General features: G+C 38.2%; 48 protein-coding genes and 1 other annotated feature (1 of these 49 running past the window's edge). Of the genes, 33 read left to right on the plus strand and 15 right to left on the minus strand.

Translation table 11 applies throughout. The annotated features are described in order from the left end of the window. Both A6E04_RS07315 and A6E04_RS07320 read left to right on the plus strand, forming a co-directional pair. Window positions 1-171, plus strand: partial view of an acyl-homoserine-lactone synthase gene (locus tag A6E04_RS07315; protein WP_017020613.1) — the final stretch only. Its footprint begins 1,020 nt before the window's first position; the window shows 171 of its 1,191 coding nt (coding positions 1,021-1,191); its start codon lies off the left edge, out of view; its stop codon occupies window positions 169-171. Window positions 172-503: 332 nt separating this feature from the next. Then, window positions 504-2,651, plus strand: a complete 2,148-nt coding sequence (locus A6E04_RS07320; protein ID WP_280513401.1) for an ATP-binding response regulator — start codon at window positions 504-506, stop codon at window positions 2,649-2,651. A 60-nt stretch (window positions 2,652-2,711) separates the two neighbouring features. Here the strand turns inward: A6E04_RS07320 and A6E04_RS07325 are convergent, their stop codons facing one another. After that, window positions 2,712-3,332: an L-threonylcarbamoyladenylate synthase gene (locus A6E04_RS07325; RefSeq protein WP_017020615.1), complete on the minus strand. Its 621-nt coding sequence runs from the start codon at window positions 3,330-3,332 to the stop codon at window positions 2,712-2,714. 72 nt (window positions 3,333-3,404) lie between these two features. Then, the gene (rnm, locus tag A6E04_RS07330) at window positions 3,405-4,250 is read right to left on the minus strand and encodes an RNase RNM (protein ID WP_017020616.1); all 846 of its coding nucleotides are present in this window, start codon (window positions 4,248-4,250) and stop codon (window positions 3,405-3,407) included. A gap of 416 nt (window positions 4,251-4,666) precedes the next feature. On the opposite strand from rnm, the gene A6E04_RS07335 reads away from it, so the two are divergent. The 11 genes from A6E04_RS07335 to gspS2 all read left to right on the plus strand — a co-directional run bounded on the left by A6E04_RS07335 (window position 4,667) and on the right by gspS2 (window position 14,985). Next, a complete protein-coding gene (locus A6E04_RS07335; protein ID WP_026025292.1) occupies window positions 4,667-6,250 on the plus strand; it encodes an anthranilate synthase component 1 in 1,584 nt (527 codons plus the stop codon). Then, window positions 6,250-6,858, plus strand: a complete 609-nt coding sequence (locus A6E04_RS07340) for an aminodeoxychorismate/anthranilate synthase component II (RefSeq protein WP_012549897.1) — start codon at window positions 6,250-6,252, stop codon at window positions 6,856-6,858. Before A6E04_RS07335 ends, A6E04_RS07340 begins: the two co-directional genes overlap by 1 nt. A gap of 19 nt (window positions 6,859-6,877) precedes the next feature. Further along, the gene (gene trpD, locus A6E04_RS07345; protein WP_175365419.1) at window positions 6,878-7,876 is read left to right on the plus strand and encodes an anthranilate phosphoribosyltransferase; all 999 of its coding nucleotides are present in this window, start codon (window positions 6,878-6,880) and stop codon (window positions 7,874-7,876) included. 5 nt (window positions 7,877-7,881) lie between these two features. Continuing rightward, on the plus strand, window positions 7,882-9,294 hold the full coding sequence (trpCF, locus tag A6E04_RS07350) for a bifunctional indole-3-glycerol-phosphate synthase TrpC/phosphoribosylanthranilate isomerase TrpF (protein ID WP_065610714.1): 1,413 nt from the start codon (window positions 7,882-7,884) through the stop codon (window positions 9,292-9,294). A 10-nt stretch (window positions 9,295-9,304) separates the two neighbouring features. Continuing rightward, on the plus strand, window positions 9,305-10,495 hold the full coding sequence (gene trpB / locus A6E04_RS07355) for a tryptophan synthase subunit beta (RefSeq protein WP_065610716.1): 1,191 nt from the start codon (window positions 9,305-9,307) through the stop codon (window positions 10,493-10,495). Next, window positions 10,495-11,301, plus strand: a complete 807-nt coding sequence (gene trpA, locus A6E04_RS07360) for a tryptophan synthase subunit alpha (protein WP_065610718.1) — start codon at window positions 10,495-10,497, stop codon at window positions 11,299-11,301. The genes trpB and trpA overlap by 1 nt, the downstream gene beginning before the upstream one ends. Before the next feature lie 316 nt (window positions 11,302-11,617). Further along, a complete protein-coding gene (locus tag A6E04_RS07365) occupies window positions 11,618-12,874 on the plus strand; it encodes a dicarboxylate/amino acid:cation symporter (RefSeq protein ID WP_017020622.1) in 1,257 nt (418 codons plus the stop codon). Window positions 12,875-13,075: 201 nt separating this feature from the next. Then, the gene (locus A6E04_RS07370) at window positions 13,076-13,621 is read left to right on the plus strand and encodes a septation protein A (protein ID WP_017020623.1); all 546 of its coding nucleotides are present in this window, start codon (window positions 13,076-13,078) and stop codon (window positions 13,619-13,621) included. 99 nt (window positions 13,622-13,720) lie between these two features. Beyond that, the gene (gene yciA / locus A6E04_RS07375; protein ID WP_083198930.1) at window positions 13,721-14,143 is read left to right on the plus strand and encodes an acyl-CoA thioester hydrolase YciA; all 423 of its coding nucleotides are present in this window, start codon (window positions 13,721-13,723) and stop codon (window positions 14,141-14,143) included. Window positions 14,144-14,265: 122 nt separating this feature from the next. After that, on the plus strand, window positions 14,266-14,568 hold the full coding sequence (locus tag A6E04_RS07380) for a YciI family protein (protein ID WP_065610720.1): 303 nt from the start codon (window positions 14,266-14,268) through the stop codon (window positions 14,566-14,568). 18 nt (window positions 14,569-14,586) lie between these two features. Then, window positions 14,587-14,985 (plus strand): type II secretion system pilot lipoprotein GspS-beta, encoded by a 399-nt coding sequence (gspS2, locus tag A6E04_RS07385; RefSeq protein WP_065610722.1) that lies wholly within the window; start codon window positions 14,587-14,589, stop codon window positions 14,983-14,985. Between the two features lie 76 nt (window positions 14,986-15,061). Here gspS2 and A6E04_RS07390 read toward each other — a convergent pair whose 3' ends face one another. From A6E04_RS07390 to A6E04_RS07445, 12 genes are all read right to left on the minus strand, one after another. After that, window positions 15,062-16,027, minus strand: coding sequence for a class I SAM-dependent methyltransferase (locus A6E04_RS07390; protein ID WP_017020626.1), 966 nt, complete (start codon window positions 16,025-16,027; stop codon window positions 15,062-15,064). Beyond that, the gene (locus tag A6E04_RS07395; protein ID WP_017020627.1) at window positions 16,027-16,710 is read right to left on the minus strand and encodes a TIGR01621 family pseudouridine synthase; all 684 of its coding nucleotides are present in this window, start codon (window positions 16,708-16,710) and stop codon (window positions 16,027-16,029) included. The genes A6E04_RS07390 and A6E04_RS07395 overlap by 1 nt, the downstream gene beginning before the upstream one ends. A gap of 115 nt (window positions 16,711-16,825) precedes the next feature. Further along, window positions 16,826-17,446 (minus strand): bifunctional phosphoribosyl-AMP cyclohydrolase/phosphoribosyl-ATP diphosphatase HisIE, encoded by a 621-nt coding sequence (hisIE, locus tag A6E04_RS07400; RefSeq protein ID WP_065610723.1) that lies wholly within the window; start codon window positions 17,444-17,446, stop codon window positions 16,826-16,828. After that, complete coding sequence (gene hisF, locus A6E04_RS07405; RefSeq protein ID WP_012549884.1) at window positions 17,443-18,216, minus strand: imidazole glycerol phosphate synthase subunit HisF; 774 nt, start codon at window positions 18,214-18,216, stop codon at window positions 17,443-17,445. Before hisF ends, hisIE begins: the two co-directional genes overlap by 4 nt. Further along, on the minus strand, window positions 18,198-18,935 hold the full coding sequence (hisA, locus tag A6E04_RS07410) for a 1-(5-phosphoribosyl)-5-[(5-phosphoribosylamino)methylideneamino]imidazole-4-carboxamide isomerase (RefSeq protein WP_065610725.1): 738 nt from the start codon (window positions 18,933-18,935) through the stop codon (window positions 18,198-18,200). The genes hisF and hisA overlap by 19 nt, the downstream gene beginning before the upstream one ends. Before the next feature lie 57 nt (window positions 18,936-18,992). Then, a complete protein-coding gene (gene hisH, locus A6E04_RS07415) occupies window positions 18,993-19,607 on the minus strand; it encodes an imidazole glycerol phosphate synthase subunit HisH (protein WP_065610728.1) in 615 nt (204 codons plus the stop codon). 8 nt (window positions 19,608-19,615) lie between these two features. Beyond that, the gene (gene hisB, locus A6E04_RS07420) at window positions 19,616-20,689 is read right to left on the minus strand and encodes a bifunctional histidinol-phosphatase/imidazoleglycerol-phosphate dehydratase HisB (protein ID WP_065610730.1); all 1,074 of its coding nucleotides are present in this window, start codon (window positions 20,687-20,689) and stop codon (window positions 19,616-19,618) included. Between the two features lie 234 nt (window positions 20,690-20,923). Continuing rightward, complete coding sequence (gene hisC / locus A6E04_RS07425) at window positions 20,924-21,964, minus strand: histidinol-phosphate transaminase (protein WP_017020632.1); 1,041 nt, start codon at window positions 21,962-21,964, stop codon at window positions 20,924-20,926. A 14-nt stretch (window positions 21,965-21,978) separates the two neighbouring features. Further along, window positions 21,979-23,274, minus strand: a complete 1,296-nt coding sequence (hisD, locus tag A6E04_RS07430; RefSeq protein ID WP_065610732.1) for a histidinol dehydrogenase — start codon at window positions 23,272-23,274, stop codon at window positions 21,979-21,981. A 5-nt stretch (window positions 23,275-23,279) separates the two neighbouring features. Then, window positions 23,280-24,176, minus strand: coding sequence for an ATP phosphoribosyltransferase (hisG, locus tag A6E04_RS07435; RefSeq protein ID WP_065610734.1), 897 nt, complete (start codon window positions 24,174-24,176; stop codon window positions 23,280-23,282). Between the two features lie 72 nt (window positions 24,177-24,248). Further along, window positions 24,249-24,375: a sequence feature (His leader region), on the minus strand. A 309-nt stretch (window positions 24,376-24,684) separates the two neighbouring features. Then, complete coding sequence (locus A6E04_RS07440; protein ID WP_017020635.1) at window positions 24,685-25,683, minus strand: porin; 999 nt, start codon at window positions 25,681-25,683, stop codon at window positions 24,685-24,687. 698 nt (window positions 25,684-26,381) lie between these two features. Next, window positions 26,382-27,425 carry a porin gene (locus A6E04_RS07445; protein WP_017020636.1) on the minus strand — a complete coding sequence of 348 codons (1,044 nt, stop codon included), beginning with the start codon at window positions 27,423-27,425 and terminating at the stop codon, window positions 26,382-26,384. 520 nt (window positions 27,426-27,945) lie between these two features. Here A6E04_RS07445 and dinG point away from each other — a divergent pair. The 20 genes from dinG (at window position 27,946) to A6E04_RS07540 (ending at window position 52,137) form a co-directional block, all read left to right on the plus strand. Continuing rightward, window positions 27,946-30,030 (plus strand): ATP-dependent DNA helicase DinG, encoded by a 2,085-nt coding sequence (dinG, locus tag A6E04_RS07450; protein WP_065610735.1) that lies wholly within the window; start codon window positions 27,946-27,948, stop codon window positions 30,028-30,030. A 67-nt stretch (window positions 30,031-30,097) separates the two neighbouring features. Continuing rightward, window positions 30,098-30,868: a TSUP family transporter gene (locus A6E04_RS07455; protein WP_017020639.1), complete on the plus strand. Its 771-nt coding sequence runs from the start codon at window positions 30,098-30,100 to the stop codon at window positions 30,866-30,868. Window positions 30,869-30,900: 32 nt separating this feature from the next. Then, window positions 30,901-31,452 (plus strand): primosomal replication protein, encoded by a 552-nt coding sequence (locus A6E04_RS07460; protein ID WP_026025296.1) that lies wholly within the window; start codon window positions 30,901-30,903, stop codon window positions 31,450-31,452. Next, complete coding sequence (locus A6E04_RS07465) at window positions 31,445-31,654, plus strand: DUF2496 domain-containing protein (RefSeq protein WP_017020641.1); 210 nt, start codon at window positions 31,445-31,447, stop codon at window positions 31,652-31,654. Before A6E04_RS07460 ends, A6E04_RS07465 begins: the two co-directional genes overlap by 8 nt. Window positions 31,655-31,926: 272 nt before the next feature. Further along, complete coding sequence (gene tssA / locus A6E04_RS07470) at window positions 31,927-33,468, plus strand: type VI secretion system protein TssA (protein WP_065610737.1); 1,542 nt, start codon at window positions 31,927-31,929, stop codon at window positions 33,466-33,468. A gap of 15 nt (window positions 33,469-33,483) precedes the next feature. Beyond that, window positions 33,484-33,978, plus strand: coding sequence for a type VI secretion system contractile sheath small subunit (gene tssB, locus A6E04_RS07475; RefSeq protein ID WP_017020643.1), 495 nt, complete (start codon window positions 33,484-33,486; stop codon window positions 33,976-33,978). A 3-nt stretch (window positions 33,979-33,981) separates the two neighbouring features. Continuing rightward, window positions 33,982-35,457 (plus strand): type VI secretion system contractile sheath large subunit, encoded by a 1,476-nt coding sequence (gene tssC / locus A6E04_RS07480; RefSeq protein WP_017020644.1) that lies wholly within the window; start codon window positions 33,982-33,984, stop codon window positions 35,455-35,457. Between the two features lie 89 nt (window positions 35,458-35,546). Continuing rightward, entirely contained in the window at window positions 35,547-35,972 is a 426-nt protein-coding gene (tssE, locus tag A6E04_RS07485) for a type VI secretion system baseplate subunit TssE (RefSeq protein WP_017020645.1), read from the plus strand. Further along, window positions 35,969-37,720 (plus strand): type VI secretion system baseplate subunit TssF, encoded by a 1,752-nt coding sequence (gene tssF, locus A6E04_RS07490; protein ID WP_065610739.1) that lies wholly within the window; start codon window positions 35,969-35,971, stop codon window positions 37,718-37,720. The genes tssE and tssF overlap by 4 nt, the downstream gene beginning before the upstream one ends. Next, window positions 37,684-38,712, plus strand: a complete 1,029-nt coding sequence (gene tssG / locus A6E04_RS07495; RefSeq protein ID WP_017020647.1) for a type VI secretion system baseplate subunit TssG — start codon at window positions 37,684-37,686, stop codon at window positions 38,710-38,712. Before tssF ends, tssG begins: the two co-directional genes overlap by 37 nt. Beyond that, complete coding sequence (gene tssH / locus A6E04_RS07500; protein ID WP_065610741.1) at window positions 38,709-41,327, plus strand: type VI secretion system ATPase TssH; 2,619 nt, start codon at window positions 38,709-38,711, stop codon at window positions 41,325-41,327. The genes tssG and tssH overlap by 4 nt, the downstream gene beginning before the upstream one ends. Beyond that, window positions 41,312-42,883, plus strand: a complete 1,572-nt coding sequence (locus A6E04_RS07505) for a sigma-54 interaction domain-containing protein (RefSeq protein ID WP_065610743.1) — start codon at window positions 41,312-41,314, stop codon at window positions 42,881-42,883. Before tssH ends, A6E04_RS07505 begins: the two co-directional genes overlap by 16 nt. Window positions 42,884-42,885: 2 nt before the next feature. Beyond that, window positions 42,886-43,014 (plus strand): hypothetical protein, encoded by a 129-nt coding sequence (locus A6E04_RS21560; protein ID WP_023604607.1) that lies wholly within the window; start codon window positions 42,886-42,888, stop codon window positions 43,012-43,014. A gap of 1 nt (window position 43,015) precedes the next feature. Then, complete coding sequence (gene tagH, locus A6E04_RS07510) at window positions 43,016-44,305, plus strand: type VI secretion system-associated FHA domain protein TagH (RefSeq protein WP_065610745.1); 1,290 nt, start codon at window positions 43,016-43,018, stop codon at window positions 44,303-44,305. Between the two features lie 32 nt (window positions 44,306-44,337). Continuing rightward, window positions 44,338-44,826: a type VI secretion system lipoprotein TssJ gene (gene tssJ / locus A6E04_RS07515; RefSeq protein WP_023604605.1), complete on the plus strand. Its 489-nt coding sequence runs from the start codon at window positions 44,338-44,340 to the stop codon at window positions 44,824-44,826. 11 nt (window positions 44,827-44,837) lie between these two features. Further along, window positions 44,838-46,160, plus strand: a complete 1,323-nt coding sequence (tssK, locus tag A6E04_RS07520) for a type VI secretion system baseplate subunit TssK (RefSeq protein ID WP_065610748.1) — start codon at window positions 44,838-44,840, stop codon at window positions 46,158-46,160. 1 nt (window position 46,161) lies between these two features. Continuing rightward, window positions 46,162-46,989 (plus strand): type IVB secretion system protein IcmH/DotU, encoded by an 828-nt coding sequence (gene icmH / locus A6E04_RS07525; protein ID WP_065610750.1) that lies wholly within the window; start codon window positions 46,162-46,164, stop codon window positions 46,987-46,989. An 11-nt stretch (window positions 46,990-47,000) separates the two neighbouring features. Next, window positions 47,001-50,510, plus strand: a complete 3,510-nt coding sequence (gene tssM, locus A6E04_RS07530; protein WP_065610752.1) for a type VI secretion system membrane subunit TssM — start codon at window positions 47,001-47,003, stop codon at window positions 50,508-50,510. Further along, window positions 50,507-51,178, plus strand: coding sequence for a PP2C family protein-serine/threonine phosphatase (locus tag A6E04_RS07535; RefSeq protein WP_017020654.1), 672 nt, complete (start codon window positions 50,507-50,509; stop codon window positions 51,176-51,178). Before tssM ends, A6E04_RS07535 begins: the two co-directional genes overlap by 4 nt. Then, entirely contained in the window at window positions 51,175-52,137 is a 963-nt protein-coding gene (locus tag A6E04_RS07540; RefSeq protein ID WP_065610754.1) for a serine/threonine protein kinase, read from the plus strand. The genes A6E04_RS07535 and A6E04_RS07540 overlap by 4 nt, the downstream gene beginning before the upstream one ends. On the opposite strand, the gene A6E04_RS07545 is transcribed toward A6E04_RS07540, so the two are convergent. Next, window positions 52,134-53,966 carry a sensor domain-containing diguanylate cyclase gene (locus tag A6E04_RS07545; protein WP_017020656.1) on the minus strand — a complete coding sequence of 611 codons (1,833 nt, stop codon included), beginning with the start codon at window positions 53,964-53,966 and terminating at the stop codon, window positions 52,134-52,136. The two genes, A6E04_RS07540 and A6E04_RS07545, sit on opposite strands and share 4 nt — an antisense overlap. Window positions 53,967-54,094: the final 128 nt, after the last annotated feature.

The following is a 54,094-nucleotide window of genomic DNA, read 5'->3' on the forward strand; positions in this document are numbered from 1 at the left end:
TCTAAGCCCCCTTTTTTATTTACAAGTTCTCAAGATATTAATCATACAGGCTTAGTCACTTATAAAGGCATTTGCTTAACAAATAATGCAAGTCATGCTTTTGATCAATGTAATTTCAAATCCTACAATGTTAATATCATTAGAAAAAGAAAGGAATTAAACAAAAGATGAGTGTTTTATAAATGCTAATTGGCTTCCCAAAAGATAAATTACTGTTATTTATCGCTGTATTCATTTTATTATGGGTAGCCTTTTTCATCCGTTCTTTATTCAAAGAGCGGATGAAAGTTGATCCTAAAATTTACTATCCATATATAGGGTATTCTATATTCATCGTTTTTTGGGTTCTAATAAATTACTATTTCCAATCAAATCTTTTACTTCATTTTAGTGAACGAGTTGCCACGACGATGGCTATTCTTGCTAACTTAGCCTCTTATTTTGCCTTTGCATTTGCATTTTTGTTCTCATGTCGCCTCTCATCAACAAGAAAGAACAAAAAGATGGCAACGTGGCAAATCGTTTTATTTTATGCTGAAACTATTTTTGCAATCACGATAAATACAATTCCAAACCAAACAGTTACAGGAGTGACCATCGTAGAGAAAGGCATTTTCACTATTCACTTTGGCCCCTTTGCTTCTTTCTTTTTTATCAATGCATTTCTTTTCATTGGATTAATTTTTTATAATTTTTTCAAACTAAGAAAAAGTACAATTCGATTAAATAAAGAAAAATCCATTTATTTACTCTTCGGAATTGTTATTTTTATGATTTCAACCATCATATCTCAAATTATCATTCCAATTATTTGGCAAGACTTTTCATATGCTTGGCTTCCTCCTGCGCTTTCAATTACTGAAGCTATATTAATAGGTTACACCTTGTTATATCATCGTTTATATAGCCTTCGTTACCTTGCATTTTGGATATTATCTTATTCCTTAAATGCACTTATTTATTTACTGCCTTTATTTTACATTTATAAAGGAACATCAGAATCAAATTTATTATACATGAGTATTTTCTTGATCGTATTCACAGGTTTATTCTGGGAAAAATCACTCAAAAAAACCAAGAAAATGTCTAGTTTACTTATATATAAAGACAGAAAAACACCAGTAGAAAAGATTTATGCCATTGCTGAAGAATTCAAATTTTCAAGTAATAATGCAATGGTAAAACTGGCTGAATTATTAAATACACCAAAAGAAGATCTTTTATTAGTTGGGAAAAATGCTAATTACAATGTTTTTATCCCTCATTTAAACCAAATACATTCAGCGCTAGTAAAAGATGAGCTCGATTATCAAATTCATTACGCTCCAGAAAAAGACAACTCTAGTCTGCATCAAGTACAAGAGAAAATGAATGAAAGCAAGACCGCTTTAATTTTACCTATTTTTGGAGAAAATAAACACATCTCACATTTATTAATTTCGTCGAATAAACGAGATGGTTCTACCTTTTCAAATGAAGAAATATCCGCCATTCAATGGGTCTTAACTAAGGTTCAAGGCTACATAGAAAGTGAACGAAAAGTACTTCAATCACAAGCACTTGCAAACTCTATTGCTCATGAAATGCGTAATCCACTATCCCAGTTACAATACCATTTTGAACGCATTAAACATCACTCAAGCATAGATAAAGAAAATAAAGAGTTGATTAATAATGAGCTGAGACAAGGAAGTTTAGCGATTCAAAGAGGCGCTCAGTTAATTGATATCATTTTAAGTGAAGCAAAAAACACGGCTATTAATGATGAATTATTTACCCATTACTCTGCGGCATTATTAACCGAACGTATTGTCGATGAATACGCTTTTGATTCTGATGACATGAAAAAAAGAATTAATATCGATCTTTCTCAAGACTTTATTTTCAACTTAAATGACACTCTATATAGTTTTATATTATTTAACTTATTAAGAAACGCAGTTCATTACTTTAGTGAATGTAATAGTACTATATCCATCCGTTTAGTAAAAGGGTTCGCTTCAAATAAAGTGATATTTAGAGATACTGGCCCTGGTATAGATTCTCATATTCTACCTAATATTTTTGATGATTTTTTCACTCATAACAAAGAAGGCGGCAGTGGTTTAGGCCTCTCTTATTGCTTACGAGTAATGCATGCCTTTGAAGGAAACATTGCCTGTTATTCTAAGAAAGGGGAATTTACTGAATTTGTACTTAGCTTTCCTTATATTGAAGGCGATCTCACTTCTTTAATTAATCAGCAAGAGCATCATGAGTCTGCATTGCCTTTAATTGATGTATACGATTCAGGGGATACGATAAAAACGATTCTTATTGTCGATGATAAAAAAGTGCAACGAATGTTAATCCAAACATTTATAGCACAAGATAATATGAATATCCTGCAAGCCGAAAATGGAGAAGAAGCAATTTCTATTGCGATGAATCACCCATTGGATATTATTTTTATGGATTCTAGAATGCCAGTAATGAATGGTATTGATGCTGCAAAAAGAATAAAACTCTCCTACCCAAATTTACCAATCATTGCGTTAACGGGTGAATCCGGACACGATGAAATTCAGCGTATCTCTCAAGTAATGGACGGTTATCTGACAAAACCAATATCAAAACCACAACTCATACAAACGCTGCACAAGTGGGTGTAATGCACATAAAAAAATAGCCAACCTCAGTTGACTATTTACTTCGCGATATATCAGCCGTCTTTATTCAAACGGGCTAGGATCGCCAGCGCCAACACGCGCAATCTTGATATCATCATCGCTAAAATCAATCACTGTCGTTGGTTGCTCACCTAAATAGCCACCATTCATGATCAAATCAACCGCATATTCCAATTGATCACGGATAGCCTCTGGGTCAGCTTCTGCCATTTCATTTCCAGGAAGGATTAACGTGGTAGACATTAATGGCTCACCAAGAGCTTCAAGTAAGTCTAAAGCAATTTTATTGTCAGGCACACGCATACCAATCGTCTTACGTTTTGGATTCATAAGGCGACGTGGCACCTCTTTTGTCCCTTTAAAGATAAAGGTATATGCACCTGGTGTATTATTTTTCAATAGACGAAACATAGTGTTATCTACACGAGCATAAATAGACAACTCAGAAAGATCGCGACATACCAGCGTAAAGTTATGCTTATCATCCAATCGTCGGATCTGACAAATTCGCTCTAACGCTTGTTTATTTTCAATCTGACAACCCAGTGCATAGCCTGAGTCTGTAGGGTAGATAATCACACCACCATCACGAATAATAGCAACAGCTTGGCTAATTAAACGTGCTTGTGGATTATCAGGGTGTACATAAAAAAATTGACTCATAAGTCCTCCTGCTCCGCAGGTAATAGTATAAACAGTGGTTTTATTTTAGTTTTTTATTCTAAATTCACTTTTCTATTCAAATGTAGGTAAAGCCCAATCTTGCCATACAGGAACAACCCCTGCTGGTAACCATAAATTTCGGCCTAATTCGGTCCACGGGGATGGATAATGGAAATCCGAACCTTGTGACACTAATAAGTCAAAATGAATCGCGTAATCAGCAAGTACTCGGCGCTCTTGAACCCCTTGCTGTGGTAAAGCGACTTCCATCGCGTCCCCTTTTGCTTCAACAAAAGCAGCAAGTAAACGCTTAATCCATTTTGCAGTTAAATTATAGCGGCCTGGGTGGGCTAATATTGCCGTCCCTCCTGCGTTATGTATTACCTCAACCGCTTCTTCAATAGAGCACCACTCTGGTGGAACATATCCAATATTGTTTCGAGTTAAGAATTTTTTAAAAACCGCTTGCATGGTTTTTGCGTAACCTTGATCAACCAACCATTTACCAAAATGAGCACGAGTTAAAGTCCCACCGTTAGCAAGTGCTTTTGCCCCTTCCAGAGCTCCGGGATAACCCGCTCTTTCTAGACGCTCAGCCATTTTCTCTGCACGCGCAATTCTGCGAGCTTCTTGTTGCTCAATTAACGCTAACAATTCAGGATGATTAATATCTAAATTCAACCCCACGACGTGAATATCTTTATTGCTCCACAGCGTAGAGATCTCAATGCCATCAATTAAATGCAATGGAAGATCTTTCTCTTTTATCGCTTTATGGGCCTCAGCTAAACCAGCAACCGTATCGTGATCGGTAATAGCAAAAACTTTAACATCAAAATTCACCGCTCTTTCTACTAATTCTGTCGGTGATAAGCGTCCATCTGACGCAGTTGTGTGACTATGTAGGTCTATTTTCATAATTATTCTTGACTTTTATTCCTCGCACTAGTTTACTAGTACGCAGTTAAACACTTTCTTATGTTTATTTATAATGATTTCTAATATAGGTACTTTATGCCACAGCACACCAAACAACAAGTGTTCTTAAATACATTAATGACAAATGGTCAACGTTGGTGGCACTACTTAGGGTAGTGTTTTTGTGCTTGGTTTTATAAATACAACATAAAAAACAACTGCCCGCCCTTTCAGCGGGTTTTTTTATGCCTAAAGCACAATGTAAAAGAGAAAATACAACATCGATGAAATAGTAAACATTCAGTAATTTAGCCCTCATAAGTTTTAACAAAAGAGTGGCAACAACAGTGAAATATGCGACTATGCCAATACAAAAGAAATTAACAGAAGATCAACGAATTAGCAGAGAGGCTATGATGCAATCATCACACTCAAAAGATGGTCAGTTAGAATTACTTTGCCTTGAGGTACCCTACGTTTCCGACCCAACGGAATTGTATTCGACACTGTGTGCAAACCAAGCCATGAGCTTGTTACTTGAGTCTGCTGAAGTTGATTCAAAACAAAACCTAAAAAGCTTAATGTTGATTGATGCAGCAGTCCGTATTCATTGTTTCGATAAAATCGTTACTCTTGAAGCATTAACGAAAAACGGAGAAGCATTATTAAAAACATTAAGTCTTTCTCTTCCTTCTTCGTTAGTTGATTTAATTTCCAGCTCGGTACTGAAGCTTCATTTTCCAGAGATTAATCAAGATTTAGATGAAGACAGTCGCCTAAGAGAGCTTTCTTCTTTTGATGCATTACGCTTTATCCAAAACCAATTCGATTTGACCGGATTACCGTCAAATGCACTCTTTTTTGGTGGTTTATTTGCTTATGACTTAGTGGCAAATTTTGAACAACTAGGCAGTGCAGAAACAACCAACAAATGTCCTGATTACTTATTTTATATTGCAGAATCTTTACTCGTCATAGACCATCAAACAAAAACATCGACAGTACAAGGCTCTATATTTACAAAAGAGTCCACGATCAAACAAAACATATCGACTCGTTTAGAAGCTATTAATGTTTTTTGTTCAGAACCTCACACCTTGCCTGATGCTCCAATATTAGATCGTTGTGAAGCTCTTCCAAGTGTCTCTGATGAAGATTTTTGTCAAACTGTTCTAGATTTAAAAGAATACGTTATTAGAGGAGACGTATTTCAGGTAGTTCCATCTCGTCGCTTTACGCTTCCTTGCCCTGCTCCACTTTCTGCTTACCGAGAATTAAAAATCGGTAACCCAAGTCCTTACATGTTCTACCTGCAAGATCGTGATTTTACTTTATTTGGGGCTTCTCCTGAGTCTGCGTTAAAATATTGTAAAGACAGCAATCAAGTCGAAATTTACCCAATAGCAGGGACTCGCCAGCGTGGGAAAAATAACGATGGTTCAATTAATTATGACTTAGATAGCCGTATTGAATTGGAACTACGTTGTGATACCAAAGAAAACGCAGAGCACATGATGTTGGTGGATCTTGCTCGAAATGACGTAGCTCGAATTTCAGCCCCCGGAACAAGATACGTTGCTGATTTATTAAAAGTCGATCGCTACAGCCACGTAATGCATTTAGTTTCTCGTGTTGTTGGACAGCTACGAGGGGATCTTGATGCCCTTCATGCTTATCAAGCGTGTATGAACATGGGAACCTTAACAGGCGCACCTAAAATTCGAGCAATGCAATTAATCCGTGATGTAGAAAAAACACGTCGAGGAACTTATGGTGGTGCCGTTGGTTACTTAACGGGTGATGGCCACATGGATACTTGTATCGTTATTCGCTCTGCTTATGTTGAAGATGGCATAGCTCAAGTTCAAGCCGGTGCAGGAGTCGTTTATGATTCTCATCCACAAGCTGAAGCAGATGAAACACGAGGTAAAGCTCAAGCCGTTATCTCTGCAATTCAAAAGGCGCACCTTGCATCACAGAAAGCAAAGGAGAAAAACTAATGACTCATATCGTATTACTGGATAATTTTGACTCCTTTACTTACAACCTTGTCGATCAGTTTCGCTCACTTGGTTACCCTGTAACTATATATCGAAACAGTTTATCTGCGATAGCATTTGAAGACGCGGTCACTAAATTAGAAAACCCTGTTGTTGTATTATCCCCGGGGCCTGGTGCCCCATCAGAAGCAGGTTGCATGCCTGACGTTATTCAGCGCTTAAAAGGCAAAGTTCCGATGATAGGGATTTGTCTTGGTCATCAAGCCATCGTTGAAGCGTACGACGGCATTGTCGCTGGTGCGGGTGAAATTGTTCATGGTAAATCAGCTATGATGACACATAACCAACACGCCATTTTTGATGGATTACCAAATCCACTTTCTATTGCTCGTTACCACTCTCTTGTTGCCACTAAAGTGACCAAGCAATTAACAGTAACGGCAACGGTTGACGATTTAGTTATGGCGGTCATTCAAGAAGAAGATAAAGTGTGTGGGTTTCAGTTTCATCCCGAATCCATTCTCACTACGCAAGGCGAACAACTTTTAATTAATACCTTGAATTGGGCACTCGATATCACTCAATCCCATTCAGAAAATAAAGAATAAGGATATTCTCATGACTCAAATTGAAGCCATTTTTAATAAGCTATACAGCCAAGTTTCTCTTTCAGAAACTGAGAGCCAAATCCTATTTGATGCCATCATCAAAGGTGAACTTGATCCAATCCTATTAACCGCAGCGCTAACGTGTTTAAAAATTAAAGGCGAAACGCCAAATGAAATCGCTGGGGCCGCAAAGGCATTACTTGAAAACGCGAATCCATTTCCTCGTCCTGACTATGACTTTGCGGACATTGTAGGTACTGGCGGTGATGGCTCAAACACAATCAATATTTCTACTACGGCCGCATTTGTTGCTGCCGCGTGTGGATTGAAAATTGCAAAACACGGTAATCGTGGCGTTTCAAGTAAGTCAGGATCGTCTGATTTACTGGATTCGTTCGGCATCAATTTAGCAATGTCAGCAGAAGACACTCGTAAAGCCGTTGATGACTTAGGTGTTGCCTTCTTATTTGCACCGCACTATCACGGTGGTGTTCGACACGCGATGCCAATTCGCCAAACCATGAAAACCCGTACCATCTTTAATATTCTAGGTCCATTGATCAACCCTGCTCGTCCTAACATCGAATTAATGGGTGTGTACGATGAATCCCTTGTTCGCCCTATTGCTGAAACCATGGTTAACATGGGCATGAAACGCGCTGCAGTTGTCTTTGGTTCTGGTCTTGATGAAGTAGCTATTCACGGTCCAACAACCGTAGCAGAAATTATTAATGGCGAAATAAAAGAATACACACTAACCCCAGAAGATTTTGGCTTAGAAACTCATCCCCTAGATGCGATTAAAGGGGGAGAACCAGAAGAAAATAAAGCCATTATTACTGACATTTTGACAGGTAAAGGCACTGATGCACAATTAGGTGCGATAGCCGTAAATGTATCGTTATTAATGCGCTTATTTGGCCATGAAGATTTAAAAGCCAATGCACAGAAAGCCATTGATGCAATGAACTCTGGCAAAGCATTTACATTAGTTCAGCAATTAGCGGCACGAGGATAGAGAAGATGACACAGCAACTGTCTGAGCATATCTCAGTAGAAAACACACAAATGGCAGAAGTACTTGTGAAGATCGTCAAGGACAAGGTCATTTGGGTTAGCGAACGCAAAGAAACTCAACCTCTTGATTCGTTCAAAAATGGCTTAACGGCATCTGATCGCAGCTTTTACAAAGCATTAAAAACAGGCAACACTGAATTCATTCTTGAATGTAAAAAAGCCTCGCCATCTAAAGGGTTGATCCGTCAAGATTTTGATCTCAATTACATCGCATCAGTGTATAACAATCATGCCAGTGCAATCTCAGTACTCACCGATGAGAAGTATTTCCAAGGCAGTTTTGATTTCTTGCCAATCATTCGTGACCAAGTCAATCAACCAATTCTATGCAAAGACTTCATGATTGACACTTATCAAGTTTATTTAGCTCGTCACTACGGCGCAGATGCAATTCTATTAATGCTTTCTGTTCTTGATGATGAACAATACTGTGAATTGGCGGCCGTCGCCCACTCTTTAAGTATGGGTATTTTAACCGAAGTCAGTAATGAAGAAGAGTTACATCGTGCAGTGGCATTAGAAGCTCAGGTTATTGGTATTAATAACCGTAATCTTCGTGATTTATCTACCGACTTAAACCGTACCAAAGAATTAGCACCTCTTCTCCCTAAAGGCACAACCATCATTTCTGAATCGGGGATTTACAACCATCAGCAAGTGAAAGACTTAGCAAAGCACGCGACAGGATTTTTGATTGGCAGTTCATTAATGTCGGAAGAAAACCTAGAACTTGCTGCACGAAAAGTTATTTTAGGGGAGAACAAAGTCTGTGGCCTAACGTCAATAGAAGATGCGAAAGCTATCTATAACGCAGGTGCGGTATATGGTGGATTAATCTTTGTTGAGAAATCACCTCGGTTTGTTTCTCTTGAAACAGCAAAAGCCATCACCCAAGCCACCACATTAAACTATGTGGGTGTATTTCAAAATGAAACGCTTAAAAACATCGTAAAAACAGCAAATGACTTATCTTTGTCCGTCATTCAACTTCATGGAAATGAGAGCGAAGATTACATTACTGAACTAAAACAACAATTACCAACAACATGCCAAGTGTGGAATGTTATTTCTGTGTCAGATGATGCCCAAAGCATTTCACTTCCGCAAAGTGTTGCTGATAAAGTACTGGTAGATTGTAAGGTTGGTTCTCAAACAGGAGGAACTGGTGTTAGCTTTGATTGGAATAAACTACCACACAATAACATCATTCTTGCCGGTGGATTAAGCCTTGAAAATACGAAAACAGCCTCACAATTAGGGTGCTTTGGACTCGATTTCAACTCTGGAGTAGAAACGACTCCAGGGAAAAAAGATCATAAAAAATTAAGCGCCGTATTTAGCGCATTACGAAATTATTAAGGAAAATATCATGGCGAAATTAGATGCCTACTTCGGCGAATATGGTGGTCAATACGTACCACAAATTTTAGTTCCTGCACTTGACCAACTTGAACAAGCCTTTATTGATGCTCAAGCAGACGAAGACTTCCGTGCAGAGTTCATGACACTGTTGCAAGAATATGCAGGTCGCCCTACCGCCCTTACGCTTTGTCGAAATCTGACAAAAGGCACAAAAACCAAGCTATACCTAAAACGTGAAGACTTACTTCACGGTGGCGCGCACAAAACCAACCAGGTATTAGGTCAAGCTCTACTTGCACTGCGTATGGGTAAAAAAGAAATCATCGCAGAAACAGGTGCAGGTCAACACGGTGTAGCAACGGCTCTTGCCTGCGCATTGCTTGGCTTAAAATGCCGCGTTTACATGGGTGCTAAAGACATAGAACGTCAAAGCCCTAACGTATTTAGAATGAAGTTAATGGGTGCAGAAGTGATCCCCGTTCATTCAGGTTCAGCAACACTAAAAGATGCCTGTAATGAAGCATTGCGTGATTGGTCTGCAACGTATGAAACTGCCCACTACCTATTGGGCACAGCTGCGGGTCCTCACCCATTCCCAACCATCGTTCGCGAATTCCAACGCATGATTGGCGAAGAAACTAAAATGCAAATCCTTGCTCGTGAAGGTCGCCTTCCTGATGCCGTAATTGCTTGTGTCGGTGGCGGCTCAAATGCAATAGGCATGTTTGCGGATTTCATCAAAGAAGAGAATGTAAGACTAATTGGTGTCGAACCGGCAGGTAAAGGCATTGATACCGACCAACACGGAGCACCATTAAAACATGGAAAAACCGGTATTTTCTTTGGTATGAAAGCGCCATTAATGCAAGATGAGCACGGTCAAATTGAAGAATCTTATTCTGTTTCTGCGGGTCTTGATTTTCCATCAGTTGGTCCACAACACGCTCACTTGAATTCGATTGGCCGTGCTGAATACGGCTCAGTAACCGATGATGAAGCACTCGAAGCATTCCAAACATTAGCAAAAGGCGAAGGTATTATTCCAGCACTGGAGTCTTCTCATGCGCTTGCTTATGCATTACAAATGGCACATTCAGAACCAGAAAAAGAACAACTATTAGTGGTAAACCTATCTGGTCGTGGTGATAAAGACATTTTCACCGTTCATGACATCCTAAAAGAAAAGGGAGAAATCTAATGGATCGTTATCAAGCCCTATTTGCTAAATTAGCAGAAAAAAACCAAGGTGCATTTGTTCCTTTTGTAACCATTGGCGATCCAAATCCAGAACTTTCTTATGAAATCATGGATACTTTAGTAAAAGCAGGTGCCGATGCACTTGAACTTGGTATCCCATTCTCTGATCCTCTGGCTGATGGACCAACAATTCAAGGTGCAAATATTCGTGCATTAAACAGTAAAACAACGCCTATCGTATGTTTTGATTTAATCGCAAAAATCCGGGCTAAATATCCTGAAACCCCAATTGGCCTATTAGTTTACGCCAATCTTGTCTTCGCAAATGGCATTGATACTTTCTATACTAAATGTCAGAAAGCTGGTGTAGATTCCGTATTGATTGCTGATGTTCCAACCAATGAATCAGAAGAGTTTAGAACAAGTGCAATTAAGCATAATGTTCACCCTATCTTCATTGCGCCTCCGTCAGCCTCAGATGAAACATTAGAAACCGTTGCTAAGCTTGGTGGGGGTTATACTTACCTTCTTTCTCGTGCAGGCGTTACTGGTGCTGAAACTAAAGCGGGCATGCCTGTTGCTCAATTATTAGCACGTTTAAACCAATTTGATGCACCTCCTGCGATTCTTGGTTTTGGTATATCGGAACCTGCTCAAGTAGAAGAAGCGATTAAAGCCGGTGCAGCAGGCGCAATTTCAGGCTCTGCAACTGTTAAAATCATTGAACAACATCAAGACAATCCAGCGGTGTTACTTAATGCACTTACGGCATTTACTTCTGCCATGAAAGCAGCAACACAAAAATAACCAAAACACCTTATTCATTATTTAAAGGAGCTCATTTTGAGCTCCTTTTTTTAATTCAATAATCTCGATTAAAAATAACTACGTTAATTATCAAAATGAAAAAGAAAGGAAAAACAATCAAAAAAACGGATTTAAGCATAAAAAAGCAACAATAAAGACACAACAACCTCCACAAGTTTGATTATATTCGATAAAAATGTTGCTAGTTGTAAATATTGCGTGTAAAACGGCAACCAATATATTTAACTAATGAATAGATACATTTTAAGGGCTATTGATTAGCTTTTATAACAAACACAACACAGAGGTAAAGAAAGTGCTAAATAAGAAAGGACTTCTAAACAATATCGGTATTCAAGTCGTTATTGCTATGATCATTGGTACACTTGTCGGTGCAACCATGGGTCAATCTGCCGTAATGTTCGCTCCATTAGGGACTATTTTCATTAACCTAATTAAAATGCTCGTTATTCCACTGGTTGCTGTTGCGCTGATCTCTGGTGCGGCTGGCCTAGGAAACAGCAGCAACGCAGGCAAAGTAGGCTTAACGACATTAAGCTATTTCGGAATCACTTCTGCTCTGGCTGTTGCTCTGGCTTTATTCATGGGTGAAATATTTGAACCAGGTAAAGGCATTGATGTCTCTGGCGTTGAAGGCATGTTCTCTTCCGCTTATGCTGCCAAAGGTGAACTACCAACCTTCTGGGCAACCATTACTGGAATGATCCCAACGAACGTATTCCAATCGCTAAATGAAGCTAACATTTTACAAATTCTCGTTTTCTGCTTATTTTTTGGTATTGGTCTTTCTAAATTAGAAAAAAAACGTCGTGAACCAATGCTTAATGCCGTGAACTCAATTGTTGATGTTATGGTTTGGATGATCAACAAAGTCATGATAATTGCTCCTATCGGTGTATTTGGCTTAATGGCCGAAGCCGTAGGCACGTTTGGTTTTGGTGCATTGATGGTTGTATTTAAACTATTCCTTGTTTATATCGCCGCTATTTTTATCTTTGGTTTTATTGCTTACCCACTAATGGTTGGTTTGTTAACCAAAACATCAGCGAAAAAATTCCTGATTGCGATGAAGAAACCACAAGCCGTTGCTCTATCAACTGCTTCTTCAATGGCAACACTACCCGTGACAATGGAAACGGTTGAGAAAGACTTAGGTGTGCGTAACTCTACCGCCTCATTTGTTCTACCATTAGGCGCAACAATCAACATGTCTGGTAACGCAATTTACTATGGCTTGGTTGCTATCTTCTTTGCACAGCTGTTCAATATTGATTTATCTATCGGTGCTTATGTCGCTATCATAATTACTTCAACGTTAGGTGCCGTTGGTCAAGCTGGTGTTCCTGGTCCATCATTTCTTGTTGTTGCCGTATTACTGGCGGCAGGTATTCCGATTGAAGGCTTACCACTGTTATTCGCATTAGATCGTATTTTCGATATGATCCGTACTGCACTGAACATTACAGGTGACGCAGCGTGTGCTGTAATTGTTGACGCTATGGTCGATGATTCTCCAGTAGAAGAGACGGCATCAGAGAAACAACAAGCGTAACGTTTTCTCACAAAAAGACTAAAAGCCTGCTTCTTGAACCAATTCAGAGCAGGCTCTTTATCTCAATTCAAATACTCCCTTCAATATCGCCTTTGTCATAAAATAATAAGTAAAATGTAACAAGCAATTTTTAGCGATTCCCTCTCCTCTCAATTTTAGATACACTCGCTGCATAATTTATTATTGGCTCAACATATAAACATGAAACAGATCTTAGATTTTATCCCACTGATTATCTTTTTTGCTTTATACAAAATGTACGATATCTACACAGCAACAGGTGCACTTATCGTAGCCACTGCCGTTCAATTAATACTGACTTACGTACTGTACAAAAAAGTAGAAAAAATGCAGTTAATCACCTTTATTATGGTGACAGTTTTTGGTGGCATGACCATATTTTTACACGATGATAATTTCATAAAATGGAAAGTAACCATCGTATACGCTGTTTTTGCTGCTGGTTTAATTGTTGCTCAAATTTTAGGCAGACCTATTATTAAAGGTATGCTTGGTAAAGAAGTGACTTTACCTGATGATAAATGGAATAAAATTAACTACGCATGGATTTTATTCTTCACTGCATGTTCTATTGCTAACTTGTACGTTGCTTTTGAAATGCCATTAGATGTATGGGTAAACTTTAAAGTATTTGGTCTGTTAGGACTTACTTTCATATACACCCTACTTACCGGTATGTACGTTTATAAACACATGCCAAAAGAGAAAAAAGAAGAACAAGAGTAAGTTTTATTACTCCCTCTCTTTTAAACCGTGTTGTTTACAACACGGTTTTTTTATATTTACTATTTTGTGATAGACTTCTAACAATTTCATTTTTGTTGTATGGAAATCATGTTGAACACCTCAGTAAATACCGACCAAGTTCCTAAAGGCCAACTTCTTTTACGTACCCTTTCGATGCCTGCAGATACGAATGCCAATGGTGACATCTTTGGCGGTTGGATAATGTCACAGCTTGATTTAGCGGGTGGCATTTTAGCAAAAGAAATATCTGGTGGTCGTATTGTTACCGTTTCTGTCTCTAGCATCACATTCAAGAAACCAGTAAAAGTTGGCGATGTCGTTTGCTGTTATGGTGAATGCGTTAACATTGGTCGAACTTCAATGTCGATTAATTTGGAAGTATGGGTAAAACCAATCAAAGAAGATGGCATTGGTGATCGCTTTCAAGTTTGTGAGGCCACTTTTAATTATGTTGCTATCGATGCTAAAGGAAAACCTCGTCCTATCCTCAAAAATGCGTAAGAAATAGAGGAATATCACCTTTATTTGTAAAATGCTCTGGTTTAACACCAGAGCTTTTTTTATTATGGTGTAAGCTATCTCAAATCAAATACAAATTATCACCAAAATAAAAGGATTCTATAATGTGGTATGTCATATTCTCTCAAGATGTTGAAAACAGTTTAGAGCGTCGTTTAAGCGTTCGTGAACAACATTTAGCACGCTTAACAACATTACAGAACGAGGGTCGTTTACTTGTTGCAGGGCCAATGCCTGCTATCGATTCTGAAAACCCTGGTGAGGCTGGTTTTACAGGTTCTACTGTTATTGCCGATTTTGACTCTTTAGCGTCAGCACAAGAATGGGCAAATAATGATCCTTACATCGACGCTGGCGTTTACGCTAACGTAATTGTAAAACCATTTAAAAAAGTACTTCCTGCATAATTGATATTAAGAATTTAAATGAAAAAAATACTATTCACCGCATTCAGTCTTATTCTACTTTCTGGTTGTGCTTCTAATGAACAGCAAAAAGAAATTGATATGCTTGCTGATTATAGAGCCAGCGTTCTTAGCAGCGTATTACCTTTAGAGATAGGTCCACTGACTCTACTTCGTGCAAAAGCAAAGCATGGCGTTGTTGAAATGATGTTTTTAGACAGTGGAAATGGAAAAGTCAGTACAACAGAAGTCATAGAAAAAAGTATTACTACTTTCTGTAAAGACAATGAAGTTCGCCCCGTGATTGATAAGGGGGTAACCTATCAATACATTATCCGTAACTCACGAGGTCAGCAGCAAAATAACATTATCGTGAATGAGCAGTCTTGTTTAGATCGAGAGCAAACAGAAAACAAATAATCTAAAACTAAAATGCCTTCTCAATAGAAATATGAAAAGGCATTTTTTAATTAAAACAACATCAGTTTCAGATGAATTAGCGAGTAAATCGCATCACTTTTAACCCACTTTCAGGATTGATATCAGCAAACTCAGGTGGATTATCTAAACGCTCAATATATTTCAACTCTGGTGCTTCTTCTGCCATACCATCAATTAAGAAATCCGTTGATACTGCTGGTGAATTCACACACGCCAATACCTCTCCATTTTCTGTTAACAAATCAGGTAGGCGACGTAAGATCTTCTGATAATCTTTAGTTAACGCAAAGCTGCCTTTTTGAAAACTTGGCGGATCAATAATGATCAAGTCATACAAACCCAATTTCTTAATCTTTCCCCATGACTTAAATATGTCATGACCTAAGAATTTTACTTTAGAAAGATCGTGTTCATTTAGCCGATGATTATCGCGGCCACGGCCTAATGACGCTTTTGCCATATCAAGATTAACCACTTGAGTGGCACCACCAGCAATCGCAGCCACAGAGAAACCACATGTGTATGCGAACAAGTTTAATACTGACTTGCCTTCGCTATGTGCTTGAACCCACTGACGACCATAACGCATATCTAAAAAGATACCCATATTCTGGTTCTTTTTTAGCTCTAGTTGGTACTTTAAACCGTTTTCTTCAACGACAGGAAACGTATTTTCGTCTCCCCATACCACTTGTGTTGGCGCTAGTTCTTGGTAACGATGTTGCAATAAGATAGAAGACCCTTTCGCATTCGTCCATAACTCTGAGTCTGCAAATGCTTTTAGTCTAGCTTCTAACTCTTCTACAAATTCAAGGTCTTGCTCTTTAAATAACGCCACCACTAGTTGACCTTGAGAGCCTTGCCCCTGAGAGTCTTTCGCTTGCAGCCAATCTACCGTGATTTGCTCTAATCCTTCAAAGCATTGGCCACGACCGTGAAATAAGCGGCGTAGTTCACCTAATGGCTGAGTCAGTTGCTGTTCAAGATGCGTAAATAACGTGTTTAATGCTTCTGCTTTCATTATTTCTTCTTAATCTCTGGCCAAGTTAATGTCCATGGCGCTTGCCATTGGGTTAATCCTGCTTGAATGGTTTCATTCTCCCATTCCGTACCTTGCTTTGGTAATTCAACAAACTCAAACGCTCGCCCTTGATAACTAAATCGTAAGGCATAAGCGTGTAAATAACCGCGGTCAGACGTTGATGAACTATAAATCGAGTCACCTAAAATACCAGAACCTACGCTTTTTAAAGCCACTCGAATTTGATGTGTTTTGCCAGTATGAGGTTTGCATAAAAACAAGCGGTTGCCATCATGCGCTGCTGTTGAAAAAAACTGAGTAATCGCAGGGTTTTCTTTGCTATTTATTAGCTTCCATGAAGAACGGCGTGAACGCTCCATATCACCAATAACTAAGCCTTGTTTTTTCTTTGGCTTTTTATCGCCAATCGCTAAATAGTATTTTTCAACTAAACGATTTGCAAACAATTGTGATAACTCACTGGCTGCTGATTGGTTTCGTCCAATAAGCAACAACCCTGACGTCATCTTGTCTAAACGATGAATAAGATACAGCTGTTTATCACCAGTTACTTTAGCGAGTTCGATTAATAATGAAGTGTCGCCATCATCTTTATGAACGCTAACATTAGGGTGTTTATTGATGATAAGAAAATCTGAATTTTGATAAAGGATATCGAACATTGGCGCTCCTAAAAGTAAGCGCTGAGTATAACGAGGTTGGTTTCTCAATTCCAACAAAAACGCCGATCAGATGATCGGCGTTATCTTTGAATCTAAGTCATTCAGGGCGATAGACTTACTTATGACGTTCTTTCAACTTGTTGATCACATCATCAAACGACAAGCCTTGATCTTGAAGCAGAACAAACAAGTGATACATCAAATCTGCCGATTCACACACTAGCTCCGCCTTGTCACCCGACGTCGCTGCAAGCGCGACTTCAACGCCTTCTTCGCCAACTTTCTGCGAAATACGCTTGGTGCCACGGGCGTAGAGACTTGCTGTGTAAGATGAGTCAGGATCAGCATTCTTACGCTCGGCAAGTAGCTGTTCCAGCTGATGAAGCCAAACTAATTGGCTTTCTTCTGTTTTATCGCCATCCCAACAAGTGGTTGTTCCTGTGTGGCACGTTGGACCAACAGGTTTAACTTTGATAAGTAATGTGTCGTTATCGCAATCTAAAGAGATATTAACCAAATTTAAGCTATTGCCTGATTCTTCACCTTTAGTCCATAAACGGTTTTTAGTGCGAGAGAAAAACGTCACCTTCTCTGTTTCTAATGTTTTCGACAGTGCTTCTTGGTTCATGTAGCCCATCATCAATACTTGGCTTGAACTAAAGTCTTGAATAATTGCAGGTACTAAACCGTCCACTTTTTCCCAATCAATACGTGTTGCAAAATCTTGTTGGCTCATCGGCGTACCTCTATTTTTTGTTGTGCTAAATATTCTTTTAATTCACCAATATTGATGATTTGCTTATGGAATACCGATGCTGCTAAAGCACCGTCCACGTTTGTTTTCTTGTATACGTCGGCAAAGTGCACCATTTCACCCGCGCCGCCTGAAGCGATAAGCGGAACATGACACACTTCACGCACCATGTTTAATTGTTCGAGATCGTAACCGTTACGCACACCATCTTGATTCATCATATTAAGCACGATTTCACCCGCACCGCGTTTTTGTACTTCTTGCACCCAATCTTTGGTTTCCCATTTGGTTGCTTTGGTGCGTTCTTCATCACCCGTGAATTGGTAAACTTGGTACTTACCTGTTTCTTTATCAAAGTATGAATCAATACCAACAACGATACATTGAACACCAAATTTATCCGCAAGCTCAGTGATGAGTTCAGGATTAGCCAGTGCAGGGGAGTTAATCGATACTTTATCAGCACCAAACTCTAAAATCTTCGCGGCATCTTCTGCTGTTTTAATGCCACCCGCCACACAGAATGGAATATCAATCACTTCAGCTACACGTGCGACCCAGCTTTTATCTACGACGCGACCATCACTAGATGCAGTGATATCATAAAAGACCAATTCATCTGCGCCCTCTTCTGCATAACGCTGTGCTAGAGGAACAATATCACCAATGATCTCGTGATTACGAAATTGAACGCCTTTTACGACTTGTCCATCTTTAACATCTAAACAAGGGATTATTCGCTTTGCCAACATTGGAATGCCTCCTCTGCGGTGAACTTGCCATCAAGCAGTGCTCGTCCAACGATGACTCCAGCAACACCTGAGCCTTTAAGCGCAACGATATCATCAAGAGAGCCAATGCCACCTGAAGATTGGAATTGCACTTGTGGGTACTGCTTACATAAGTCTACGTACAGCTCTACATTTGAACCTTGCAGTGTGCCGTCACGAGAAATATCAGTACATAAGACGTGCTTAAGGCCAACGGTTAGATAATCTTTAAGCAGTGCTTCAATAGTCACGCCAGAGTCTTCTTGCCAACCTGAAATAGCTACATTACGTGTGCCGTTTTCATCAATGTTGATATCTAGCGCTAATACGATTTTTTCTGCACCGTATTTTTCCATCCAACCTTTAACAAGTTCTGGCTGTTTTACCGCAGTAGAACCAATAACTACACGTTGTGCGCCGGCGTTCAATAAATCTTGTACATCCGCTTCGTTACGTACACCACCACCGATTTGAATATTGGCAGGCGTGCTTGCTAGCAAACGAGCGATCAAATCCAATTGACGTGCGGTAGTGTCTTTTGCGCCGGTTAAATCAACAAGGTGTAGCCAATTTGCCCCTGCTTGGTGATACAGATTAAACTGCTCTGCTGGTTCAACTTTGTACTCAGTTACTTGCCCATAGTCGCCTTGAAACAGACGAACCACTTGGCCTTCAATTAAATCTAATGCTGGAATGATCATAAATATCCTTATTAGTAGAATCGAGAAACGAAGCAATCTTGCATCTCGTCCCTACTCTTATAACTCCAAAAAGTTCTGAATAAGCTTTGAGCCCACTTTACTTGAGCGCTCTGGGTGAAACTGAACACCGTAATAATTACCCACTTGTAATGCGGCAGTAAACGGTTGTCCATAGTCACAAGAAGCAATCGTATAATCACCCACTTGCATGCCAAAGCTGTGTACAAAGTAAAAATAGCTGCTCTCTGGAATATCTTTAAATAACGGATGACCATCGACAGGCTTAATCGTGTTCCACCCCATGTGAGGCAGCGGTAAATCACCAGTTTGAAGCTTACGAACTTCACCGTCACACAAGCCTAAGCAATCCACAATTTGATCTGCTTTTTGGCCTTTCTCTTCAGAGAGCTTACCTAATAATTGCATACCTAAACAGATACCCAACAGCGGCTTTTCAACTTGTTTTACCAATTCAATTAGATCGCGCTCAGCAAGGTTTTTCATTGCCTCGCTTGCTGTACCAACACCCGGTAAAAACAATTTATCTGCAGCTAAAACGACTTGTGGATCTTTACTGATTGCTACCGTATAACCCAAGCGTTCAATAGCAAACTTCACCGAAGACACATTCGAGCAACCCGTATCAATAATAACGACGCTTTGATTTTTCATAGTCACTCCTACAATACGCCTTTTGAACTTGGTAGTTCATTACCTTCCACTTTAATTGCTTGGCGTAAAGTACGGCCAAAGGCTTTAAATAAGCTTTCAATAATGTGGTGGTCATTATGACCGGCAGAAGAAAGGTGCAATGTACAAGCTAATGTATCAGTAAGTGAACGGAAGAAGTGAACCACCATTTCTGTTGATAAATCTCCCACTTGATCACGACTAAATTCAGCATCAAATTTTAGGTATGGGCGACCAGATAAATCTAACGCACATTGCGCTAAACACTCATCCATTGGTAAGCTGAAACCAAAGCGACCGATGCCACGTTTGTCACCTAACGCTTCTTTTAACGCTTCACCTAATGCAAGCGCTGTATCTTCAATGGTGTGGTGATCATCAATGTGTAAGTCACCGTCGACATTGATCTTCATTTGGAAACCGCCGTGTGTGGCAATTTGATCAAGCATGTGGTCAAAGAAGCCAAGACCCGTTGAGATTGTATTACCGCCTTGTTCATCAAGATTAACAAAGACTTTGATATCGGTTTCTTTGGTGGTGCGGATCACTTCAGCAGTACGAGCATTTACCGTAAGATCTTTTAAGATCGCAGGCCAGTTCATTGTCTCAGGGTGATATTGAATACCACGGATTGCCATGTTCTCAGCCAATTGAAGATCCGTTTGGCGATCACCAATCACAACCGAGTGTTGAAAATCAACTTTTCCACCTTGAAGGTACTCTTTTACCATTCCCAATTTTGGTTTACGGCATGAGCAGTTATCTTCTTCAAAGTGAGGACAGATAAGAACGTCATCAAACTTCACACCTTGAGATTCAAAGAACTCCATCATCATATTGTGTGGCGCATCAAACTCATCTTGTGGATAGCTATCTGTACCCAAACCATCTTGGTTGGTTACCATGACTAAACGGTAACCCGCCTCTTGAAGAGACAACAGAGAAGAAATAACCAGAGGCTCGAATTTTAACTTATCTAAACGGTCTACTTGAAAATCGACAGGTGGCTCAACAATTAAGGTGCCGTCACGATCGATAAATAAAATCTTTTGTTGTTTGCTCACAGGAACTTCCTTTTAATTTTTCTAATTCTATTATTGATAGCCCAAGCCTCATTCCTAAGCTCGGGGATAAAATATACCAATCACAGTAAGTAAATGAGCAGTAATAGCGAAGGAAAAATGCTTGAGAACAAGGCAAAATTTTTCGATAAGTAGTTATTCTACAATCAAAAATTTTAACGCAGTTATCGAGTATTTTAACTAGCTAGGATGATCAGTTATTTACTACGATTGGTATTAAATTAATTGGTTACGAATAAAGCTTAATGTTTTTTCACATTCTTCACGATTACCAATGCTAATTCGCACACAATCTTTAATTGGTGAGTTACGCAAAACAATCCCATGATCCCACGCGGCTTTAAATACCACATCGCCATCAGGAAACTTTACTAGTAAGTAATTACCCCATCCTTCATAAACGGTAACCCCATTCAATACCATTAAACCTGCATGTAAATAAGCACGATTGGCACTTAAATCAAGGGTTTGATATTTCATTCGAGCTAAGCCAGCTTCTGATAATGCTTGAGTTGCAATGTCAGAAACAGGAACAGGAACAGGGTACGGAGCAATCACTTTAGATAACACATCAATCAACTCTTTATTTGCAAGAGTGAAACCACAGCGTAATCCCGCTAAGGCAAATGCTTTAGATAACGTTCGTAAAATGGCTAAATTGGGGTATGTCGCTAATAAATCAACGGTTGACACTTCCATACAAAAATCAATATAAGCTTCATCCATCACCACAATCGCACGATCTTTTGTCATCTCTAATAAAGACAAAATATCCTTACGGTTAATCACATTACCTGTTGGGTTATTTGGACTACATACAAAGACCAATTTTACATTATCTAAATTGCGTTCAATGCTTGGAAGATCAAGCTGCCATTCTGATGTTAAAGGGATTGTTTTAGTCTCAACCCCAATCGTCTCAGCACTGATGGAATACATACCATAGGTTGGTGGACAATATAAAATCGCGTCTTCATTTGGCTCACAAAAAGCACGAATTAATAACTCAATACCCTCGTCAGCACCGCGAGAAGTCAGCACCTGCTCTGGCGTTACTTTTGCATAAGCAGCATAAGCATTAATCAATTCTGGAGGCTGACACTCACTGTAACGATTTAGACGAGTAAAATTTACGTTATACTCATTATCAAATGGGGACTCATTAGCATTAAGCCAAACATCACCACTGCCACCAATACGACGAGCCGATAGATACGGCGTCAAGGCTTGAACTTGTTTACGAGCTAATTTTTCCATATCTATGGTCTCTATTAATTCAATTTAGCTAATTTTTCAATTCGAATAGTCACGGCACGTTTATGTGCATCTAGCCCTTCAGCATCAGCCATTGTGACAACCGTTGGCGCTAACCCTTTTAAACCATCAGCAGTTAACTCTTGTACCGTCATGCGTTTAGAAAAATCAGCTAAACCTAAGCTTGAGTGCGTTCTTGTATAACCATAAGTTGGTAAAACATGGTTTGTACCCGATGCATAATCCCCTGCTGATTCTGGAGAATACTCACCCAAGAAAATAGAACCTGCATTATCTAGCAATGGTAATAATTCACGTGGGTTTTTAGTTTGAACAATCAAGTGCTCAGGACCATAAAAGTTTGAGATTGAAACACATTGCGTCAATGATTCAGCAATAATCAACAAACTAGAACCTAGCGCTTGACGAGCGATATCCGCACGAGTCAGTTCTTTTAATTGTTTTTCGATTGCATCAGCAACTTGATCTGCAATGATTGGCGAAGGCGTGACTAAGATAACTTGTGAATCAGGACCATGCTCAGCTTGGCTAAGAAGATCTGCCGCAATAAAATCAGGATCAGCCGTTTCATCCGCAATAACCAAGACTTCAGAAGGTCCCGCAGGCATATCAATAGCAGCACCACGAAAGTCATTAGAAACTTGGCGTTTTGCTTCAGTGACGTATGCGTTACCTGGGCCAAAGATCTTATCTACTTTAGAAACAGATTCAGTACCATACGCCATAGCAGCAATCGCTTGTGCGCCACCAATGTTATACACCTCATCGACTTTACATAGTTTTGCAACGTATAAGATCTCATCAGCAATCGGCGGTGGCGAACAAAGTACCACTTTATGGCAGCCCGCAATCTGTGCAGGAATGCCTAACATTAATACTGTTGAAGGCAATGGCGCACTGCCACCCGGAATATACAAGCCGACTTTATTCACTGGCATCGTGATTTGTTCACATACGACACCAGGTTGAGTTTCAACTTTGATTGGCAGAGGCTTTTGTGCTTTATGAAACTTAGAAATATTACTATAAGCTTGTTGCAGTGCCGCTTTCATCTTTTCAGATAAACGTTCACTCGCCGCGTCAATTTCTGCAGCTGAAACACGAATTGAATCAGGCTTCACCTTATCAAACTTTTCAGTCAACGCTAACACACCAGCATCGCCGTCTTGTTTTACGGTATTTATCACACTGGTTACAGCCGCCGTTATATTTTCGCCTTCTGTAACTGCTGGACGTTGAAGCACCGTATCTTGTTGTGAGTCGCTTAATGATTGCCAAACTAAGGTTTTCATAATGGTTACTCCATCATCTTCTCAATTGGCAAGACAAGAATTGAACTTGCACCCAATGCTTTTAGTTGTTCCATCGTTTCCCAGAATAGATTTTCAGTACTCACTAGGTGAACTGCCACTTTCGCACCGTCACTTGATAGAGGAAGCACCGTTGGATCTTCCGCACCCGGTAGTAGTGATTTAATCGCTTCTAATTTATCGGTTGGCGCGTGTAGCATGATGTACTTAGATTCTTTCGCTTGGATACAGCCTTGCATACGAGTCAGTAATTTATCAATCAAGGCCGCTTTATCAGCATCGAATTCACCTTCACGTTGAATTAACGTCGCTTTAGAGCGGAAAATTACTTCAGCTTCTTTTAGGCCATTAGCCTCAAGAGTTGCGCCTGTTGAAACTAAATCAGCAATCGCATCAGACAGACCGGCACGCGGAGCAACTTCAACTGAACCATTTAAAATACAAGTTGAGAACGGGATATTTTGCTCATCCATAAAGCTTTTAAGCAATTGTGGGTAAGTCGTTGCAATGCGTTTACCAGCAAGGTCTTGTGGTCCGTTATAAACAGCATCTTTATCAATCGCGATAGACAGACGACAACCACCAAAATCTAAGCGACGTAATGTTGTAAATGCCGAAGGCTCGCCTAATGCTTTACGCTCTAAACGAACTTCTTCTAATTCGTTTTCGCCAATAACACCTAAGTCAACAACGCCATCCATGATAAGACTTGGAATATCATCATCACGAACCAACAATAAATCAATCGGCATATTTTCAGAATGAACCACTAAACGCTCACCTGATATATTAAATTTCATACCACAGCGCTTAAACAGCTCTTGGCACTCTTTAGACAAACGTCCTTTCTTTTGAATTGCGATGCGTAAACGTTGTGCTGACATAATCTCTTCCTTGTAAAAATGTAATTCTAAATTTGTTGTTAACTATCAATTGCTCAATTATTTAGTCATAAAACGAAAAAACCCTCAGAAGTTTTACCTTCCGAGGGTTTGAAATTTTATTCATCGGAAGGAAATTCTAATTGCCTTCCGGATATAACGTATCCTCCCGAAAGACTACTCAGGATGGTGATGGTGATGAATGTTCAGACCTTGAATACGCATAATAATAAACCTTTAAGTAACAAATTGATTTTGTTTTTAACCTTGTAAATACATTATCAAACTGTGGTTTTATTTCAACAAAAAAGATCTGTTTTTTTAAATAAAGTTTCAGGGAAGAGATAATAGATGGTGGGATATACAGATATTAAAGAAGAAAGAAGTCAGCAGATGTGGTTACAAAGTCAGGAAAATAAGTTGATTAACGTAATTATATTTTTATTTTACCAACAAAAAAAGCCAGTCATGATGACTGGCTTAATAATTCTATTTACTTTAAATCAAGAGATTAGAAGTAGTAGTAGCCCGCTGCGAATACGTAAGTTTCTTCGTCTTTAGTGCCAGCTTCAAGGTCTTGACGTACGTCGATACCCATATCCATGTTCTTAGCTAGTGTGTACATTGCTGCAACGTTCACGTAAGAGTAGTCAGTATCAACTTTCTTTTCTTCTTCTGTATTAGCAGCATAACCTGCAGCTAATGTTAGATCTTCAGATACTGCGTAACCAGCTGATACATAGTAACCAGTGTTAGTCATATCTTTAGCTGTTGTATCTGTTTCTTCGATCCAGAAGTTAGCACCAAGTTTAACTTCACCTAGTGTTACATTACCTGTCACAGTGTATACGTCGTAATCAGAATCACGAGTTTCGTAACCAGCATATACATTAAATGCTTCTTGTTCGATACCAACGTAACCATTCACGCCTTTCTCTGCGTCTACATGAACGTCATCAGTTTCAAAGTAAGATACGCCGTAAGCAAAACCGCTTGTTGAACCTTGGAATTTAACTACGTTGAATGCATCAGATGCATCACCAGCAGAAGCACCAAACTCGTATGTAAAGTCACCAGCGCCATCAACAGCATCTAGTGCAGTATCATTTTCCCAACCGTAAGATGCGATACCAAAACCAGTATCAAAACCTAACCAAGCTTTATCTACATCAGTCGCAGGGCTTGAATTCTTCTCAGTAGAAGAAGCATGCTTAGTTTCGCTGTCTGTTGTGTAGTTAAGCATGAAGTCAGTTTCAAAATAACCAACAATGCGGTTGTTACGGTAGTTAACAGCAAGAGTTAAACCAGTAGCCCAATCATCATAGAATGCTTTAGTACCAGTGTCGTAATAACCACCAACGCCCACAGAACCAGATACTGAGAATTGATCTTTATGCATTGCATCAAATGCAAACATTTCATCGTTTTTGCTGTTTTGGCTGCTTGTATCAACAGCAAAAGCTGAAGTTGAGATACTTGCGATTGCAAGCGCTAAAAGAGTCTTTTTCATAATATTCCACTGCCTTTTCTTATGAGATTGGAAATCCGATTTCCGGTTCCATTTTATATATCAACACAGAGCTCAACATCTAACGTGTTATAAATCTGTATCTCTTAAATCTGGCGATTACTTTGCTAAAAGTTCCTCAACATGTCAACGGCGAATGTCAAGGAAAGCAAAAAAAAATAAATACCACGAATACAAACAGTTAAAAAACCATGCATAAATACTCGACATATATCGCACTCAAAAGACAAGTGTTACATCTAAATTTACATATAAATAAAAACACAAAAAAACAACCAACACACTAATAAACAACAATAAAATAAATAAAAAAACATAATAACCAGACTAATCAAGTCGACTATTAAACAACAAAAACAAAAAGCACATCTTACATTAATTAACCGTCCATTTTTATCGAAAAACTTATGAATTTTTTTATCAAAAAACAATTTTAAAGAACATAAAATGGAAGCCTAACAAAAATTAATTGTGATCTATAATCCACTTTTTCAGGTCCACACATTTATCTTACGTCCAGTAAATCTATTCATACCTTACGTTCTAACGCTGAATTTCTTATTTTTTAACTCTAACTTTCGATTAAATAGCTTATTTAAATTAAAATTTACTCATCTCAAAAACGAAAAAAGCCGGTCATATGACCGGCTTTATTATTCTATATTATTTTAATCAGGCGATTAAAAGTAGAAGTATGCAGCTGCGAATACATGAGTTTCTTCATCTACATTATCGTAGCCAGAATCAAGCTCTTGTTTAATATCAATACCCATATCAATATTTTTAGCCATTGTATACATTGCTGCAATATTCATATAAGACTGATCTAAATCTTTCAAACCAGTAACTTCATCTGTGTTTGCAGCATAACCAGCAGCTAAAGTTAAGGCTTCATTCAATGCATAACCACCTGATAAATAGTAACCAGTATTTGTTTTATCAAGGTACTTACCGCTGGTGTCTTCAATCCAGAAGTTTGCACCCAGAGTTACGTCACCTAACTTAACATTACCAGTTACTGTCGTTACTTGATAATCGGCATCAGTAGCACTTACATTCTTTCTTAATTTACGAGTAGCTTCGTCACGCACTTCATAACCAGCATAAATATTAAATATTTCTTGCTCGATACCAATATAACCATTCACGCCTTTTTGGGCTTTCACGTGAACATCGTCCGTTTCAAAATATGAAACACCGTAAGCAAACCCACTTGTTGAACCTTGGAATTTAACAACATTGAAGGCATCAGATGCGTCACCAGCCGAAGCACCGAACTCATACGTATTATCACCAGCACCATCAACAGCATCTAACGCTGTATCATTTTCCCAACCATAAGAGGCAATACCATAACCAGTATCAAAACCTAACCATGCTTTATCAACATCAGTTGCAAACTCAGAACCTTCATTTAAAACTGGTGACGTTTTGCTGTCTGTTGTGTAGTTCAACATAAAGTCAGTTTCAAAATAACCAACAATACGGTTGTTACGGTAATTAACTGCTAGAGTTAGACCAGTAGCCCAATCATCATAAAATGCTTTAGAACCAGTATCGTAATAACCACCAACACCCACAGAACCAGACACAGAAAACTGATCTTTGTGCATTGTATCAAACGCAAACATTTCATCATTTTTACTGTTTTGGCTACTTGTATCAACCGCAAAAGCTGATGTTGAGATACTTGCGATTGCAAGCGCTAAAAGAGTCTTTTTCATAATAATCCACTGCCTTTTCTTAGAAAGATTGGAAATCCGTTTTCCGGTTCCCTGTTATAATTTATCTACATTGACCAACACATCTAACTGTGTGATTAATCAGTGCTTTTGAATTCCAGAGCTACTTTGCAAAATCTTGCAGATCATGTCAAACAAAACATAAATAAAACAAAAAAAATAAAAAACAATAAATTTCAACAACTTAATAAAAACAAAATTGAATTAACAACACCATAAACCAGAAAAAACCGTAAAAACATAAATAATTATTTAATACATAAAAAGAATTAAACTCCGAAAAATGATTCAAATTAACAATGAATCAACATTAAATTCCGCACAAACAAGAATACTCGCAACTTAACACAAACCAAAAATTAACAACCCACTCTAGAGATTGTATCATTCTCATTTTCGTGACGTGCGTCGCTCTTTAATTATATAAGATTCCATTATTTGCATGAGATCACACTCAACGACGCGTGTTACAATACGTTTTTCCTTTTTTCTGAGTAAAACAATGCTGAATAAAGCTGTTACTGATTCTATCCGCGAGAGCTATAAAACACTGCAAGACCAGCTTCCTGGCTTTATACCTCGCCGTGCTCAGAACTATTTAGTAGCAGAAATCGCTAAATCACTTGGTGGTGAATACAGTGTTCATCACCGTATGATTGTTGCAGAAGCAGGAACTGGCATCGGAAAATCACTGGCTTATTTACTCAGTGTGATTCCGTTTGCAAAATTAAATAATAAAAAAGTGGTTATCTCAACGGCAACCGTCGCACTGCAAGAACAGTTAGCGCATAAAGACCTGCCTTTTTATCGTCGCATATCACCCTTGCCTTTTTCTTTTATTATCGCTAAAGGTCGTCAACGTTATTGCTGCTCTCATAAACTGGCTTCTTTAGTTGAAAATAACAGTAGCGATACTCAACAGGTTTCACTGTTTACAGAAAAACCGAAAAAGAAAGATTTAGACCTTTTAAAGAGAATGTATAAAGCGTTATCAGAAGGTAAATGGGATGGCGATATTGATAATTGGCCAAGTACTATTCCTAACCCTATTTGGCAAACTATCGTTGCAGATAAATACAGCTGCCATAATGGTTTACCATTACATAGAGAGTGCTCTTTTCAAAAAGCTCGTGAACATTTAGATAAAGCAGATGTAGTTATTGCCAATCATAGTTTAGTCATGGCAGATATTGATTTAGGTGGTGGTGTTGTTCTATCAGAACCAGAGCAAACTATATATATTTTCGATGAAGCTCATCACTTACCAAATGTTGCACGCGAACATTCTTCTGCTGCGGCAAGTTTAAAAGGCTCAGCAACTTGGTTAGAAGCTCTTAACAAATCAATTAGTAAATTTTGTAATCTTGCCGATCAAAAACGGGTACATCGTTTTCAAAATAATTTACATGAATATGTCCAAGAATTAATTCCATCTTTAAATCAATTAAGTAAACAATTTGACCCAAGTTTATTTAATGATGATGGCATCTATCGTTTTGAACACGGAGAAATACCGGTTTGGTTAGCAGAACAATCAAAAGATCTAAAGGACCTTTCTACGAAAGCAAATCAAGCATTAGCAAAAATAAGCGATCTGATTTCTGAACGGATGAAAGATGGTGAACTAGCTCCGAGAATGGCAGAGCCAGCGCTTGCTGAAATGGGTTTTTATCTGCAAAGACTCGAAAATTTAGCTCAAGTATGGTTCTTAATGGCAAAACCTAATAGTGATAAAGGCGCACCCTTAGCCCGCTGGTTGGAAAAAAGTAAAGAACGAGATTTAGATGTCATCATCAATGTATCTCCTTTAGAAGTTGGTTGGCAGCTGGATCAGAACTTATGGAGTAGAGCTGCTGGTGCAGTCCTTGTTTCTGCCACAATGCGAGCATTAAACTCTTATTCTTTCTTTTGTAAGCAAGCCGGAATATCAGAGAAGCCAGAAGATGGGGTACGATTCTTGTCTTTAGCTTCGCCATTCAATTATCAAGAAAATGCACAATTGGTTGTACCTAAACTCCCAATGGAACCATCCGCTGCGGGATTTACCGATCTATTAATAGAAGAGCTTCCTTTCTATTTAGCCGATCAAAAGTCAAGTTTGGTTCTATTTTCTTCATACTGGCAAATGAATAAAGTAGCAGAATCACTTGAAGCCCTAGTAAAAAAACAAGGTTGGAGCCTTTTAATTCAAGGAAAAGAGTCACGACAAGAGATCCTAAAGAAACATAAAGCATTATGTGAAGCAAATAAGATCAGTATTCTATTTGGTACGGGAAGCTTTTCTGAAGGCTTAGATTTACCAGGGAATTTACTTACAAACCTCATAATTACAAAGATTCCGTTTGGTGTTCCTACATCACCAGTAGAAGAAGCACATTCTGAATATATCGAAAGTCGTGGTGGCAATCCATTTATGCAGATCAGTGTTCCAGAAGCGAGTAAAAAATTAATTCAATCTGTCGGGCGATTGCTGCGTAAAGAGGATGATTCTGGTAGAGTTGTGCTCCTTGATCGTCGCATTATCACTAAGCGTTACGGTAAAGCACTTTTAGATGCTTTGCCTCCCTTTAAAAGGGTAATCGAGTAAATATTTATTGCAATTAAACATCGCATATTGCGATTCTAATTATGCCTACAACTAACTAAGAGCTTATATGGAATTTCTTGAACCCTCGACCCTCATTATTTTAGGGTTAGTTGCTTTTGTCGCTGGATTTATTGACGCAGTTGCTGGTGGTGGTGGTATGCTGACGGTTCCAGCATTACTCTCTATTGGCTTACCCCCACACATTGCATTAGGCACAAATAAATTAGCAGCTACTTTTGCATCATCGACAGCGGCAATCACCTATTTCAAAAAGAAGCTATTTGACCCTCAGTTTTGGAAAGCCTCATTTATAGCCACTTTATTTGGTGCAACTTGCGGAACCTTATTAGTCAATTACATTTCAACGGAATGGTTAGAAAAAGGCCTACCTCTTATTATTCTAGGTGCCGCTATTTATACGATTTGGCCGAATCGTTTAATCTCAGAGCAGAATCAATTACCAGAAAAAACATCTAAGTTTAAAAAACAACAAATTATCCAAGGATTGTCTTTAGGTTTTTATGATGGTGTTGCCGGCCCTGGCACTGGTGCATTTTGGACGGTAAGTAGTATGGCACTTTATCGTCTTAATATCTTGCTGGCTTCTGGTCTCGCTAAAGCCATGAATTTTACAAGTAATATCACCTCGCTTGTCACCTTCGCTATCCTTGGCCAAATAAACTGGGCGCTTGGTTTAACGATGGGGGTTTGCTTAATGGTTGGTGCCTTCTTAGGTGCTCATTCTGCTATTCGTTTTGGTTCAAAATTCATTCGCCCTGTTTTTGTTACTGTTGTTTGTATTCTCGCGGCTAAACTCGCTTTTGATGCTTGGTTTTAAATCGAACTCTTCTTGAGTACTAAGGAATAATGATGGCTAACTATAAAACCATTGAAATCATGTTAGAACAATTGGCAAAAACAAGCGCAGAAATTGATCGTCGCCGTGGAGAGCAACGCTTACCTCTCTTTGATGAGCGTCTATTTGGTTGCCGAAGCCGCTATTTAATACCCTGTATTAATGAAACCAAAGCGACACTTCAGTCAATCCAACGCGAAGAAAAAGCAAATATGTTAACGCCTCAAAGAGCCGAGTATTTAACCCAGATGCTCCTTGCACAAATAGAAGCAATTCAACGGGAGATTGCAACACAGCGTATACGTTCACATGAAGTACGACCAAAAGGCAGTAATAAAAAGCCGATTAGCGATATGTACCAAGACCTTGCGCAACACCAAGAATGGTCTCGTCGCCTTATCCAAATGGTTCAAGAGCAAGAACAAAATGTAAATAAATGCTATTCCTTCTCACAGCAACAAGAATTACAAAAAGTTCTTCTTACTACAGAAAAGCGATTACAGCGTTGTAAAACCGCGATGATTCGTTTAGAGCAACAAATTACCTACAGAGAACAAAATGACTAATCTTAAGGTTAATGAAAAAAATACGATTGAAACGTTAATTTCAGAATCCCATGATATAAAACCACCAAGTCCGCTAGATAGCGCTCCTGATGAAATAAAGCTTGCCGTAGATTTAATTTATCTTCTAGAAAATAATAATGTTAATAAAGAGATTGCAATAAAAGCGTTAGAAATTGTATTAAATGATCTTAGAAAAAAGTGAACCAGATGTCTCAAAATAGAGATTGCGTTATTGATTTCACTCGATAATAAATAGATCTAGTTTATTAAATTACATAAAAACTTAGATCTATTTCCCAATTAATTTTTATCATGAATTATTCCACTTCCCTATTTAAAATCCTATCTTTACTATCTCCTCCATAAATAAAAATACAAGCATAAAATAAAATTACTATTACTATTACTATTACTATTACTAATTAATTAATTTTAAATATTAACTTTCTACAATGTTACTTTGCTAGGGTAATTATGTGTACGTATAAAAAAATTCTTTCTGACTTATCAGGAGAGGAGCACTTTGGCATAGATTTAAGTTATGAAACTGAATTTGAATCTATTGAAAAAGAAGTTGTAAAATCAACTGACATTTTTGCAACGACTAAAACTGACTGGTCAATAGTTAGATCTAACTCATTGAATTTGCTTAAATATAAAAGTAAAGACTATCGTTTGCTTCATTGGTTGTTATTATCAATAAAAAAAGAAAATGACCATAATACGTTCACCATTATGCTTCCCACAATTAATCAATTCATCATTAAATATAGCACGACTATTTATCCATTAAGAGAAAAACAGCTTTATTCAACGATTAATAAAATAATAGGAACAATTGATGATATAGTCAAAAACATAATTGACAATTCAATAAATACTGACGAATCAAATAATTTAATCACATTATTATCAATATTAGATACAACGATTGATAAATCATTTAATGCTAATACCGATAATTTATACTTAACAATTAATAAACTAAATATACATATAAAAAGAATATCATCAGAAAAAAAAGAAGGGAGTATTTCCTCATCTCCTTTAATTAATAATGAGGCTATCAAATCAATCGCATCCGTTTCTTTTTCTATCGATCTCATTACAAATGAGCGCGATGCAAATAAAGCATTTCGACATTTGCAGGATATTGCCCGTAACTTATCAAAATTTTGGCTTACTCAACGAATTAACAACGAAAAAGCCTATCAACTAAACCGTACATTAACATGGCTACACATCATCCAACTCCCGGCGAGTAACGATGAAAAAATAACCATGTTAAAACCGATCCCACAAACACGACTTCAATATTTCATCAAATTGAAGAATGAATCTGATCACGAAACATTATTACTTGAAATAGAAGAAAGCTTGTCAAAGTCGCCTTTTTGGATAGATGGACACCTTATCGCTTGGGAGAGCTTAATCTCATTAAACCATCCAGAAGCAGCTCAAATCATTCTCGACCAAATGGCATTATTAGTTAAAAAGATCCCTGAAATTATCACATTAAAATTTGATGATGGAACTGAATTTGCGAGTAATAGTGCAAAAAACTGGATCGCAGAACATTGCACCTCAGCAGCATCATCTCAAATAACAGCAAATACTTACAATGAAATAAGTGATGGCACAGATTGGGAAGACGCTTTACAAGCTGCACAATCTGTTCTCACTACCGACAATTTATCAGATGCGATTCTTCCTTTAATTACTGGACACAACCAATGCCGTTCAGACAGAGAAGTTTTCTTTTGGAAGTTTTCACAAGCCAAATTGTTATATCAAGCTCATAAATTTGACTTAGTTTGTGCCTTAACAAGTTGGTTAGATTCTCGCTACTCTCACTCAATCTTAATTCATTGGGATCCAGTACTAGAAGAGCGGTTATTAGAGTTATGGCTTTCATCTCAAAACAAGCTACCCAATAAAGAACAAGACACTCATTTAATGAATACATTACGAGAAAGACTCTGTTGCTTAAATCCAATGCGAGTTCTTAATTTTTAAATCTTAGGAGACATCATGTCAAAAGACGGATCTGTAGCGCCAAAAGAGCGCATAAATGTGACATTTAAACCATCGTCAGGTGATGCAGCGGAGGCACTTGAACTTCCTCTAAAAATGATGGTACTAGGTGATTTTACACTGCAGCAAGATGATCGAAAATTGGAAGATCGTAAGCCTCTCAACATTGATAAAAATAACTTCAATGATGTGATAGAAAAACAAAATTTAAACATTGAATTTGGCGTAAAGAATCGCCTTCAAGATGATGAAAATAAAGAGATCCCCGTCAACCTTTCATTCAAGAACATGACTGATTTTGACCCTAGCAGTATCGTAGAGCAAGTCCCTGAGCTAAAAGGATTAATGGATTTACGAGAGGCACTTGTGTCCCTAAAAGGCCCATTGGGTAATGTTCCTTCATTTAGAAAAGCAATTGAAGATGCGTTAGTCAATGACGAGGCTCGTGAAAAGCTATTAAGTGAATTAGGTTTAGTGACGGAAAAGGAATAACCAATGTCTGAAACAAGCACAGCCCAAGAAATACAAAAAGAAACAACGATAGGTCTCCTTGATCAAATCGTTGCTCAAACTAATTTAACACCAGAGGATGAAACCTATGGTATTGCTAAACGTGGCGTCAGCGCATTTATTCAAGAGCTATTGAAACCTCATAATCAATCTGAGCCGGTAAAAAAAGCATTAATCGACAAAATGATCACAGAAATTGATCAGCGCTTGAGTACTCAGGTTGATGAAATATTACATCACTCTTCATTTCAACAGCTTGAATCAGCTTGGAGAGGACTTAAGTTATTAGTAGATCGCACCGATTTTCGAGAGAACACAAAAATTGAAATAATAAACATCTCTAAAAAAGATCTACTCGAAGATTTTGAAGATGCTTCTGACATCACTCAATCCGGTTTATACAAACATGTCTATACGAATGAATTTGGTACATTTGGTGGTCAACCTGTCGGTGCTATTATTGGTAATTATGATTTTGGCCCTTCAGCACCCGATATTAAAAATCTACAAAATGTGGCGGCTGTAGCGGCGATGGCTCACGCCCCTTTTATTTCAGCGGCGGGTCCTAAATTTTTTGGATTAGATTCTTTTGAAGGATTGCCTGATCTCAAAGATCTTAATGATCATTTCGAAAGCCCACAATATGCAAAATGGCAGAGTTTTAGAGATCAAGAAGACGCCCGTTACGTTGGGTTAACCTTACCACGTTTTTTACTTCGTCAACCTTATGATCCTGAAGAAAACCCAGTAAAAACATTTAACTACCATGAGAATGTATCTGTAACTCATGAAGATTACCTATGGGGTAATACCGCGTTTACTATGGCCTCTCGAGTCACAGAAAGCTTTGCTAATTTCCGTTGGTGTCCAAATATTATCGGCCCTCAATCTGGTGGCACTGTTGAAGACCTTCCATTGCATCATTTTGAAAGCATGGGAGATATCGAAACAAAAATACCCACTGAAGTTTTAGTGTCTGATCGCCGTGAATTCGAACTAGCAGAAGAAGGATTTATCGCCTTAACCATGCGCAAAGGCTCAGATAATGCTGCTTTTTTCTCTGCTAATTCGGTTCAAAAAGCCAAATTATTTGGTAATTCTGAAGAAGGAAAAAGTGCAGAGCTAAATTACAGATTGGGAACTCAACTCCCTTACTTATTTATTATTAGCCGCTTAGCACATTACATCAAAGTACTACAACGAGAACAAATTGGCAGCTGGAAAGAGCGTACCGATCTTGAAAGAGAATTGAATACGTGGATAAGACAATACATTGCTGATCAAGAAAATCCACCAGCCGAAGTGAGAAGCCGTCGTCCATTACGCGCCGCAAGCATTGAAGTTATCGATGTTGAAGGAAACCCTGGTTGGTACAAAGTAAATTTATCCGTTCGTCCTCATTTTAAATATATGGGTTCTGATTTTACTTTGTCACTCGTTGGTAAATTAGATCAAGAATAACGAAATCGTGCGCCTTGTGCTTATTAATGACAATAAACACAAGGCAATATTAGCGTGACATCATTCATTTAAGGAAGAAAGAGAAAGTAATGCTTAAACAACGATTATTTGAACGTTTATTGGCCGGGAATGTATCGATGAATACGTCGGTATCAGTAATGACATTAACGGAATCCATTAAAAATCACGTCACTCAATTACTCTCAACAAGGCAAGGTGACGCAAAAATTCGCCCCGATTTAGGTTTACCAGATTTGAATATCTCACACATGACGCCTCATGATGCGATTCTGCACATTAAAAGAGAAGTAGAACGTGTCATCTCACAGTACGAAACTCGAGTTATCAATACCAAAGTTAATTATTTAGGTAATATAAACAGCCCTATACATCTTTATTTTGAAATCAATGGTGATATTTTATTAAATAACCAACTAACGCCTATCTCTTTTAATACTTACGCTCAAAAAGTTAATACAAAGCCTTATAGCTATGAAATTCAAGGCCTAGCATGAGTTTTAATACCTATTATCAAACAGAGTTAGCGGCACTGAGAGAGCTTGGGAAATCATTTTCAGAAGAGAACCCCGCCCTAGCTCCTTTTCTTGGACAAGAAGGGTTAGATCCAGATATTGAACGCTTATTTGAAGGTTTCGCTTTCTTAGTCGGTCGATTACATCAACGTCTTGATAATCAATTACCTGAGTTAACGCATTCATTAATGCGATTACTTTGGCCTAACTATGTTCAAGCCATTCCCGCAATGAGTACATTGCAATTTACACCGAATGCAGAAGCGACTCAATGCTCAACTATTCCCCGAGGAACTAAAGTAAAAAGTCAGTTAATTGATGGGGTTCATTGTCAGTTCAAAACCTGTTATGACGTTGAGTTGTATCCCATTAGCTTACATTCGTCTTCCTTTACCGCTAATGGAAATGGCGGGATCTATCAACTACGATTAGAATTACCGACAGGTATTGAGTTGCATTCTTTAAATATGAATAAATTAAGAATTCATTTTAATGGAGATAAAGCCAGTAGCCTTTCATTAATCATGGCACTTTGCTCGTCAACTACTCAAGCCGAATTTTGTGCATTAGATAGCGATAATGAGTTAATTAATCGTTCTACCTTTCCAACCAAGAGTATCAAATCTGTTGGTTTTTCACCGCAAGAAGCATTATACGATTATCCATTAAACACATTTGAAGGATACCGTCATATTCAAGAATTCTTTTGCTATCCAGAAAAATATTACTACATTGACTTAACTGAACTTCCAGTATGGCCAGCTCAGTTTAGTCAAGGATGTAAGTTCATCGATATCAAATTTACCTTAGCTCACATTACTCAACAGCCTTTTTATGCTACTCGAATACAACCCGCTCTTTTTTGCACACCCATTGTTAATTTATTCACAGCGGACACTCAACCGATTTTATTAAGCCATAGAAAAGATCAATATAAAGTAACCCCATCCTCTTTAAGTGACAGCAGCAGTACTATTTTATCCGTTGAAGAAGTACATGGGTGGACCCCTGGACAAAAAGGTCGTATTAACTTCTATCATTTTGAATCTTTTGAACATAATGATACAAATAAACACGCCAACTACTACAGCATCAAACAAGAAAAAAATATTGTTAATGGTCACTTTGATACGTACTTATCTTTTCGTTCATTAAATACATTTTCAAATAACATTACGGTATCGATTGGCGTTACTGCATGCAATGGACAACTTGCACAACGCTTATCCGTCGGCAGTATTACTCATGCAACGGAACAGACGACAGGATCAGCAACCTTTTCAAATATTCGCGCAGTCACGCCTTGTTATACTCCGCCAATTGAAAAGGATGGACTCTGGTCTTTGATCTCTAATATGTCTCTCAATTACCTCTCATTAACAAAGCCAGAAGCATTTAAACGCATTTTACTTGCCTATGATTTTGCAGGGCAACAGGACGACTCTAAAGGGAAAAAACATCGTCGATTAATTGATGGTATCAAACACATCACAACAAAACCTTGCGATATGCTTTATGAAGGTGCGCCTGTTCGAGCAATGAATACCCAATTATCACTTAACAGTAAGCACTTTTTATGTGAAGGCGAACTCTACTTGTTTTCATCCGTAATTAATGAATTTTTATCGTTATACACCAGTATGAACTCATTCAATAAACTCAATGTGACAAGTACTTATGGAGGCGACTATTCATGGCAACCACGAATGGGGCAACAACCTCTAATTTAAATCCAATGTCAAAAAATAAAACGATTGATATAAAGATAGAATACATTGGACAACTGTCGCTAATGAAAGCCTTAGATCACGTTTGTCATCAACTTATTCAATACCATCCTTGGTCTTATGATGAAGCTTATGATCGTATTCAATTCATCGCAAATCCATCGCAAGGCTTTGCACCAAGAGAGATACAAACCGTGACCGTACTCATGCAGGACGATGGTTTACCAAAAGTACTCTTAACGCTTAATATGCTATCGCTGATTGGGGCTTCGTCACCTCTGCCTCATTATTATAATGATTATTTACAACAAGATGAAAACAACATCATCAAACCATTTTTAGATATTTTCCACCACCGATTACATCGACTTATCCGTGGTGTCTGGCAAAAATACCGCTACAACGCTGCTTTTCGCAAAGGTGCTAATGACCCTTTTTCTCAGCATATTTTTGCATTATTGGGATTAAAAAGTGAAGAACTACGCGATGATGATTCAATCAATTGGTCTCGATTATTCCCATACTTAGGGTTACTCAGCCAACGAGTTCGATCAGCAAATACCATCGAAGGTCTACTTCGTTATTACTTTCAACACCCAAATATACACATTGAAGAGTGCATTCTACGCCATTGTAAAATTCCGAATCAGCAGCAATGCACATTAGGAAATACAAACTCCTCACTCGGAGGCGATGTTGTTCTTGGTGACAGCACGCCAGATCGTGCAAACAAATTTAGAATTCATATAACTGAATTAACTTGGGATCATTTTCATTCATTTTTAACCAATAAACCAAACTGGATCACATTAAATCGCTTAGTTCGATTCACGGTAAAAGATCCGCTAGATTTCGATATTCAACTTCATTTAAAAAACGATGAACCCCGCCCATTAACGCTATCAGAAAGTAATGAATGCTGTCTGGGTTGGACAAGTTGGCTCGGCTCAAAACCAAATGAAGGACGTATAACACTTTCAGGGAAGACATTATGATTAACGTAGAATTACCACAATTAATAAAAACATTAGATAAAGAGTCACACCTTGCTCTTGAGCAAGCCGCTCAACTTTGTGTCACTCGCGGTGGTCATGAAGTTCTATGTGAAGATTTTATTTTAGCCGCACTAAATAACCCTCAAAGCTTTTGGAATAAAGCCTGTATTCAATATGAGGTATCAATTGAAAATTTAATCGAAGCTTTGCAACATGGTCGTCGAAGTCGCCCCTCTGAAAGCAATAACCCTGTTATCTCTACTGCGCTTATTGAATGGCTTCAAGAAAGTTATTTATACTCAATGTTAGAAATGAAACTCTCTGAAATACTCTCAGCTAACTTACTGTTAACCCTACTCGCACACCCTAATAAATATGGCCATACTCCTTATTATCGTGCATTAAGTGTGATTCCTTTAACTGACTTAAAGCAACAAGTCGAAGGCTTAATCAATTCGGTTACTGAAAATAAAACAACCAACCATGAACATCAAGATGCACTTAGCGCCTATACCACAAATTACACACAATTAGCAAAAGACAACAAGATTGATCCCGTTCTTTGTCGTGACAGTGAAATCCGCCAAATGATTGATATTTTGGCTCGTCGCCGTAAAAACAATCCAATGATTGTTGGTGAAGCGGGTGTAGGAAAAACGGCATTAGTTGAAGGTCTTGCAATAAAAATAGCGCAAGGCGAAGTCCCTGACATTTTAGAAAATGTCTCATTACTTTCTCTTGATCTTAGTTTATTACAAGCAGGTGCAAGCATTAAAGGCGAATTTGAACGTCGTCTAAATTTAGTAATCAAAGCGGTACAGCAAAGCCCTACCCCTATTATTTTATTTATTGATGAAGCCCATACGCTTATTGGCGCTGGTGGACAAGCAGGAAGTAACGATGCAGCCAATTTATTAAAACCCGCCTTAGCACGTGGAGAATTAAGAACTATTGGCGCAACAACGTGGTCTGAATACAAAAAATACATCGAAAAAGACCCGGCTTTAGCTCGTCGTTTCCAACCGATAAAAGTCGACGAACCGACCGTTTCTCAAGCTATTACGATTCTAAGAGGGTTGGCTGATAAATACGAAGAGAGCCATGGTGTCTATGTGAGAGATGATGCCATTGTTGCCGCCGCTGAATTATCAGCGCGTTATATTACAGGTCGACAATTACCAGACAAAGCCATTGATCTGCTCGATACCGCCTGTGCACGTGTAAAAATAAACCTTAAAGCCAAACCTCAGTCTTTAGAAGCGTTATTTCATACTATTGCGATTACTCAACGAGAATTAAATTGCGTACTTAGAGACAAACAAGCCGGTATTCATATTGATGAAAAACACATATATGACCTTGAGAATAAACTGAAAGAAACACAGATCAAAGCACAATACCTTGAGCAGGATTGGCTTAATCAAAAGGAATTAGCTGAAGCCCTATTAACATCTCGTATTAATGTCGATCAATGTGATGATAGCGAAGAATGTGAACAACTTCTGAGTGCCCAAAAAGAGATCTATCATGCACTAATGAAAGCTCAATCAAGCCAAGTCTTAGTTAATTATGAAACCTGCCCATCACTTGTTGCTGAAGTAATGTCTCACTGGACCGGAATACCAATGAGTACCTTACTGCGTGGACAATCGTCTCAAGTATTAACACTTCATACCCAATTAAAACAACAGATCAAAGGCCAAGATCAAGCCATTGTTGCCTTACAGAAAGCAATTCAAGCCACGGCAGCAGGACTTAATAATCCCAATGCACCCACAGGCGTTTTCTTATTTGTAGGTCCAAGCGGTGTAGGAAAAACACAAACAGCACTAGCGATTGCTGATTTGATGTATGGCGGAGAACAATTTCTTACCACGATAAATATGTCCGAATTTCAAGAAAAACATACCGTTTCTCGATTGATCGGCTCACCTCCAGGCTACGTCGGCTATGGTGAAGGAGGCATTCTAACCGAAGCCGTACGCCAACGCCCTTATTCTGTCATACTGTTAGATGAAGTTGAAAAAGCAGATCCTGAAGTCATGAACTTGTTCTATCAAGTCTTTGATAAAGGGGTGGTAAATGATGGTGAAGGTCGAGAAATAAATTTTAAACAAACCTTAATTATCATGACCTCAAATCTTGCCTCTGAACACATCGAGTCATTATGTAATCAAGACGAGTTACCTTCAGTAGAATCACTCACTAAAGCCATTCGTCCAATTCTGAATCAATATTTTAAGCCCGCGTTAGTTGCTCGTATGAATATCGTTCCTTTTTATCCACTGGATTTAGAGAGCATGGAAGCGCTTGTTGATATTCGTATGCAACAATTAAGTCAACAATTACAAAAGCAGCGTATAACCCTCCACTACGATGCTCATATTATTAGCCATATAGCCAAAAGCTGCACGCTAACAGAAACCGGGGCTCGTAATATTGATGCCATTATTAATGGTCAGCTTAAACCTGCATTTTCATCTCAAATACTATTGGCTCTTGCTCAAAAAGAACCTTTAAAAGCAATCTCAGTGAATATTGATGAGGATGGACAAGTATATTGTCAATTTGAACAGCACGGTACAGGTGAGGAAGAAGTATGCCTGCCAAATTGATGAATATAAATCCGGTTAAAGACGATAACCTAATGAAGGTAACTCAATGTTGGCTTCAAGGGATAATTAAGCACAGTAAAGCGACCAAAGTGATTTGCTTTCTTTCTCAAACCTCTGGAGTGGAATTAATAAAAATAGCAGAAGGATGCAGTAATGACATTCAAACTTGTTTTTCAGAGCCGGTATCAAGAGGTCGAGATCAGAAAAAAAAGACAATAAGTACTGAATATAATCAATTTAATACACTGACCTTATGCATGAGTGAAGGACGTAATTTTAATCTTCACTTTAGTCAATGTAGCGATGAAATCAAAAACATTATCTTTACCCCATCAGAGCATTATGAATTAACAGATGGAGAAGTAGAGTTTATGCCATTAATTAATTCTAAAAAATGTGTTTCTGGCGTACTCGTTTTCTATTTCTCAGATTTTATTACGTACAAACAAAGCGATCGACAAACAATACAAACATTAAATTCTCTCGCAATCGATCGTGTCGCGTTAACGAGTAAACATCAACAAGAATTATTAGAAACAAGAATAGACAGTCCCTCACACACACAGTGCATTCCTGCTAATTTTAATATTATTGGCAACAGTAATGCGATGCGTGAAGTTCGACTCAATATATCTAAAGCACTCCATATTAACCGTAACATACTCGTCACTGGGGACACTGGCAGTGGCAAAGAATTAATAGCAAAAGCCATTCACCAATTTGGCAATCGTCGTAATGAACCTTATGTAGTACAGAACTGTGCCTCTATTCCTGAACATCTGTTAGAAAGTGAATTATTTGGTTATGAAAAAGGGGCGTTTACTGGCGCTGACCGTAATTATATAGGCCTAATACGTTCGGCAGACAAAGGCATTCTATTTCTTGACGAAATAGGCGACATGCCCAGCTCATTGCAAGCCAAATTATTACGAGTTTTAGAAGAAAAAAAAGTTCGCCCTTTAGGATCAACAACAATTTATGACATTGATGTCAAAGTCATCGCAGCAACACACCAAGCATTAATGAAAAAAATTGAACACGGTGAATTTCGACAAGACCTTTATTTTAGGTTAGCTCAATTCCCCATCGTATTGCCGCAACTCAAAGAAAGAACAGGCGATATATCATTGCTCGCTCACTTCTTTGTTGCGCAATATGCCATAGAACAAAATCAACCAACACCAGAGCTCAGTGATGGTTTTCTTGATTCATTACAAACGTATCCATTTCCTGGAAACGTTAGGGAGTTAAAGAATATTATAGAACGTTGCTGTATAGAAGATCCCCACGCACGACGACTAAATAAATCCATTCTTTTACGTGTTCTGAATGAATTCACCGTAATGTCCCCCATCGTGCATTCATCAAATAACTCGCAATTAACAGGCAGTCTATCCACTCAAATAGAACAATTTGAGAAAACGGTGCTCGTTCAATATTTAGAGAAACATCAGGGTCATCTACAAACCATTGCGAACCGATTAGAGCTATCAAAAGGCTCTTTAGATTATCGTCTACGCAAATTTAATTTATCTGCCAAGGAATGGAGATTCTAAGCATGTTATTACGTTTATCATTATTCACCACGATTTTAATGCTTAGTGCATGCAGTAACTATGATGATTACCGACCTGTTGGTAATCCGGCACCACAAGAACAAACAACTCTCGTTTCAGAGGAGAAATAAAATGGAACTCGCCTTTGATATTATTCAATCACAAGATTTACCTATCGATACCCTACCTACTTTTACCTTTAAAAAAGCAGGAGGCACCATTGGCCGTAGTCCCAATTCAGATTGGTATATCGCAGACAATAAACGCCAACTGTCGAATGTTCACGTATCCATAAGTTATGAAAATGACCAATTTTTCATTTCAGACAGTAGCACAAACGGAACTTATCTTGATGGGCAAGAGGCTTCACTAAACAACGGAGAATTGCACCCTGTTTCTCATGGTGATATTTACGAATTAGGTTTAATAAAAATTCGAGCTCGCTTGTTACAAGACCCAGAGAATTATATTTCACCAAGCCAAAACTCGCTTGATTCTTCCTCAAATGATGAACAATCTGTCTTTGATATGATCCCTGACGACAGTTTTTTAAGCAATGCGCCTATCGAAGAATTACTTAACACCGATGAAGACATTATTTTAAAACAAGTCGAAGATGCGGTACCCCCTCAATCTCAAATGGACGATACCTTACTTAAAGAACAATTCATTTCTCCCGTTTTATATGATGACTTTGATGAAGGAAATAATGCGACGTCTTATACCGGAGAAGAACAAATAATAGAAGACCACATTTTTTCTACTCAAACTAGATCTACGGATAACCCAATACCAGAATCTAAAGAAAAAACGATAGAAAAAGAGAATACTGCCGAACAATCTCAAGCCTATTTAGCCGCGTTATCAAAAGGCCTAGGGATTGAATTAACCAATCTAGAAGATCCAGAGCAAACATTATTTGATATTGGTAGCGCATTAAGAAGTTCGATCAATGGCATTCAACAGCTTTTACGAACCCGAACTGAAATTAAAAATAAGCTCACCGCGAATGCCACCACGATTCAGGCTCAGGGAAATAACCCCATTAAGTTCAGCCATGATGTCAATGATGCCCTTAATGTCATTATTCACCATAAACCCGGTTATTTACAGGGGATTGAAGCCATAAACCAAAGCTGTAAAGACATACAAGCCAACCAACTCGCCATTCATGATGCTTGCCAACATACCTTGGATGCACTCATAGAAAAGCTATCACCGCAGACATTAACATATCGGTTTGTACAGGATGGTATTCAAACAAAATTTACAAAACCAGACGCGTTGTATTGGCAAGCCTATAAGAAACTGCATGAGCAAATAAGTCATGATTCTGATTGGAGAAATGCCTTACTAGAACAAGACTTTGCGAAACAATACGAATCTCAACTGCAAATGTTATCTGCCGCTTTACGCGTGTAAACACAACTAATGATAATTAAAGGAATACATTCATGAAATCGTTGTTCGCTTTATTGACGATATTAATGTTCAGTGGCTGTAGCAATACGCCTGAACCAACCTACGTTGCATTAACCCTTAATGCTTCGGCAAATCTTAACCCTGATCATGTTGATCGTCCATCACCACTCGTTATCAGGATCATTGAACTGTCATCAATCACAAGTCTTGAGAATGCCGAATTCTTTGATTTATACAACAATGCAAAAGCCAATTTAGGTCCTGATTTTATTGCAGAAGAAGAAATAATCTTACGTCCCGGCGATAAAAAGATCATCAAACTAAAATTAAGTGAAAAAGGACAATACCTTGCTGTTATTGGCGCTTATCAAAATATTGAAAGTGCCGATTGGCGTTATATTTATACCGTTGAACCAGAAGAAGCTCAGAAAATAGAATTGATAGCGACGGATACCTCTATTGTAAAGCTGGAGCGCGTAAAGAAAAAAAACACAACCCCAGCTAATAACCCCCACATTTAGAGGACATCGCTATGCAAAAAGTAATATGGAATGAAGGCATGTTATTACGCCCTCAACATTTCCAACAAAATGATCGTTATTATAATCATCAATTACAAACGAGAACCCAACAGCAACACCGCTTCAATTGGGGATTTCATTCTCTAAGTTTTGATAATCACCACCTATCTGTGGGAAAAATCGTGATAAATCAAGCCAGTGGCATTTTACCTGATGGTTCCTTATTTGATATCCAGCATCAAGCAACGCCGATTATTTGGGAATCTGACGAACCAAAAACAAACCTCACATTATATTTGGCTTTATCTTTATCCACCGTAAATAGCCCGGAAGCTCGTAGTGATAAAGAAACAGGCATTAACACTCGCTATCTTTCTTATGATCTCACTATTGCAGATAACAACGCTCAAATACAAAACTTACAAACCATCTCTTGTGGTGAATTAGATTTTCATATCATTACAGAAGAAGAACTAGATAATCACTGGGTAAAATTGAAACTCTGTGAAATAAAACAAGTCACTCCTGAAGGCGCAATTCAGTTAAACCAAAACTTTGAAGCGAGTTTCATTAATGGTCAGCACTCTTCCTTGGTTCATCGCTCTTTGCGAGAAGTATTAACGTTAGTCACTCATAAAGCTGACATTCTTGCAGAACGAATTACTCAATCAGGCCATGCGACATCAGAGATCGGGGATTTTTTATTACTTCAATTACTGAATAAATACGAACCTCAATTGCATTACTTAAACCAATGCAATCAATATCATCCAGAAGAGTTGTACTTATTACTTTCCACATTACAAGGCGAATTAGCAACCTATGATTCAGCTCAACGTCGTGCAGAGTTAAGTCTTGCTTATAACCATAAAGAGCAAGGGGATTCCTTCGAGCGCCTTCTTTTCCGTCTTCGTAAACAATTAAACCAATCACTCAAACAAAATGCCTTTGAGATCCCACTTCAAAAACGTAATCACGGCGTTCTCATTGCTCCGATTTCAGATACGAGCTTGTTACAAGAAGCCTCCTTTATTCTTGCCGCCCGCTCTCATACGGATGCAGAAACGTTACGTAAGCAGCTTCCTCCACAATTAAAAGTAGGCCCTGTTGAGAAAATTCGAAACTTAGTCAACTTACAGTTACCAGGAATAACTTGCCGATCGTTATCGGTCGCACCGCGACAAGTCCCTTTCCATGGCGATTATTGTTATTTTACTCTTGATTTGAATGCGAATGACCGCTCTCAATTAACTCAATCAGGAGGTTTTGCGTTCCATATCGCTGGAGATTTTCCAGAACTGTCCCTCTTTTTTTGGGCTATAAGGAATAAATAATATGAGCAGCATGGATGACCGCACGGTACTTATTACCCAAGACCCAAATCAAGTTAGCCCTACGTTAACTCAGAGCCCCAATGCCCCAAAGTTTGATCAATTACAAAATCGAATGGTGTATGCCGCTCGTATCAAACCTGAAGAGTACAACTTTGCTGGCAACAACCCACTGATTAGCGCCGCATCGTCTTTGCTTTGCATTACGTGTGATTTAAAGAAAGAAGCGTATCAAGATATAGATCTACTCAAGCCTAAATTAGTCGAAGAAATTAAATCATTTGAATTCCAAGCCTTAAATTCAGGCGTTGAGAATAACTACGTCGCACTATCCCGCTATTTACTGTGCTCTTTTATTGATGAAGTGGTGGTTACTACACCTTGGGGAGCCGAAAGCCACTGGGCATCACAAAGTATGCTTAGTAGCTTTCACAATGAAACCTATGGCGGTGAGAAGTTTTTTCTGTTGCTTGAAAAGCTAAGTCGAAATCCAGCTAAGTATTTAGAATTATTAGAGTTAATGTATTTATGTTTAAGCTTAGGTTTTGAAGGTAAATACCGCGTTTTATCCCGAGGTTTAATTGAATTAGACGCCATTCGAGATTCGTTATACCGCCAAATTCGATCGTTACGTGGTGATGAAAAATCAAGTCTTTCGCCAAATTGGGAGCCTAAACAAGTGCAACGACATAAGCTGACAAGACAAACATCATGGGTAGGCATTGTCTGCGTAGTTCTGTTTTCTTTATGTGCTATCTATGGTGGTTTTTACTATGTCTTAGACCAGCAATCAGCTCACGTTATTCAAGCATTTGAACACATTGAATTATAGGATTGTCAGGGATGAAATCATTTTTTAACGCTTTATTAAATACGCTCAAGCAAACATGGTGTTGGTCTTTATTAATCGCCCTTCTTTTTTGTTTGTTTGGCCATTACATCGCGATAGCATCGACGCCATTAATTGAGTCGACGACAGGAAAAATATTAACCGTTATCGTCTGTCTTATTTTATGGGGTACCTATAACCTCTCTCTTTGGTGGTTAGAAAAACAAGAAGCACAAAAAGAAGAAAATAAAGACGCATACCAAGCCGCTCAAACAGAGTTGGCTTATGTACATGAACATTCAAACATACTAAAAGAAAAACTTGATGCGGCTATTGCCACAATTAAACGGGCTGGATTGTATGGAAAATTAAATAACAACATTAAATACCAACTTCCTTGGTACATGGTTATCGGCCCTCAAAATAGCGGAAAAACGACTTTACTAGAATGCTCAGGGCTCGATTTCCCCCTAAATCAAACCGATGGGCATTACACAAGAGACATCGAAAATAGCCAACATTGCGAATGGTACTTTGGTAATCATGCCGTATTATTAGATGCTGCTGGACGCTTTTTTGATCAACATGAACACGAATTGACCAACCCTATTTGGATTCGTTTTCTAAAAGCATTACAAAATAAACGCCGTCGGCGCCCTCTTAACGGCGTAATTTTAACCATTGATGTCAGTGCATTACAGTCACCTGATGAGAGTAGCATTGAACTTCAAGCTCGTTATGTACGCGAACGCCTACAAGAATTAAGACACGAATTAAGCTCTGATATGCCTATTTATTTTCTATTAACCAAAATGGATAAGGTCGAAGGATTTGAACCTTTTTTCTCCTCTCTTTCTCGAGAAGAAATGGATCAAGTTTTTGGAATTACATTCAACGAAGGCGAAGGGCAGAAAGCAGATAAAATAAAACATGAGTTTGAAAAGCTAATTTTACGAATAGATTCTCAAGTAATGGCTAAATTACATGATGAGCGAGACGTAATGAAACGCGCAGAATTGTTGCAGTTCCCCCGCCAATTAAGCTTTTTAGCCGAACGTTTAGCTCTATTCTCTGAATTGGCATTTACCAAAACACGCTATCACCAAGCCGCTCATTTACGTGGTTTGTATCTCACCTCTGTGCCAGAGCCAAGCCATCAACATACAGAATCGACAACATCAAGTATTGGACAAAACTTAGGGATAAGTTCTCGAGTATTACCGACCTATCAACACCAACGAGGCTTCTTTATTCGTAAACTATTAGATGATGTTATTTTCCCTAACAGTGAATTAGCGACTCTTGATGATAATTATGAAAAGAGAATTAAAATAAAGAATGCCTCCATCTATGCATTTTCATTTTCAGTTATCATCGGGTTAGGCGCACTATGGGCAACGAGCTTTTTAAGTAACCATACTAAGCAACAGCAGTTACTCACATTTGCTGACGATTATAACCAGTCGATTGTTCATCTTTCTCCTCTTGCCACCTCTGTTGAACTATTACCGACATTAGATGCGTTATTATTGGCAACAAAAGTGTACCAATCAGATGAGTCTTCATTTACTGAAGGCTTCACCGGATTACAACAAAACAAAAAATTAAAAGAAGCGGCAGAGACAGCTTACCATAATCAACTTAACCATTTATTACTTCCAAAAATAACCAGTGAGTTAGAATATCAAGTAACGAATAATCAAGAAAATCGAGAATTTTTAACCCCTTCACTTCGCGCTTATCTCATGCTTAATTTACATGATCACCTTGATAGAAAATACCTTGAAGAATGGATGAGCTTACATTGGTCATATTTATACAGTGGCTCAGCAACCGAACAACAATCGTTGCAAACTCATTTATCTAATTTACTTAATATTGGTTTTGAACCTGTTGAATTAAATAATAATCTCATCGCGAAATCACGAAAATTTCTGCGTGAAGCCGACACATCAGAGTTAGTTTACCAACAGCTGAAACAAGACGCCAAAGAGATGAAACTGCGTGACATCAAAATCAGTGACCATCTAGGGCCAAATCAAAATCTATTTAATCACACCAATATTATTATTCCTGGGCTGTTTACTCAAAAAGGGTACCAAACCGTTTTCTTAAGCAAAGGATTAGACCAAGTAAAACAACTCATTGATGAGAATTGGGTCATCGGACTATCAAGCGATTTAAGTACTAATGAAATACGTAATTTATATTCAGAAGTTGAAGACCTTTATTTTCATGATTACATCCGCTACTGGAAAGATGCGGTCGATCAATTGCAAATAAAACCCTCACGTAATATTGATGAAGCGATCCTGCAGATATCAAACATCACAGGCTCAAGCCAACCTATATTAAAATTACTCAATTTAATACGTGAGAACACAACCTTTATAGACCAAGCTCAACTGGCTGAAAATACCGCAAAAACGGCGAAGAAATTACCGATAAATCACAAATTAAAAAAAGTCGCTTCTCTTGGTCTACATAGTGTCGAAGAGCGGTCACAAAGTGCACGAAAAGCAGTCAGTAATCAATTTGAACCGCTGAATTTATTATTAACTGATAAAGCGCAGGCGACGATCCCATTAGAAGATGCTCTTGTCGTAATAAATGAACTTGGGGGACGTCTTTCTATGGTTAAGTACTCGCCGAACCAAGATTCATCAGCCTTTAAAATTGCACGAGATCGCATGCAAGGAATGCCAAATGAATTAAATGATATTCGAGTCATGGCAGAAACATTGCCGCAACCACTTCAACAATGGTGGAGACAAGTTGCGAATAATACATGGGGTATTTTACTTACCCATTCTAGAAACCACATACAAATGGTCTACCAAGACAAAGTCATCAATCATTACGACGTCGCACTCGCAGGTCGTTATCCATTTAGAAACAGCAATCAAGACGTTAATATTGCTGACTTTGATGAATTTTTCCAAACTGGGGGGATTTTAGATCATTTCTACGATGCTTATTTAGCTTCATTTGTGCATCAACAAAAAGGGAAGTTTTTAGAGAAGCAACTAAACGGACGCTCTTTAGGCCTCTCTAACTCTTTTTTGAACCAATATTATTTTGGCTTAACCATTCAAAAAATGTTCTATGGCTCAAAAGGAAAAGAAGCAAATGTCTCCTTCCGAATTGCACCATTTGAACTGGATGCGAGTGCTCTGCAATCAACCTTCTATTATGGTAAAAATAAGTTTGCTTATCGTCACGGTCCTATTCAGAAGAAACAGTTCACTTGGCCTATTACAAATCAACGTCAATACGTCAGCTTTGTCTTGCAAGACTTAAGCGGTACAAAAGTAGTTAATCAACAAAACTCTGGTCCTTGGGCTTTCTTCAGAGTATTAGATAAGTTCAATGTAAATAAGTACCGAGGACAAGATGTCATCAAAGTCGATCTTAAAAACCGAGGGATGAACGCAAAGTACCTTATTTATAGTGACCGAACACCGAACCCATTTAATCGTAAAATTCTGACTAATTTCTATCTTCCAAAAAGGATTAATGGATGAGTCAACAATTTCAAATGGCTTATTTCTCTGCAGAAGGAAAAGTAAGGGACAAAAATGAAGATTCTATTTTGTCTCTTACTGAACAAGGGATTTGGGTCGTTGCTGATGGAATGGGTGGCTATGAACACGGTGAGATTGCCAGTGGCATGATCACCGATTCATTTAAAACAGAGCAGCTTCATGGAACATTAGATCAAAAAATCACAAAAGCAAAACGAATGCTTTTAAAAGTAAATCATCACCTAAGTCAGGAAAAAACGCTCTCTCGTAGTCGCATCATTGGCAGTACCGTTTGCATGTTAATCGCTCATCATGGGCACATGGCTTGTCTTTGGGCTGGTGACTCAAGGTGCTACTTATTTCGACATAAAAGACTGTATCAAATATCAAAAGATCACACTCAAGAACAGAATGGAAAAGAGGCTCTAACTCAAGCCATTGGAATGGGGAATAACTTGCAAATTGAACACTGTATCATCCCCCTTCAACATCAAGATACGTTCTTACTCACAAGTGATGGGGTACATAAATACCTATCAAATGCCATGATAGAAGCTTGTATGGCATTACCTAGTACGCTTAAGGGATGCTATCACCTAAAAGAGCAAGTATTACTGACTCCTGCAAATGACAATTTATCTGCAATAATGATTAAGGTGTATCGATGAATACTATGAATATAGATCAGTTTATTGGCGAAAATAATTCGATCGACAATGCAATAGACTCAACGAAACCTAAAAAAATTAAGCCCATACCTAAAGTTATTAATGGCCGCTATAAAATAAAACGAGTATTAGGCGTTGGAGGCATGGGAATGGTGTATCAAGTGGATGATTTATTACTTCATAGCCTTGGTATTGACGCGTGTGAATTCGCAATCAAAGTGCTAAATAGTGAGGCATCTGCTTATCATGACGCTGAATTAATTTTAGTAAATGAGTATTTACAAGCCAATCAACTGCATCACCCAAATATTGTCCCAATCTCACACCTCGCGTTATGTAATGAATCTCAGCGAGGTTTTCTTGTTATGCCAATGATAAAGGGAGATCTCTTATCTTTATTATTAGAATCCCCTTTTGAATTTATTCCGGGCAATGACCGGTTAAAATACGCTTATGTGTTAATTAATTGCCTCATTCATTGTCATAAAAGAGGTGTAATTCATGGCGATATAAAGCCGAGTAACGTACTTATTTCAAATAATAATGAAGTGTATTTATTCGATTTCAGTATTAGCCGAAATGTGAATTCTGAACATAATAAATTTGCGATTGATTTTAAAAACGTACATGCCTGGAGTGGTGATTATGCCGCTCCAGAAGTACTTCAAGGGAATGCGCCAACCATTAAAAGCGATCTCTACTCCCTCGCTATTTTACTTTATAAACTTCTACTAAAAACGCACCCTTATCAACAAAAAAAAGACATTTCAACTCACCGAACAAAAGAAGAACAGCAACTACATCTATTGTTGCTTCAAGCAATGAGAGTGGTTCCATCTGAACGTCAAATGAATATGAAAGCGCTATTATCCATAATTAAATCCATCAACACACAGCAATCCAAAACCAATAATATATCGGCCTTAAAACGAGTGACGTCAATATTCACCAAACGTTAAGCGATTTCTTTCATATCATCAGTACTAAAACACGATATTTGATTTCTGCCACTTGTTTTTGATTCATACAACGCAATATCTGCCCGCTTGTAAGAGGATTCATTACTGTGACAAATATCAGTAACCCCACCACTGATAGAAACTCTTATATCGGCATACAAACTCACTGCAACTCTGAGTCGATTTAATATTACTTCCGCTTCTTTAAGGTTCGTATTAGGCAAAATAACAGCGAACTCTTCTCCGCCAATACGAGCAATAAAATCATTCGGGCGACTCTCTTTTTGTAAAATACGTCCAACTTCAATAATGACCTTATCACCCACGTCGTGACCATAATTATCATTAATACGTTTAAAGTGATCGATATCCACAATGGCTAAACAACACGGTTTTGGTGTTACGTTAGTTGTAAACTCATGAATTATTGCTGCAAATTCACGTTCAAATTTACGACGGTTCCAGCATTGCGTTAATCCATCTTTTTCACTTAAATCACGGAGTTGATTTTCTAATTCTTTACGAGCGGTAATATCCACAAAAGAAGCGATATAAAACTCCATTTTTCCTTCTTTATTAAAAACAGCTTGGATTCTTAATATCTCAGTAAGAAGAGAACCATCTTTGCGCTTATTAATGACCTCTCCCTCCCAAAGACCATCGGTTTCTAATGCTTTCCACATCTCGATATAAAAATCTTGTTTATGATCACCCGATTGAAAAATAGAAGGCGATTTGCCCAATACTTCATGCTCTTCCCATCCGCTTAATCGAGTAAACTCATCATTAACTTTGATAATACGATTTTTTTTATCCGTAATGACAATAGCAGACATACCATTTAGAGCCGCTAAAGCCAATTGGCTCTCAAGGCTCGTTGTTCTATGTTTCGATATATATCGAGAAATAATAATGGAGAGAGAAATTATCAGAAGGAGGGCCATTATTGCTTCGTAAATGATAAACGTAAGCTTATGACTCTGCAGGTTACTCTCTTGAAGATGATTATTTTTTAATAATAAATAAAGCGTACTCTTATAATATGTTCCGCCTAACTCTATCTTAGAAAATGAATAATTCACGTCCTTATAATCAACGCTTCCACTCTTTTGAGATTGCATTAACTTCCACAGTTCTGGCCTTTCCACTAAAAGGTTGTACTGGTTACGTTCCGGAATAAGATGGCCTAAGGTTTTTCGTTTATCTTTAGATGCTAGGTAATAGCCATCCTCATTAATAAACTCTAGCGAATAGCCAGTATTAATAGACTGTTCAACTTGGGTAACGATGTTATAAGCATCAACATTAAAAACCAAATACCCTTTTCGTTCATTCCCTACCTCTACAGGTGTAAATAAACGCAATACTGGTTGTGGCGGAATAAGTGATTTCCCATTCTCCGTTTCTAAATCTACACCAAAAAAACCAATTTCACTTGCCGCTAGTGTTTGAGCGTAAATAAAATAATCTCGTTTAGATTTGTCTTGTAACTGATGTTCAGGGGTTATCGATATTCCATTAACACCATGATCGATGCGAGAGACTTCTCTACCATTAACATCAAGAAAACGAACTTGTGATATATAGGTTAAATTAGTCACGGTTAACGACCACAATGTTTCTAATAAGGCTTTATTTTTAGAAGAGGGATCTTGAATGAATTGTAATAAAACCCGATTATCCGCAAGTAAGTTCAATGAAGTGCCTAACTGAGAACCAATAAAATAAACTTCTTTTTTACTGTAATTCAGTTGATGCTTAGCTTCATTTTGCCCATCAGTGTAAATTGTATTTAGTTGTGTCTCATACTGATTTCCAAAATAAAACATTGGAGTAATCCCGATTAAGACCATGGTAATAACAAAATACTTTATTTGTTTAAAATTAATACTGTTCTTCACTGCTTGCCAACATTTTTCTTTTATTCTACCAAATCAATAAATTTAAATAGTGATAT

This window comes from Aliivibrio logei (genome assembly GCF_001691055.1).
GTDB classification, from domain to species: Bacteria; Pseudomonadota; Gammaproteobacteria; order Enterobacterales; family Vibrionaceae; genus Aliivibrio; species Aliivibrio salmonicida.

What these genes read in the sequence shown, in the direction of transcription:
- A6E04_RS07320 (WP_280513401.1), top strand. Translation starts at nt 504, where the DNA reads ATGGCAACGTGGCAAATCGTTTTATTTTATGCTGAAACTATTTTTGCA.
- A6E04_RS07325 (WP_017020615.1), bottom strand. Translation starts at nt 3,332, where the DNA reads ATGAGTCAATTTTTTTATGTACACCCTGATAATCCACAAGCACGTTTA.
- rnm (WP_017020616.1), bottom strand. Translation starts at nt 4,250, where the DNA reads ATGAAAATAGACCTACATAGTCACACAACTGCGTCAGATGGACGCTTA.
- A6E04_RS07335 (WP_026025292.1), top strand. Translation starts at nt 4,667, where the DNA reads ATGCAATCATCACACTCAAAAGATGGTCAGTTAGAATTACTTTGCCTT.
- A6E04_RS07340 (WP_012549897.1), top strand. Translation starts at nt 6,250, where the DNA reads ATGACTCATATCGTATTACTGGATAATTTTGACTCCTTTACTTACAAC.
- trpCF (WP_065610714.1), top strand. Translation starts at nt 7,882, where the DNA reads ATGACACAGCAACTGTCTGAGCATATCTCAGTAGAAAACACACAAATG.
- trpB (WP_065610716.1), top strand. Translation starts at nt 9,305, where the DNA reads ATGGCGAAATTAGATGCCTACTTCGGCGAATATGGTGGTCAATACGTA.
- trpA (WP_065610718.1), top strand. Translation starts at nt 10,495, where the DNA reads ATGGATCGTTATCAAGCCCTATTTGCTAAATTAGCAGAAAAAAACCAA.
- A6E04_RS07370 (WP_017020623.1), top strand. Translation starts at nt 13,076, where the DNA reads ATGAAACAGATCTTAGATTTTATCCCACTGATTATCTTTTTTGCTTTA.
- yciA (WP_083198930.1), top strand. Translation starts at nt 13,721, where the DNA reads ATGGAAATCATGTTGAACACCTCAGTAAATACCGACCAAGTTCCTAAA.
- A6E04_RS07380 (WP_065610720.1), top strand. Translation starts at nt 14,266, where the DNA reads ATGTGGTATGTCATATTCTCTCAAGATGTTGAAAACAGTTTAGAGCGT.
- gspS2 (WP_065610722.1), top strand. Translation starts at nt 14,587, where the DNA reads ATGAAAAAAATACTATTCACCGCATTCAGTCTTATTCTACTTTCTGGT.
- A6E04_RS07390 (WP_017020626.1), bottom strand. Translation starts at nt 16,027, where the DNA reads ATGAAAGCAGAAGCATTAAACACGTTATTTACGCATCTTGAACAGCAA.
- A6E04_RS07395 (WP_017020627.1), bottom strand. Translation starts at nt 16,710, where the DNA reads ATGTTCGATATCCTTTATCAAAATTCAGATTTTCTTATCATCAATAAA.
- hisIE (WP_065610723.1), bottom strand. Translation starts at nt 17,446, where the DNA reads ATGAGCCAACAAGATTTTGCAACACGTATTGATTGGGAAAAAGTGGAC.
- hisF (WP_012549884.1), bottom strand. Translation starts at nt 18,216, where the DNA reads ATGTTGGCAAAGCGAATAATCCCTTGTTTAGATGTTAAAGATGGACAA.
- hisA (WP_065610725.1), bottom strand. Translation starts at nt 18,935, where the DNA reads ATGATCATTCCAGCATTAGATTTAATTGAAGGCCAAGTGGTTCGTCTG.
- hisH (WP_065610728.1), bottom strand. Translation starts at nt 19,607, where the DNA reads ATGAAAAATCAAAGCGTCGTTATTATTGATACGGGTTGCTCGAATGTG.
- hisC (WP_017020632.1), bottom strand. Translation starts at nt 21,964, where the DNA reads ATGGAAAAATTAGCTCGTAAACAAGTTCAAGCCTTGACGCCGTATCTA.
- hisD (WP_065610732.1), bottom strand. Translation starts at nt 23,274, where the DNA reads ATGAAAACCTTAGTTTGGCAATCATTAAGCGACTCACAACAAGATACG.
- hisG (WP_065610734.1), bottom strand. Translation starts at nt 24,176, where the DNA reads ATGTCAGCACAACGTTTACGCATCGCAATTCAAAAGAAAGGACGTTTG.
- A6E04_RS07440 (WP_017020635.1), bottom strand. Translation starts at nt 25,683, where the DNA reads ATGAAAAAGACTCTTTTAGCGCTTGCAATCGCAAGTATCTCAACTTCA.
- A6E04_RS07445 (WP_017020636.1), bottom strand. Translation starts at nt 27,425, where the DNA reads ATGAAAAAGACTCTTTTAGCGCTTGCAATCGCAAGTATCTCAACATCA.
- dinG (WP_065610735.1), top strand. Translation starts at nt 27,946, where the DNA reads ATGCTGAATAAAGCTGTTACTGATTCTATCCGCGAGAGCTATAAAACA.
- A6E04_RS07455 (WP_017020639.1), top strand. Translation starts at nt 30,098, where the DNA reads ATGGAATTTCTTGAACCCTCGACCCTCATTATTTTAGGGTTAGTTGCT.
- A6E04_RS07460 (WP_026025296.1), top strand. Translation starts at nt 30,901, where the DNA reads ATGGCTAACTATAAAACCATTGAAATCATGTTAGAACAATTGGCAAAA.
- A6E04_RS07465 (WP_017020641.1), top strand. Translation starts at nt 31,445, where the DNA reads ATGACTAATCTTAAGGTTAATGAAAAAAATACGATTGAAACGTTAATT.
- tssA (WP_065610737.1), top strand. Translation starts at nt 31,927, where the DNA reads ATGTGTACGTATAAAAAAATTCTTTCTGACTTATCAGGAGAGGAGCAC.
- tssB (WP_017020643.1), top strand. Translation starts at nt 33,484, where the DNA reads ATGTCAAAAGACGGATCTGTAGCGCCAAAAGAGCGCATAAATGTGACA.
- tssC (WP_017020644.1), top strand. Translation starts at nt 33,982, where the DNA reads ATGTCTGAAACAAGCACAGCCCAAGAAATACAAAAAGAAACAACGATA.
- tssE (WP_017020645.1), top strand. Translation starts at nt 35,547, where the DNA reads ATGCTTAAACAACGATTATTTGAACGTTTATTGGCCGGGAATGTATCG.
- tssF (WP_065610739.1), top strand. Translation starts at nt 35,969, where the DNA reads ATGAGTTTTAATACCTATTATCAAACAGAGTTAGCGGCACTGAGAGAG.
- tssG (WP_017020647.1), top strand. Translation starts at nt 37,684, where the DNA reads ATGGCAACCACGAATGGGGCAACAACCTCTAATTTAAATCCAATGTCA.
- tssH (WP_065610741.1), top strand. Translation starts at nt 38,709, where the DNA reads ATGATTAACGTAGAATTACCACAATTAATAAAAACATTAGATAAAGAG.
- A6E04_RS07505 (WP_065610743.1), top strand. Translation starts at nt 41,312, where the DNA reads ATGCCTGCCAAATTGATGAATATAAATCCGGTTAAAGACGATAACCTA.
- A6E04_RS21560 (WP_023604607.1), top strand. Translation starts at nt 42,886, where the DNA reads ATGTTATTACGTTTATCATTATTCACCACGATTTTAATGCTTAGTGCA.
- tagH (WP_065610745.1), top strand. Translation starts at nt 43,016, where the DNA reads ATGGAACTCGCCTTTGATATTATTCAATCACAAGATTTACCTATCGAT.
- tssJ (WP_023604605.1), top strand. Translation starts at nt 44,338, where the DNA reads ATGAAATCGTTGTTCGCTTTATTGACGATATTAATGTTCAGTGGCTGT.
- tssK (WP_065610748.1), top strand. Translation starts at nt 44,838, where the DNA reads ATGCAAAAAGTAATATGGAATGAAGGCATGTTATTACGCCCTCAACAT.
- icmH (WP_065610750.1), top strand. Translation starts at nt 46,162, where the DNA reads ATGAGCAGCATGGATGACCGCACGGTACTTATTACCCAAGACCCAAAT.
- tssM (WP_065610752.1), top strand. Translation starts at nt 47,001, where the DNA reads ATGAAATCATTTTTTAACGCTTTATTAAATACGCTCAAGCAAACATGG.
- A6E04_RS07535 (WP_017020654.1), top strand. Translation starts at nt 50,507, where the DNA reads ATGAGTCAACAATTTCAAATGGCTTATTTCTCTGCAGAAGGAAAAGTA.
- A6E04_RS07540 (WP_065610754.1), top strand. Translation starts at nt 51,175, where the DNA reads ATGAATACTATGAATATAGATCAGTTTATTGGCGAAAATAATTCGATC.
- A6E04_RS07545 (WP_017020656.1), bottom strand. Translation starts at nt 53,966, where the DNA reads ATGTTTTATTTTGGAAATCAGTATGAGACACAACTAAATACAATTTAC.